Annotated in this window: 59 protein-coding genes, 3 tRNA genes and 2 pseudogenes (1 of these 64 running past the window's edge); 34 read left to right on the forward strand and 30 right to left on the reverse strand. The window is 54.8% G+C overall.

The window, feature by feature from the left end:
• Positions 1 to 189: 189 nt before the first annotated feature.
• The 3 genes from yecR to tyrP all read left to right on the forward strand — a co-directional run bounded on the left by yecR (position 190) and on the right by tyrP (position 2,745).
• Positions 190 to 531 (forward strand): YecR family lipoprotein, encoded by a 342-nt coding sequence (gene yecR / locus K5I40_RS01640; RefSeq protein ID WP_039030870.1) that lies wholly within the window; start codon positions 190 to 192, stop codon positions 529 to 531.
• A 206-nt stretch (positions 532 to 737) separates the two neighbouring features.
• Positions 738 to 1,235 carry a non-heme ferritin gene (gene ftnA / locus K5I40_RS01645; RefSeq protein WP_223073835.1) on the forward strand — a complete coding sequence of 166 codons (498 nt, stop codon included), beginning with the start codon at positions 738 to 740 and terminating at the stop codon, positions 1,233 to 1,235.
• Between the two features lie 298 nt (positions 1,236 to 1,533).
• Positions 1,534 to 2,745 (forward strand): tyrosine transporter TyrP, encoded by a 1,212-nt coding sequence (gene tyrP, locus K5I40_RS01650; RefSeq protein WP_223073834.1) that lies wholly within the window; start codon positions 1,534 to 1,536, stop codon positions 2,743 to 2,745.
• A 96-nt stretch (positions 2,746 to 2,841) separates the two neighbouring features.
• Here tyrP and K5I40_RS01655 read toward each other — a convergent pair whose 3' ends face one another.
• Positions 2,842 to 3,510: a YecA family protein gene (locus tag K5I40_RS01655; RefSeq protein ID WP_039030873.1), complete on the reverse strand. Its 669-nt coding sequence runs from the start codon at positions 3,508 to 3,510 to the stop codon at positions 2,842 to 2,844.
• Between the two features lie 420 nt (positions 3,511 to 3,930).
• On the opposite strand from K5I40_RS01655, the gene K5I40_RS01660 reads away from it, so the two are divergent.
• The 5 genes from K5I40_RS01660 (at position 3,931) to K5I40_RS01680 (ending at position 8,961) form a co-directional block, all read left to right on the forward strand.
• Positions 3,931 to 5,052 carry a branched-chain amino acid ABC transporter substrate-binding protein gene (locus K5I40_RS01660; RefSeq protein ID WP_039030874.1) on the forward strand — a complete coding sequence of 374 codons (1,122 nt, stop codon included), beginning with the start codon at positions 3,931 to 3,933 and terminating at the stop codon, positions 5,050 to 5,052.
• A 97-nt stretch (positions 5,053 to 5,149) separates the two neighbouring features.
• Positions 5,150 to 6,064, forward strand: coding sequence for an ABC transporter permease subunit (locus tag K5I40_RS01665; protein ID WP_039030925.1), 915 nt, complete (start codon positions 5,150 to 5,152; stop codon positions 6,062 to 6,064).
• Positions 6,065 to 6,074: 10 nt separating this feature from the next.
• The gene (gene livM / locus K5I40_RS01670) at positions 6,075 to 7,376 is read left to right on the forward strand and encodes a high-affinity branched-chain amino acid ABC transporter permease LivM (protein WP_197057139.1); all 1,302 of its coding nucleotides are present in this window, start codon (positions 6,075 to 6,077) and stop codon (positions 7,374 to 7,376) included.
• Positions 7,373 to 8,248, forward strand: coding sequence for an ATP-binding cassette domain-containing protein (locus tag K5I40_RS01675; protein WP_039030875.1), 876 nt, complete (start codon positions 7,373 to 7,375; stop codon positions 8,246 to 8,248). Before livM ends, K5I40_RS01675 begins: the two co-directional genes overlap by 4 nt.
• Entirely contained in the window at positions 8,245 to 8,961 is a 717-nt protein-coding gene (locus tag K5I40_RS01680; protein ID WP_039030876.1) for an ABC transporter ATP-binding protein, read from the forward strand. The genes K5I40_RS01675 and K5I40_RS01680 overlap by 4 nt, the downstream gene beginning before the upstream one ends.
• 33 nt (positions 8,962 to 8,994) lie before the next feature.
• Here the strand turns inward: K5I40_RS01680 and K5I40_RS01685 are convergent, their stop codons facing one another.
• The 4 genes from K5I40_RS01685 to K5I40_RS01700 form a co-directional block, all read right to left on the reverse strand.
• Complete coding sequence (locus tag K5I40_RS01685; protein ID WP_223073833.1) at positions 8,995 to 10,569, reverse strand: phosphoethanolamine transferase; 1,575 nt, start codon at positions 10,567 to 10,569, stop codon at positions 8,995 to 8,997.
• Between the two features lie 286 nt (positions 10,570 to 10,855).
• Positions 10,856 to 11,137 (reverse strand): heavy-metal-associated domain-containing protein, encoded by a 282-nt coding sequence (locus tag K5I40_RS01690; RefSeq protein ID WP_138369380.1) that lies wholly within the window; start codon positions 11,135 to 11,137, stop codon positions 10,856 to 10,858.
• Complete coding sequence (locus K5I40_RS01695; RefSeq protein WP_039030879.1) at positions 11,134 to 11,490, reverse strand: mercuric transporter MerT family protein; 357 nt, start codon at positions 11,488 to 11,490, stop codon at positions 11,134 to 11,136. Before K5I40_RS01695 ends, K5I40_RS01690 begins: the two co-directional genes overlap by 4 nt.
• The gene (locus K5I40_RS01700) at positions 11,468 to 12,610 is read right to left on the reverse strand and encodes a transglutaminase-like domain-containing protein (RefSeq protein WP_223073832.1); all 1,143 of its coding nucleotides are present in this window, start codon (positions 12,608 to 12,610) and stop codon (positions 11,468 to 11,470) included. The genes K5I40_RS01695 and K5I40_RS01700 overlap by 23 nt, the downstream gene beginning before the upstream one ends.
• A gap of 543 nt (positions 12,611 to 13,153) precedes the next feature.
• On the opposite strand from K5I40_RS01700, the gene K5I40_RS01705 reads away from it, so the two are divergent.
• Genes K5I40_RS01705 through K5I40_RS01725 form a run of 5 tightly spaced genes read left to right on the forward strand, consistent with a single transcriptional unit; the run spans position 13,154 to position 17,979 of the window.
• A complete protein-coding gene (locus K5I40_RS01705) occupies positions 13,154 to 14,137 on the forward strand; it encodes an autoinducer 2 ABC transporter substrate-binding protein (protein ID WP_039030881.1) in 984 nt (327 codons plus the stop codon).
• Between the two features lie 60 nt (positions 14,138 to 14,197).
• Positions 14,198 to 15,679, forward strand: coding sequence for a sugar ABC transporter ATP-binding protein (locus tag K5I40_RS01710; protein WP_223073831.1), 1,482 nt, complete (start codon positions 14,198 to 14,200; stop codon positions 15,677 to 15,679).
• A complete protein-coding gene (locus K5I40_RS01715) occupies positions 15,672 to 16,652 on the forward strand; it encodes an ABC transporter permease (protein ID WP_223073830.1) in 981 nt (326 codons plus the stop codon). The genes K5I40_RS01710 and K5I40_RS01715 overlap by 8 nt, the downstream gene beginning before the upstream one ends.
• A complete protein-coding gene (locus tag K5I40_RS01720) occupies positions 16,649 to 17,614 on the forward strand; it encodes an ABC transporter permease (protein WP_139563159.1) in 966 nt (321 codons plus the stop codon). Before K5I40_RS01715 ends, K5I40_RS01720 begins: the two co-directional genes overlap by 4 nt.
• Positions 17,615 to 17,634: 20 nt before the next feature.
• Positions 17,635 to 17,979 (forward strand): cupin domain-containing protein, encoded by a 345-nt coding sequence (locus K5I40_RS01725; protein WP_223073829.1) that lies wholly within the window; start codon positions 17,635 to 17,637, stop codon positions 17,977 to 17,979.
• Between the two features lie 12 nt (positions 17,980 to 17,991).
• Here K5I40_RS01725 and K5I40_RS01730 read toward each other — a convergent pair whose 3' ends face one another.
• From K5I40_RS01730 to uvrY, 7 genes are all read right to left on the reverse strand, one after another.
• On the reverse strand, positions 17,992 to 18,159 hold the full coding sequence (locus K5I40_RS01730; protein ID WP_223073828.1) for a hypothetical protein: 168 nt from the start codon (positions 18,157 to 18,159) through the stop codon (positions 17,992 to 17,994).
• A gap of 209 nt (positions 18,160 to 18,368) precedes the next feature.
• Positions 18,369 to 18,455: transfer RNA gene (locus K5I40_RS01735), tRNA-Leu, on the reverse strand.
• A gap of 12 nt (positions 18,456 to 18,467) precedes the next feature.
• Positions 18,468 to 18,541: transfer RNA gene (locus K5I40_RS01740), tRNA-Cys, on the reverse strand.
• 51 nt (positions 18,542 to 18,592) lie between these two features.
• Positions 18,593 to 18,668 (reverse strand) — tRNA-Gly (locus K5I40_RS01745).
• A gap of 152 nt (positions 18,669 to 18,820) precedes the next feature.
• A complete protein-coding gene (gene pgsA, locus K5I40_RS01750; RefSeq protein ID WP_032612063.1) occupies positions 18,821 to 19,369 on the reverse strand; it encodes a CDP-diacylglycerol--glycerol-3-phosphate 3-phosphatidyltransferase in 549 nt (182 codons plus the stop codon).
• A 56-nt stretch (positions 19,370 to 19,425) separates the two neighbouring features.
• Entirely contained in the window at positions 19,426 to 21,258 is a 1,833-nt protein-coding gene (uvrC, locus tag K5I40_RS01755; protein WP_039030888.1) for an excinuclease ABC subunit UvrC, read from the reverse strand.
• Positions 21,255 to 21,911, reverse strand: a complete 657-nt coding sequence (gene uvrY, locus K5I40_RS01760) for a UvrY/SirA/GacA family response regulator transcription factor (RefSeq protein WP_039030889.1) — start codon at positions 21,909 to 21,911, stop codon at positions 21,255 to 21,257. Before uvrY ends, uvrC begins: the two co-directional genes overlap by 4 nt.
• Before the next feature lie 471 nt (positions 21,912 to 22,382).
• On the opposite strand from uvrY, the gene K5I40_RS01765 reads away from it, so the two are divergent.
• Positions 22,383 to 22,607 carry a DUF2594 family protein gene (locus tag K5I40_RS01765; RefSeq protein ID WP_039030890.1) on the forward strand — a complete coding sequence of 75 codons (225 nt, stop codon included), beginning with the start codon at positions 22,383 to 22,385 and terminating at the stop codon, positions 22,605 to 22,607.
• A 66-nt stretch (positions 22,608 to 22,673) separates the two neighbouring features.
• On the opposite strand, the gene sdiA is transcribed toward K5I40_RS01765, so the two are convergent.
• The 12 genes and pseudogenes from sdiA to K5I40_RS01825 all read right to left on the reverse strand — a co-directional run bounded on the left by sdiA (position 22,674) and on the right by K5I40_RS01825 (position 34,014).
• Positions 22,674 to 23,396: a transcriptional regulator SdiA gene (gene sdiA / locus K5I40_RS01770; RefSeq protein WP_039030891.1), complete on the reverse strand. Its 723-nt coding sequence runs from the start codon at positions 23,394 to 23,396 to the stop codon at positions 22,674 to 22,676.
• Between the two features lie 221 nt (positions 23,397 to 23,617).
• Entirely contained in the window at positions 23,618 to 24,370 is a 753-nt protein-coding gene (gene tcyN, locus K5I40_RS01775) for an L-cystine ABC transporter ATP-binding protein TcyN (protein WP_223073827.1), read from the reverse strand.
• Positions 24,367 to 25,035 (reverse strand): cystine ABC transporter permease, encoded by a 669-nt coding sequence (gene tcyL / locus K5I40_RS01780; RefSeq protein WP_039030893.1) that lies wholly within the window; start codon positions 25,033 to 25,035, stop codon positions 24,367 to 24,369. The genes tcyN and tcyL overlap by 4 nt, the downstream gene beginning before the upstream one ends.
• Before the next feature lie 21 nt (positions 25,036 to 25,056).
• A pseudogene (gene dcyD, locus K5I40_RS01785) lies at positions 25,057 to 26,042 on the reverse strand (D-cysteine desulfhydrase).
• 106 nt (positions 26,043 to 26,148) lie between these two features.
• Positions 26,149 to 26,949: a cystine ABC transporter substrate-binding protein gene (gene tcyJ, locus K5I40_RS01790; RefSeq protein ID WP_039030895.1), complete on the reverse strand. Its 801-nt coding sequence runs from the start codon at positions 26,947 to 26,949 to the stop codon at positions 26,149 to 26,151.
• 88 nt (positions 26,950 to 27,037) lie between these two features.
• Complete coding sequence (gene fliZ / locus K5I40_RS01795; RefSeq protein WP_138369391.1) at positions 27,038 to 27,589, reverse strand: flagella biosynthesis regulatory protein FliZ; 552 nt, start codon at positions 27,587 to 27,589, stop codon at positions 27,038 to 27,040.
• A 55-nt stretch (positions 27,590 to 27,644) separates the two neighbouring features.
• A complete protein-coding gene (gene fliA / locus K5I40_RS01800; RefSeq protein ID WP_039030897.1) occupies positions 27,645 to 28,364 on the reverse strand; it encodes an RNA polymerase sigma factor FliA in 720 nt (239 codons plus the stop codon).
• Positions 28,365 to 28,526: 162 nt separating this feature from the next.
• On the reverse strand, positions 28,527 to 29,504 hold the full coding sequence (locus K5I40_RS01805) for a flagellin (RefSeq protein WP_255588846.1): 978 nt from the start codon (positions 29,502 to 29,504) through the stop codon (positions 28,527 to 28,529).
• A 183-nt stretch (positions 29,505 to 29,687) separates the two neighbouring features.
• Positions 29,688 to 30,671, reverse strand: coding sequence for a flagellin (locus tag K5I40_RS01810; protein WP_223073825.1), 984 nt, complete (start codon positions 30,669 to 30,671; stop codon positions 29,688 to 29,690).
• Between the two features lie 189 nt (positions 30,672 to 30,860).
• The gene (locus K5I40_RS01815; protein WP_255588845.1) at positions 30,861 to 31,784 is read right to left on the reverse strand and encodes a flagellin; all 924 of its coding nucleotides are present in this window, start codon (positions 31,782 to 31,784) and stop codon (positions 30,861 to 30,863) included.
• A gap of 185 nt (positions 31,785 to 31,969) precedes the next feature.
• Positions 31,970 to 32,860: a flagellin gene (locus K5I40_RS01820; protein WP_255588844.1), complete on the reverse strand. Its 891-nt coding sequence runs from the start codon at positions 32,858 to 32,860 to the stop codon at positions 31,970 to 31,972.
• 182 nt (positions 32,861 to 33,042) lie between these two features.
• Positions 33,043 to 34,014, reverse strand: a complete 972-nt coding sequence (locus K5I40_RS01825) for a flagellin (protein ID WP_255588843.1) — start codon at positions 34,012 to 34,014, stop codon at positions 33,043 to 33,045.
• Positions 34,015 to 34,248: 234 nt separating this feature from the next.
• Between K5I40_RS01825 and fliD the strand changes: the two genes are divergently transcribed.
• From fliD to amyA, 4 genes are all read left to right on the forward strand, one after another.
• Entirely contained in the window at positions 34,249 to 35,652 is a 1,404-nt protein-coding gene (gene fliD, locus K5I40_RS01830; RefSeq protein WP_223073824.1) for a flagellar filament capping protein FliD, read from the forward strand.
• Positions 35,653 to 35,676: 24 nt separating this feature from the next.
• Positions 35,677 to 36,087 (forward strand): flagellar export chaperone FliS, encoded by a 411-nt coding sequence (gene fliS / locus K5I40_RS01835; protein ID WP_039032566.1) that lies wholly within the window; start codon positions 35,677 to 35,679, stop codon positions 36,085 to 36,087.
• Positions 36,087 to 36,446, forward strand: a complete 360-nt coding sequence (gene fliT / locus K5I40_RS01840) for a flagella biosynthesis regulatory protein FliT (RefSeq protein ID WP_039032565.1) — start codon at positions 36,087 to 36,089, stop codon at positions 36,444 to 36,446. Before fliS ends, fliT begins: the two co-directional genes overlap by 1 nt.
• A gap of 102 nt (positions 36,447 to 36,548) precedes the next feature.
• Positions 36,549 to 38,036 (forward strand): alpha-amylase, encoded by a 1,488-nt coding sequence (amyA, locus tag K5I40_RS01845; RefSeq protein ID WP_223073823.1) that lies wholly within the window; start codon positions 36,549 to 36,551, stop codon positions 38,034 to 38,036.
• A 44-nt stretch (positions 38,037 to 38,080) separates the two neighbouring features.
• Here the strand turns inward: amyA and yedD are convergent, their stop codons facing one another.
• Both yedD and fliE read right to left on the reverse strand, forming a co-directional pair.
• Positions 38,081 to 38,494 carry a lipoprotein YedD gene (yedD, locus tag K5I40_RS01850; RefSeq protein WP_039032563.1) on the reverse strand — a complete coding sequence of 138 codons (414 nt, stop codon included), beginning with the start codon at positions 38,492 to 38,494 and terminating at the stop codon, positions 38,081 to 38,083.
• A gap of 68 nt (positions 38,495 to 38,562) precedes the next feature.
• Positions 38,563 to 38,877 (reverse strand): flagellar hook-basal body complex protein FliE, encoded by a 315-nt coding sequence (fliE, locus tag K5I40_RS01855; protein WP_039032562.1) that lies wholly within the window; start codon positions 38,875 to 38,877, stop codon positions 38,563 to 38,565.
• A gap of 227 nt (positions 38,878 to 39,104) precedes the next feature.
• Here fliE and fliF point away from each other — a divergent pair, with 227 nt between their 5' ends.
• The 14 genes and pseudogenes from fliF to rcsA all read left to right on the forward strand — a co-directional run bounded on the left by fliF (position 39,105) and on the right by rcsA (position 50,603).
• Positions 39,105 to 40,790, forward strand: a complete 1,686-nt coding sequence (gene fliF / locus K5I40_RS01860) for a flagellar basal-body MS-ring/collar protein FliF (protein WP_223073822.1) — start codon at positions 39,105 to 39,107, stop codon at positions 40,788 to 40,790.
• Positions 40,783 to 41,778: a flagellar motor switch protein FliG gene (fliG, locus tag K5I40_RS01865; protein ID WP_039032560.1), complete on the forward strand. Its 996-nt coding sequence runs from the start codon at positions 40,783 to 40,785 to the stop codon at positions 41,776 to 41,778. The genes fliF and fliG overlap by 8 nt, the downstream gene beginning before the upstream one ends.
• Complete coding sequence (gene fliH / locus K5I40_RS01870; protein WP_039032559.1) at positions 41,771 to 42,478, forward strand: flagellar assembly protein FliH; 708 nt, start codon at positions 41,771 to 41,773, stop codon at positions 42,476 to 42,478. Before fliG ends, fliH begins: the two co-directional genes overlap by 8 nt.
• Positions 42,478 to 43,848 (forward strand): flagellar protein export ATPase FliI, encoded by a 1,371-nt coding sequence (gene fliI, locus K5I40_RS01875; protein ID WP_223073821.1) that lies wholly within the window; start codon positions 42,478 to 42,480, stop codon positions 43,846 to 43,848. The genes fliH and fliI overlap by 1 nt, the downstream gene beginning before the upstream one ends.
• Positions 43,849 to 43,868: 20 nt before the next feature.
• Positions 43,869 to 44,312, forward strand: a complete 444-nt coding sequence (gene fliJ, locus K5I40_RS01880) for a flagellar export protein FliJ (protein WP_039032557.1) — start codon at positions 43,869 to 43,871, stop codon at positions 44,310 to 44,312.
• Complete coding sequence (fliK, locus tag K5I40_RS01885; RefSeq protein WP_223073820.1) at positions 44,309 to 45,505, forward strand: flagellar hook length control protein FliK; 1,197 nt, start codon at positions 44,309 to 44,311, stop codon at positions 45,503 to 45,505. The genes fliJ and fliK overlap by 4 nt, the downstream gene beginning before the upstream one ends.
• A 111-nt stretch (positions 45,506 to 45,616) precedes the next feature.
• On the forward strand, positions 45,617 to 46,084 hold the full coding sequence (fliL, locus tag K5I40_RS01890; protein WP_039032555.1) for a flagellar basal body-associated protein FliL: 468 nt from the start codon (positions 45,617 to 45,619) through the stop codon (positions 46,082 to 46,084).
• 4 nt (positions 46,085 to 46,088) lie between these two features.
• Positions 46,089 to 47,093, forward strand: coding sequence for a flagellar motor switch protein FliM (fliM, locus tag K5I40_RS01895; RefSeq protein WP_039032554.1), 1,005 nt, complete (start codon positions 46,089 to 46,091; stop codon positions 47,091 to 47,093).
• Positions 47,090 to 47,503, forward strand: a complete 414-nt coding sequence (fliN, locus tag K5I40_RS01900; RefSeq protein WP_039032553.1) for a flagellar motor switch protein FliN — start codon at positions 47,090 to 47,092, stop codon at positions 47,501 to 47,503. The genes fliM and fliN overlap by 4 nt, the downstream gene beginning before the upstream one ends.
• A gap of 2 nt (positions 47,504 to 47,505) precedes the next feature.
• On the forward strand, positions 47,506 to 47,880 hold the full coding sequence (fliO, locus tag K5I40_RS01905; protein WP_039032552.1) for a flagellar biosynthetic protein FliO: 375 nt from the start codon (positions 47,506 to 47,508) through the stop codon (positions 47,878 to 47,880).
• A complete protein-coding gene (gene fliP, locus K5I40_RS01910; RefSeq protein ID WP_039032551.1) occupies positions 47,880 to 48,617 on the forward strand; it encodes a flagellar type III secretion system pore protein FliP in 738 nt (245 codons plus the stop codon). Before fliO ends, fliP begins: the two co-directional genes overlap by 1 nt.
• Before the next feature lie 10 nt (positions 48,618 to 48,627).
• A complete protein-coding gene (gene fliQ / locus K5I40_RS01915) occupies positions 48,628 to 48,897 on the forward strand; it encodes a flagellar biosynthesis protein FliQ (RefSeq protein ID WP_039032550.1) in 270 nt (89 codons plus the stop codon).
• Positions 48,898 to 48,899: 2 nt separating this feature from the next.
• Positions 48,900 to 49,676, forward strand: a pseudogene (fliR, locus tag K5I40_RS01920) (flagellar biosynthetic protein FliR); the annotation flags it as partial.
• A 303-nt stretch (positions 49,677 to 49,979) separates the two neighbouring features.
• Positions 49,980 to 50,603 carry a transcriptional regulator RcsA gene (gene rcsA / locus K5I40_RS01925; protein ID WP_039032548.1) on the forward strand — a complete coding sequence of 208 codons (624 nt, stop codon included), beginning with the start codon at positions 49,980 to 49,982 and terminating at the stop codon, positions 50,601 to 50,603.
• 92 nt (positions 50,604 to 50,695) lie between these two features.
• Here the strand turns inward: rcsA and dsrB are convergent, their stop codons facing one another.
• On the reverse strand, positions 50,696 to 50,884 hold the full coding sequence (dsrB, locus tag K5I40_RS01930) for a protein DsrB (protein ID WP_039032547.1): 189 nt from the start codon (positions 50,882 to 50,884) through the stop codon (positions 50,696 to 50,698).
• Between the two features lie 128 nt (positions 50,885 to 51,012).
• On the opposite strand from dsrB, the gene yodD reads away from it, so the two are divergent.
• Together yodD and K5I40_RS01940 are read left to right on the forward strand one after the other, a co-directional pair.
• Complete coding sequence (yodD, locus tag K5I40_RS01935) at positions 51,013 to 51,240, forward strand: YodD family peroxide/acid resistance protein (RefSeq protein WP_039032546.1); 228 nt, start codon at positions 51,013 to 51,015, stop codon at positions 51,238 to 51,240.
• A gap of 299 nt (positions 51,241 to 51,539) precedes the next feature.
• On the forward strand, positions 51,540 to 52,352 hold the full coding sequence (locus tag K5I40_RS01940; RefSeq protein WP_138369993.1) for a mannosyl-3-phosphoglycerate phosphatase-related protein: 813 nt from the start codon (positions 51,540 to 51,542) through the stop codon (positions 52,350 to 52,352).
• On the opposite strand, the gene dgcQ is transcribed toward K5I40_RS01940, so the two are convergent.
• The 3 genes from dgcQ to K5I40_RS01955 all read right to left on the reverse strand — a co-directional run.
• Positions 52,334 to 54,007 carry a cellulose biosynthesis regulator diguanylate cyclase DgcQ gene (gene dgcQ / locus K5I40_RS01945; protein ID WP_223073819.1) on the reverse strand — a complete coding sequence of 558 codons (1,674 nt, stop codon included), beginning with the start codon at positions 54,005 to 54,007 and terminating at the stop codon, positions 52,334 to 52,336. The two genes, K5I40_RS01940 and dgcQ, sit on opposite strands and share 19 nt — an antisense overlap.
• Before the next feature lie 123 nt (positions 54,008 to 54,130).
• Complete coding sequence (locus K5I40_RS01950; RefSeq protein WP_039032543.1) at positions 54,131 to 54,313, reverse strand: YodC family protein; 183 nt, start codon at positions 54,311 to 54,313, stop codon at positions 54,131 to 54,133.
• Positions 54,314 to 54,391: 78 nt separating this feature from the next.
• A protein-coding gene (locus tag K5I40_RS01955) for a DUF808 domain-containing protein (RefSeq protein WP_375540625.1) crosses the window boundary here: on the reverse strand, positions 54,392 to 55,131 show its 3' portion. Its footprint extends 244 nt past the window's final position; 740 of the gene's 984 nt are visible here — the last part of the coding sequence; its start codon lies off the right edge, out of view — the gene reads right to left on this strand; its stop codon occupies positions 54,392 to 54,394.

The following is a 55,131-nucleotide window of genomic DNA, read 5'->3' on the forward strand; positions in this document are numbered from 1 at the left end:
AAAAACAAAGATGCGCTCACAATTTTGCGATCGTAAGGGTTTTCACCGCCGGCTCAGAACCGAATGACACAGGATTGAAGGAAACGGAGGCTCGTGGCAAAGAGAAGGGACAGAACAGGTGGTTATTCCTGGCATTGCGCTGCGCGTCTGGCGCTAGTATAGGTTATTTCAACGCATTCAGAGTGTTCTATGAAGAGATTATGCACGGTCGGACTGGTGCTGCTGCTGGCTGGTTGCGGCATCACCCGCAAGGCTGAAGTCAGCAGCGTCGATGTCAACTCGGGGGTCGTCAGGCTCGATTATGGTCAGCCACTGTTCCAGACCTCTTATGATGATGCTTACGTAACAAGTGGCACGGCGACCCGCGAATGTCAGGCCATGGGATACAGTACGGCACAGGCCTATGGTCAGCCGATCGAAACCTGTAGCGTGATCAGCGGCTCGCTGTGCCTGAATAAAACCGTGACTATCCAGTATCAGTGCCACGGCTATGCCCCCGCCCCTGCCGTTACGACCTCCGCTTATTACTAATTCTGTTGCCAGCGTCTCTGCTGGCAATAATATTCAGAACACGAAACAGAATAATTCTCATTAATATATTTAAAATAGCCGCAATGCGTTTTATTCCCATTCGTATTATAATTTTTCAAATATTTATTTTACTTTTTGCAAATAAATAAATAACAAATTATAGTGGCGCTCACGTTGACCTGTTAATAATAAAACGGAGCTACACCATGCTTAAAACTGAAATGATCGACAAGCTCAATGAGCAAATGAATCTGGAGCTTTACTCCTCCCTGCTTTACCAACAGATGAGCGCCTGGTGTAGCTATCACAGTTTTGAAGGCGCTGCGGCATTTATGCGTCGCCACGCCCAGGAAGAGATGACACACATGCAGCGTCTCTTTGATTATCTTACCGATACCGGCAGTCTGCCGCGCATCAGTCAGGTGGCTTCGCCGTTCGCAGAGTATGCGTCGCTGGACGAACTGTTCCGCGCCACCTACGAGCACGAGCAGCTGATCACCCAGAAAATTAATGAACTGGTTCACGCGGCCATGACCAGCCAGGATTATGGCACCTTTAATTTCCTGCAGTGGTATGTGGCCGAACAGCACGAAGAAGAGAAGCTGTTTAAATCGGTTCTCGATAAACTCTCACTGGCCGGTAAATCGGGTGAAGGGCTGTACTTTATTGATAAAGAGCTGTCGACGCTCGACGCACAAAATTAATATTCATGCGGCGCCATCGGGCGCCGCGTTATTATTAATGGCAGCAGATTTTACTTTCGTGGGTGAAAAAGCCCGCATCCAGCCGAATAAATTTCCGTGCTGCCAGAAATGCCACCCGCTCCCCCCTCTCCCCTTGCGCTGGCGCAGTAATCGCGTTCGGATTTCATAGCCGCCGCGCCTGATTTAATTCGTAAAAATAACTTTACAGGCATTGTAACGTCGGTTTGACGAACCTGCGCTTTTCCCTTACTCTGCGCCGCAGATTTTGTCGTCGTGACGTTGGGTTTTAGAGGAAAACGTGAAGAACAGAACGCTGGGTAGTATTTTTATCGTCGCCGGAACGACGATTGGTGCCGGAATGCTGGCGATGCCGCTGGCTGCTGCGGGCGTTGGATTTGGCGTCACGCTGGTGTTACTGGGCGTACTGTGGGGGCTGATGTGTTATACCGCCCTGCTGCTGCTTGAGGTGTATCAGCACGTTCCCGCCGACACCGGGCTGGGGACGCTTGCCGGGCGTTATCTGGGGCGATTCGGCCAGTGGATCACTGGCTTCAGCATGATGTTCCTGATGTATGCCCTCACCGCGGCCTATATCAGCGGAGCCGGGGAGCTGATCGCCTCCAGCGTCAACGACTGGTTCAACGCCGATATCTCCCCTTCTACCGGCGTGATCTTCTTTACCCTGATTGGCGGGGGCGTGGTCTGCGTCGGCACCTCGCTGGTGGATCTGTTTAACCGCTTCCTGTTCTCGGCAAAAATTATTTTCCTCGTGGTGATGCTGGCGCTGCTTGCGCCGCACATTCATAAGGTCAACTTACTGACGCTGCCGCTGGAGAAAGGGTTAGCGCTATCGGCTATTCCGGTGATTTTTACCTCGTTTGGTTTCCACGGTAGCGTGCCGAGCATCGTCAGCTATATGAACGGCAACGTGCGTAAGCTGCGCTGGATCTTTATTACCGGCAGCGCCATTCCGCTGGTGGCCTACATCTTCTGGCAGATGGTGACGCTCGGCAGCATTAACTCGTCGAGCTTTATGGGGATGCTGGCCAGCCACAGCGGGCTTAACGGGCTGCTGCAGGCCCTGCGTGAAGTGGTTGCGTCGCCGCACGTTGAGCTGGCGGTGCATCTGTTTGCCGACCTCGCGCTGGCGACCTCTTTCCTCGGCGTGGCGCTGGGTCTGTTTGATTATCTGGCAGATCTGTTCCAGCGCAGCCGGACGGTGAGCGGACGCATCCAGACCGGGGCGATCACCTTCCTGCCGCCGCTGGCCTTTGCTCTGTTCTATCCACGCGGGTTTGTGATGGCGTTGGGCTATGCGGGGGTTGCGCTGGCGGTACTGGCACTGCTGTTGCCATCGCTGCTGGTCTGGCAAAGCCGTAAACACCACCCTGACGGCGACTACCGGGTGCCTGGCGGTAAGCCTGCGCTCTGTCTGGTCTTTGCCTGCGGGATCGTGATAATCCTCGTGCAGTTCGGAATTGCGGCGGGTCTGTTGCCGGAAGTGGGATAAAGCGCATTAATGTCCGGCGGCGCTTCGCTTGCGCGGGCCTACGAAGGGTTTTGTAGGCCGGGTAAGCGAAGCGCCACCCGGCAGAAATGGGCGCTGTTAATGCAGACAGCAGTTCTTGAATTTTTTGCCGCTGCCGCACGGACAAGGGTCGTTACGCCCTACTTTGGTGCCGTTGATCACCGGCTGCTGAGCGACCGGCTCTTGCGGGTTGGCAATCCAGTAGTTATAGAGGCGCAGCGCTGCCGGGCGAATGCCCTCAATGCTCTGCTGGAACTCCTCTTCGGTTAAGGTATCCAGACGATCAAAGTTCTCTTCGGAACCGTGCAGCGCAATCAGATCCAGATCGGCGCGCAGGGACTCCGGCAGGGACGACCAGTCGGTCAGCGCCACGCCGCGCATATAGCCGAAGCACCACTCTTCCACCACGGTATAGGTTTGCCCCTCGACATCGTTCATGCCGAACATCGGTTCAAACTGATCCGGGTAGTCGCTCAGGCGCTCGGCGATATCGTTCATATGCTTGAAGCAGAGATCGATAAAGCGGTTCATCTCGCGATCGTTCTTCCAGCGCGGAATGTTTTTCTCCCCGCCCCATACCGCCACCAGCCAGCGATCCGGCTCAACCACCATCGGGCCAGACAGTACCGCGGTCAGCATGCCGTCGAGTTCTGAGACGTCCATAACGGACTCGTCGTCATGACCGTAGGTCATTAAGGTCTCTTCCAGCCACTCCATTTCGGTTTCGTTTAACGGGCCTTGGGTCATGGTGCTTCTCCTGCAGAATAGATTTGCGTGCAGGGTAACACAGAAACCGTGCCTTCCCCTGCTAATTGCACGGGCTATGCTGGTGCAAAACGGCGCAAATCGTGACCGTTGCACAACTTATGTGCTTTGTTGTTAATGAGATGTGATCCCCGCTGGAATTTCACTTCGTGCTGCCGGGTGGCTTAAAACGGCGCTCTATACTGAAAATTGTCCAAACATGGCAATAGCTGCCCGTTCTGGCAACCATTTTGCTTAACGTTGTTCTGTCGAGGAGATGCGTCAGAAAACCTCGCCTGTTTCTGCAGTTTGTCGTCCGTATAGTGCAGTCCGTTTAGTGCAATGCTTTTGGATTGGGTACGCCTCAGGGCGTTCGGCTACACAGGGTTCGTGCAAAAAACCACTCAGAAAAGGTACATAATAATGTCGCTGAAATTCATCAGAAGTCCTCTTTCTCTTGTAATGGCAGGCTGCCTGGTCACGGCGTTTTCCGCCCAGGCTGATATCGTGATTGGCGTGGCGGGTCCCTTTACCGGGCCGAACGCAACGTACGGGGATCAGTACTGGCACGGCGCAACGCAGGCTGCGGATGACATCAACGCCGCGGGCGGCATTAATGGCGAGAAGATCAAACTGGTGCAGGGGGATGACGCCTGTGAACCGAAACAGGCCGTCTCGGTCGCCAACCGTCTGGTGGACCAGGATAAAGTCAAAGCCGTGGTCGGCCACTTCTGCTCCTCCTCCACCATGCCGGCCTCCGAGGTTTATAACGACGCGGGCGTGCTGGCTATCACCCCAGGCTCCACGAACCCGCAGATCACCGAGCGCGGCATGAGCGACATGTTCCGCATGTGCGGACGCGACGACCAGCAGGGCCAGGTCGCCAGCGATTTCATTATTGATAAGCTGAAAGCCAAACGGGTGGTGATCATCCACGATAAAGACACCTACGGCCAGGGTCTGGCGGATGCCACCAAAGCGGCGCTGGCGAAACGCGGCGTTAAGGACGTGATGTACGAAGGGCTGTCGCGCGGTGAGAAAGACTTTAACGCCCTGGTGACCAAAATTGGCGCCCAGAAGCCGGACGTGGTCTTCTTCGGCGGTTGTCACCCGGAAGCGGGTCCGCTGGTGCGTCAGATGCGTGAGCAGGGCGTGCAGGCGAAATTCTTCTCCGGAGACTGCATCGTCAACGAAGAGATGGTCACCGCCGCCGGTGGCGCGCAGTACACCAACGGCATCTACATGACCTTCGGCAAAGATCCACGCCTGATCCCGGAAGGCAAAGCGGTGATCGAGAAGTTCCGCGCCAGCAAGTTTGAGCCGGAAGGCTACACCCTCTACTCCTACGCCTCTATCCAGGCCATTGCTGCGGCCTTTAAAGCCGCTGGCGGCGCCGATCCGGCCAAAGCCAGCGAATGGCTGAAGGCCAATTCGGTGGATACCGTGATGGGCAAAAAATCCTGGGACAGCAAAGGTGACCTGAAAGTCTCCGACTACGTGGTGTACCAGTGGGACGACAAAGGTAAATATAAGGAAGTGCAGTAACCGGACGGAATCACGCTCAACGTCGGTATGGCGACATGCCGACGCACTATAACCAACGGGCCGCCTCCCCCGCGGCCTGAAACACGAGCGCGCGATGATGGAAACTTTCTTTCTGCAGCAGTTAATCAATGGCTTAACGCTGGGCTCCGTCTACGGATTGATAGCCATCGGCTACACCATGGTATACGGCATTATCGGCATGATTAACTTCGCCCACGGCGAAGTGTATATGATCTCCGCCTACCTCTGCGCTATCGGCCTGGCGCTCCTCTCCTTCTTCGGGCTGGAATCTTTCCCGCTGCTGATCCTCGGCACGCTGGTCTTTACCATCGTGGTGACGGGGGTGTACGGCTGGACCATCGAGCGCATCGCCTATAAGCCACTGCGTAACTCCACGCGTCTGGCCCCGCTGATCTCCGCCATCGGCATGTCGCTGATCCTGCAAAACTACGCCCAGATCAGCCAGGGTCCGCGCCAGCAAGGGGTGCCTACCATGCTGGACGGCGTGCTGCGCTTCCACATTGGCGAAGGTTTTGTGCAGATCACCTACACCAAGGTCTTCATTCTTATCGCCTCGTTCACCGGCATGCTGGTGCTCACCTGGATAATCAGCAACACCCGTTTAGGGCGGATGTGCCGCGCGGTGCAGCAGGACCGCAAGATGGCGTCGATTCTGGGTATCAATACCGACCGGATCATCTCCCTGGTGTTTGTGATCGGCGCGGCGATGGCCGGACTGGCGGGGGTGCTGATCACCATGAACTACGGCACCTTTGATTTTTATGCCGGGTTTATCATCGGCATTAAGGCCTTTACCGCCGCCGTGCTCGGGGGGATCGGCTCCCTGCCGGGCGCCATGTTAGGGGGACTTATCCTTGGCATTGCCGAGGCGCAGTTCTCCGGGATGGTGAACTCCGATTATAAAGATGTGTTCTCCTTTGGATTGCTGGTGGTGATCCTTATTTTCCGTCCTCAGGGACTGCTTGGCCGCCCTGTCGTGGCCAAAGTATGAGGGAAGCAAAATGACGTCACAGATCGTTTCGCAGCCCGTGGCGCACGACGGGTTTTCACTTAAACGCTGCATCCTCGATGCCATTTTTGCCGGGATGGTCGCGCTGATTATCTTTGGCCCGGTGGCGGGCGTGGTGCTGGATGGCTACAGCTTTAACTTCGAAGGGCGGCGGCTGGTGTGGATCATCGCCACGGTGATGACCGGGCGTTTTTTACTCAGCGCCTTCTTAATGACCGCGCCGGGCAGACGCGTGCTTGCGCGTTTCGATAACGATAACTCGGGGGTGTACGTCCGCCCGCCGGAGTACAAAAGCCGGATGCGCTGGATCCTGCCGCTGATCGTCACCCTGGCGGTCTGCTTCCCGTTTGTCGCCACCAAATACGTGCTGACGGTGGCGATCCTCGGGTTGATCTACGTCCTGCTCGGGCTCGGGCTGAACATCGTGGTCGGGCTCGCGGGGCTGCTGGATCTGGGCTATGTCGCCTTTTACGCCATTGGCGCCTACGGGCTGGCGCTGGGCTATCAGTATCTGGGGCTCGGCTTCTGGACCATGCTGCCGCTGGCGGCGCTGATGGCCGCCGCCGCCGGGGCCTTGCTGGGCTTCCCGGTGCTGCGAATGCACGGCGATTATCTGGCGATTGTGACCCTCGGCTTTGGGGAGATCATCCGCCTGGTGCTGAACAACTGGCTGACCTTTACCGGCGGGCCGAACGGTATCTCCGCCCCGCCCCCCACCTTCTTCGGGCTGGAGTTTGGTCGCCGGGCGAAAGATGGCGGCGTGCCGTTCCATGAGTTCTTCAACCTGACGTTTAACCCGAACCTGAAGTTCATCTTTATCTACGCCATCCTGCTGCTGGTGGTGCTGCTGGTGCTCTACATCAAGCACCGCCTGACGCGGATGCCCATCGGTCGCGCCTGGGAAGCCCTGCGCGAAGACGAGATCGCCTGTCGCTCCATGGGGCTTAACCATGTGCTGGTGAAGCTCTCGGCTTTTACCCTCGGGGCTTCTACCGCCGGGATTGCCGGAGTGTTCTTCGCCACCTATCAGGGATTCGTAAACCCCACCTCGTTCACCTTTTTTGAGTCGGCCCTGATCCTCGCCATCGTGGTGTTGGGCGGGATGGGTTCCACCGTCGGGGTGGTGCTGGCGGCCTTTGTCCTGACCGTCACCCCGGAACTGTTACGTACCTTTGCCGAGTACCGCGTGCTGCTGTTTGGCGTCCTGATGGTGGTGATGATGATCTGGCGACCGCGCGGGCTGATCCGCATCAACCGCACCGGCTTTGCGGTGCGTAAGGGCGTGGCGCCATGAACGGGACCATCTTAAGCGTTGAGCATCTGATGATGCACTTTGGCGGCATCAAAGCGTTAAACGACGTTAATCTTGAAGTCCAGCGCGGCTCGATCACCGCCCTGATCGGACCGAACGGCGCGGGTAAAACCACGGTCTTCAACTGCCTGACCGGTTTTTACCGCGCCTCCGGGGGCAATATTCTGTTCAATACCCGGAGCAAAACCACCAACGTTATTCAGGTCCTCGGGCAAAAATTCCAGCCGGGGGACTGGATCAATCCGGCGCAGTTCGGCCAGCGGTTGTTCTACAAAATGTTTGGCGGCACTCACCTGGTGAACCGCGCCGGGCTGGCGCGTACCTTCCAGAATATCCGCCTGTTCCGCGAGATGTCGGTGGTGGAGAACCTGCTGGTGGCCCAGCACATGCGGGTGAACCGCAACCTGCTGGCTGGGGTGCTGAATACGCCTGCATACCGCAAGGCGGAAAGCGACGCCCTGGACAGGGCTTTCTACTGGCTGGAGGTGGTGGACCTGGTGGACTGCGCTAACCGGCTCGCGGGCGAGATGTCCTACGGCCAGCAGCGGCGGCTCGAAATCGCCCGCGCCATGTGCACCGGGCCGGAGATGATCTGTCTCGACGAGCCCGCCGCCGGGCTGAACCCGGTGGAGACGCACACCCTGAGCAACATCATTCGCTATCTGCGGGATCACCACGACATCACGGTGCTGCTGATTGAGCATGATATGGGGATGGTAATGGAGATCTCCGATCACATTATCGTGCTCGACCACGGGGATGTGATTGCCCAGGGGAAACCGGAGCAGATCCAGCACGACGAAAAAGTCATTGCCGCCTATCTGGGCACCGATGAGAGCGAGGTCAGCGTATGAGTGAGGCAATGCTGGAGTTTCGTCAGGTGGACGTTTACTACGGGGTGATCCAGGCCCTGAAGCAGGTCTCCCTTCAGGTGCATCCCGGCGAGACCGTGGCGCTGATCGGTGCCAACGGGGCCGGAAAATCGACGTTGCTGATGTCGATTTTCGGCCAGCCGCGGGTACGTAACGGGCAGATCCTCTTTTGCGGCGATGACATCAGCCATAAATCGACCCACTATGTGGCGTCGGGCGGCATTGCCCAGGCCCCGGAAGGACGGCGCATCTTCCCGGATATGACCGTCGAAGAGAATCTGCTGATGGGCACCATCCCCATCGGCAACCAGTATGCGGCGGAGGATCTGCAGACGATGTTCGACCTGTTTCCTCGCCTGAAGGAGCGGCGCAAGCAGCGGGCGATGACCATGTCCGGCGGCGAGCAGCAGATGCTGGCCATAGCCCGTGCCCTGATGAGCCGGCCCAAATTATTACTGCTGGATGAGCCGAGCCTGGGGTTAGCGCCCATCGTGGTGAAACAGATTTTCCAGACCCTGCGGGAGCTGGCGCGCAACGGGATGACGATTTTTCTCGTGGAGCAGAACGCGCACCACGCCCTTAAGCTCTCCGACCGCGGCTATGTGATGGTCAACGGGCAGATCCGCCTGAGCGGCAGCGGCGAAGAGCTGCTGGGCAATCAGGATGTCAGAAAAGCCTATCTGGGGGGCGTGTAACCGTTATGCGGGGCCAGTCGCCAGGCAGGCCCGCTACGGATGGAGATCGTCCGGCAGCTGGTCGTAGTCCACCTTTTGCAGCTTAAAGTTGGTCACCCAGGATTTGCCCGCATCCTGCTCCGACACGAACAGGTAGGACGGCGTCAGCTCTTTCGCCTGGATCCCGGTCCACGCCGAGAAGAAATCGAGGAAATCATTGGCGGAACGCCGGGCGTTGATCAGCCGGTGTTCTGTATCGTCGCTCGACATGATCATAAACGGTACCTGATAGTTTTGCTGGTAAGCATCACCGTGGGCCATATATTGCCCCCCGGTCAGGCGGGCTTTATAGGTGAGACCGTGATCGGAGAAGTAGACCATCGAGAAAGTTTCGCCGGTGTTTTGCAGCTGCTGATAGAGCTGCTTTAACAGGGCGTCGGTCTGGGTGATGCTGTAGATATAGCAGGAGGTCTCTTTCGACTGCACGAACTCGGCGTATTTGCCCTGGGTGCGTTCACAGGCCTGCGGGTGGGAGCCCATCAGATGCAAAACGATCAGCCGGGTCTCCTTGCGCGGAGCTGCAAGCACCTGCTGCGTCATCTGCAATAAGGCTTCATCCCGGGGATTGTTTTCATCTTCGTAGTAACCCTTTCTGAGAAACTGCACGTCATCGGCCCGCTTGGCAATACTGGCAATGGCCGTATCGTACTCGCCAATCTGCCCCTGATTGGAGAACCACCAGGTCTGGAATCCGGCGCGATTCGCCAGGGTGACAAAGTTGTTCTGATACTCCGGGGTATCACCGCTGACCCGGCTCAGGGAGTGCCCGAGAGAGGTTTGCGTGGAGGCGCTGGAGGAGACGAAATCGGTAAACAGTGTTCCCTTCACGGAGCTCGCAAAGGGGGTGTTATTCCACTGCCCGCCAAAGGCGCCCAGCGCATCCCGGCGCGCGCTTTCGCCGATCACCACCACGTAGTTCTGGTAGCGGGGCTTTACCCCCAGCACGGTCCAGTTGTCCTTCATTTTGGCCAGTTCCAGCATATGGGCTTTTTCCGTGACCACTTCCCGATTGTTGATCACCACGTCCTTCACGAAGCGGAATACCGGATAGCCCACGTCCATCAGGGTGAAGTTCCCCCAGTACACCAGGTTTTTAAGGGGAGTCATAAAGAAACAGAGGATGGCGAAAACCAGATACAGCATATCTAAACGGCGTAAAGCCTGTTTGGGGATAATTTTACGCCGCAGCGCAATCACGCCTAATGCCAGAATAACAAATGACACCAGGTAGCTGTGCCACGGGAATATCGTCAGGATCTCGACGGACTCATTAAAATTAGTGGAATGTAATGCTAAAAGCGTATTGAAATTAGGCGCACCATAGGCTTGTTGAAAAGGAAAGTACAGGGCGGCCAGCAGACTACAGAGGGCAATAACCCCTTTCTGCAGGCGGGGAGTTATTCGCCAGAGTACTAGCAGCACGCAGCAAAATGCCACAGAATAGATTGGGCTGAATGAATAGCCGAAAGAATAGTTTATCAGCACCGACTGCAGATAATAAAAGGCGATCCAGGGATTAATCGTAATATCGCGGATCCACAGGGTATATTTGCTGGCTGTTATATTCATATTTATCGTAATCCGCAGTTTGTCGCAGCGAAACGCTAACGACAAGGATCAACAAACCGCCGGGAAAGGCGACATATGGATAAAATGGGTCGCAATATGGAGAAACTTATCAAAAGATAGAGTGCGCGGGCGGGAAGATCAACGTTTCGTAACAATATATTTATAAAACTGAAGCCGTATCATCATAATTTATACATAATTGTGTGGTAATACACCTTTCCCGCATTCACGGGAAAGGCTGGAATACACTATATAAAAATTAAGCCATAATGCATTTGCATTATATTTACAGCTTTTCAATATGATTTAGCTTGGCTGAATAACCTGTTTTCGCCACCGCCTTTAATAATGTCTCCGTCGGGAAACCTTCTGCGACGATAACTTCAGTCTGGCGGGTTTTTAATGAGGCTTTTGCCTTCACTACCCCTTCCGTTTCACGCAGCGCCTGGTTGACCGAAATGACGCACAACGGACAGGTCATGCCCTGCACATCCAGCACCACCTTTTGATTTGCGGCGTGGGCAAACAGCGGCAGCAGTAAACATGCGCTAATCAACAGTCGTTTCATTCCATCACCTCATAAACCCAGGCCACCACCGTGGGATAGAACAGTACCAGCAGCAGCACCGGCAGCGAAAGCCAGAACAGGAAACGCATCTGCCCCAGGGTTAAGCGTCCGGTACACCACAGCCGTTTAGAAAAATAGAGCCGCCAGAACACCCGCAGCATCAGCCCCAGGGAGAGCAGGATCATGGGAACTCGCAGGAATTCAAGCTGGCTGAGCCCGGCAAAACCGGCCGCCGAGATGCCAAACAGCAGATACAGCAGCGGCCCGACGCAGCACAGCCCGGCGGTAACGGCAGCCGCGGCTGCCGTCAGCAGGGTAAGGCCTGCCCCCTTAGCGTTGTTCGGTTGAGACATAGTTGTACGCGAACACCTTTGGATCGTAGAAATTGAGCGGGTCGCCGTCCACTTCGGCATACGGGTAGCCAAAGTTATTGACTGCGCCCTGCTCTGTCGCCGGGTACAGTTCAAAATCGCGCCCGTAGTTGAAGCCCACCCAGTTCATCTCCCAGTTGCCAAACAGATAAGTGTTTACCGCCTGCACATCGGGATCCTGATGGGCTTTTTTCTCCGCCAGACGCATCTTGGTGACGTCCGCCGGGTCGCACGGCAGCCAGCCGTAACCTGCCAGATAAAACTCCGCCCGACAGTGCTGCCCGCCGCTGACGTCCGCCACGCCCGCGCTGTCGGCTTTGCCGAAGGCGCTGGCAGAGTAGCGTTCCAGCTTGTTGGCTCTGCCCAGACGGATACCGAACAGCTCCCGCGCCGGGATACCGCTGGCGCGCGCCAGAGCGACAAATACCGAGCTGATATCGGTGCATTTGCCGCTGAGCTTGCCGCTTTGCAGAATGGTCGCCACATCGCCGGTGCCGCAGCCAATCACGTCGTTATCGCGCTCCATATGGCTGCTGACCCATTCGTAGATCAGGCGCGCTTTCTTGAGCGGATCGGTCTCGCCTGCGGTAATTTTTTCCGCCGTTTCGCGCACCAGGCCATCCACCGGGGTGTGCGTCGTTGGCAGCAGATACGGCTTCACCGCCAGCGGGTAAACAATTTGCTCCGGCGCCTGCCAGTTTTTCAGCGCATCGTGCTTCAGCGGCTCCCAGTCTGCGGTTTCGATCTCCAGATCGAGCTTAAGCAGCAGATCGCCTTCGCTTTTCGGCCAGGTCGCAAACAGGGTTTTCGCACCGTAAGTATTGTTGGTGGTGACGAACGCCTGCTGGTAGTTGCCGGTAAACGACAGCCCGGTCATCTGCTGAAAGGCGGTATCTACCGGGAGCGGGATCCAGAGTTTGACCACGCCGCTGGAGCCCTGCGGCGGTGCCAGCTTATAGGTTTGTGATAAGACAAAACGGCGGCGCATTACCGGGGCGGCGGGTGCTACTTTGGTTTTCACCGTCTGGCTGGCCACGGCCGGGCCCACTAAACCTGCGGCAGAGAGAAGAACGCTATTTTTAAGAAATTGTCGACGCTGCATGGCTATCTGTCCCTTGAAAATGAGTCTGGCGTCGGCGACACGGGCCGCAAGCACAGAGGAACATCACAGAAGACAGGCACTGGCGCGAAGCGATGGGGTTTATTCATCAATAACAGACCTGTTAACTGTGAATGAAAGAAATTTTTGAGACGGTATTAGGCGCTTTTCAGCCCCTGTTGTACAGGCCTGAAGTCAAAAAAAGGGGCTGTTATCCGTAAAAATTGCAGGGAAAAATGCGAGGGCGGACGCGCCGCTGACAGACGACACACCTATCTTAATAGGTGACGGGAATCTCAAATCAGAGCATTGGCATAATAGTCCATGCCATAAGCCAGTAGTTCCATAACATTATAAATATGAAAACCCTACTGTTAATTCTTTAATGCCGCAGCGTTAAGAGGCTATTTCCCATAGTATTTTCGGGGGTAAAGTCTGTGAGGGAATGCGTTATTTCACCTAATATTAAAAATGCACACGGGTATGTCAAACAGCGAAACAACGTTATCACTATCATTTATTTTCACCACCATTCAGAGGTATGAGATGAGTAAAATGTGCTTAACAAAATTATTGTCGGCTGGTTTGCTCGGATTGATGGTCTTTTCCACTTCCGCAATGGCGAAAGAAATTGAAGTGGTCAATATTTCAAAGATTGATGGCATGCCCTGGTTTAATCGCATGGGGGAAGGTGTTACCCAGGCAGGTAAAGATCTCGGCATTAAAGCCTCTCAGGTAGGCCCTTCCAGCACCGACGCCCCACAGCAGGTCAAAATTATTGAGGACTTAATCGCGAAAAAAGTTTCAGCGATCGGGATTGTGCCAAATGATGCCGATGTCCTCGAGCCTGTATTCAAAAAGGCGCGCGAGGCCGGCATTGTGGTGTTAACCAATGAATCCCCCGGTCAACCCAGCGCAAACTGGGATGTCGAAATTATTGATAACGAAAAATTCGCCGCCGACAACGTTGAAGAGATGGCAAAAGCCATGGGCGGTAAAGGGGGCTATGTTATTTACGTTGGCAGCCTGACCGTGCCACAACATAACCTGTGGGCGGATTTGTTCGTGAAATACCAGAAAGAGCACTACCCGGATATGCATGAAGTCACCAGCCGTATGCCGGTGGCCGAGAATATCGACGATGCCCGCCGCACCACCATCGATCTGATGAAAGCCCACCCTGACATGAAAGGGATTGTCTCCTTTGGCTCTCAGGGGCCAATTGGCGCAGGCCGCGCGGTGAAAGAGAAGCGTGCGAAAGGCAAAGTCTTCGTGTACGGCATGATGATCCCGTCCCAGGCCGCTTCGCTGATCAAAAGCGGTGATATCGCCATGGGCATCACCTACGACCCGGCCTCCGCGGGTTACGCCATTACCGCCGTCGCCGACAAGGTCCTGAAAGGGGAAGAGATTACTCAGGGCCTGGATATCCCGAACCTCGGCAAAGCCGATGTGGATAGCGAAAAACGCATCATTAAATTCCATAAAGTCCTGCGCGTGACCAAAGAGAATATCGACAGCCTGTATTAATCCGTTGGTTCTGCACGCCCTGCTCTCAGGGCGTGCCGTCTGAGCCCAAAAGAGGTAGTCATGGAGCCGTTTATTTCACTGGGTCATATCAGCAAAACGTTCTACGGTGTGAAAGCGCTGGATAATATCGCTTTGACGTTATTTCCCGGGGAGGTTCACTGTCTGGCCGGGCAGAACGGCTGTGGCAAATCGACGCTGATTAAAATTATTTCCGGCGTCTATAAACCCGATCCCGGGTTTGAAATCGTGATCGACGGTAAAAGCTGGTCGCATCTCTCCCCCATCGACTCGGTCAAAGCCGGGATCCAGGTTATCTATCAGGATCTCTCTCTGTTCCCCAATCTCACCGTGGCGGAGAACATCGGTATCCACCAGCATCACCGCAATCTGCTGGTGAATAAGAAAGAGATCCGCCGTATCGCCGCGCTCACCGTGAAAAGCATTGAAGCGGAACTGGATCTGGATGCAAACGTGGAGTCCCTGCCCATTGCCCAGCGCCAGATTGTGGCGATCTGCCGGGCGCTGGCCCAGGAAGCCAGGCTGATTATTATGGATGAGCCCACTGCCTCGCTCACCATGCAGGAGGTAAAAGGACTCCTGCGGGTGATCGGCGATTTAAAGAAGAGGAACATCTGCGTCGTGTTTGTCAGCCACCGTCTGGATGAAGTGCTCTCTATCTCCGACCGTATCAGCGTGCTGAAAAATGGCACTCTGGTGGGCACCTTCCCTGCCAGCGAGATCAATAATAAAAAACTGGCTTACCTGATGACCGGGAAAGAATTTTCGTATGCGGTACTGCCGCCGATTGAAAAATTGGGCGAGGTGGCACTGACGGTTAATAACCTCACTAAACAGCACCAGTATAAAGACATCTCTTTTAAGCTCCATCAGGGGGAGATCCTGGCCATCACCGGGCTGCTGGGCGCGGGCAGGACAGAGCTGTGCCTGAGCCTGTTCGGGCTTACGCAACCCGATGCCGGGGAGATACTGCTGGAAGGCAAAGCAGTACATTTCGCCAGCAACCGGGATGCGATCAATGCCGGTATCGGCTATGTCTCTGAAGACCGCATGAGCACCGGCCTGGTGATGGACCAGTCGATCAATGACAATATTATCTCCACCGTTCTCCGACGCCTGAAAACGCCGTTCAGATTGTTAGACAGATCCAGAGCGGACCGCATCGTCACCGATTTAGTTGAGCAGCTGAGCATTAAAATTGGCAGCGTGGATCTGCCCGTCAATACCCTCTCCGGGGGCAACGCCCAGCGCGTGGCGATTGCCAAATGGCTGGCGATCAATCCAAAGGTCCTGATCCTGGACTCCCCCACCGTCGGGGTCGACATCGCTAACAAAGCGGGGATCTATCAAATCATCTCCGCCCTTTCCCGCCAGGGGATTGCGGTACTGATGATCACCGATGAGATCGATGAGGCGTTCTTTAACAGCCACCGCATTTTAGTCATGCGCAAGGGTGAGATCGTGGCAGAAATCCTACCGGATAAGACCTCGGAAGCGGCGCTGGCGGAGGTGGTCAATGGTTAATAAATTCGGGGTGAAAACCCATGAGCTGTTTTTGGGCCTGACGATTATCGTCATTGGCGGCTATCTGTCGTTTGCCAGCAGCGATTTTCTGACGCTCGGCAATATTTACGACCTGATCAACAACTACGCCATGCTCACCATTCTGGCCTGCGGCCTTTTTATTGTGCTGATTTCCGGCGGGATCGATATCTCCTTTCCGGCCATGACCATCATCTCCCAGTACGTGATGGTCACCCTGATTCAGGGCACTACCGGCAACTTTGCCATCGCTTTTGCGCTCTCCGGCGGGCTGGGGCTGCTGCTCGGATTGATTAACGCCACGCTGGTTAATCGCCTTAACGTGCCTTCCATCATTATTACTATTTCTACCCTCAATATTTTTTACGGCCTGCTGCTCTACCTGACCAAAGGAGTCTGGCTGTACAGCTACCCTGAGTGGTTTGAACAGGGAGTGATGCTGTTCAAATTCACCGCCGCAGACGGCTACGACTACGGCCTGAGCCTGCCGATCATCACCCTTTTAGTCGTGGTGGCGTTAACCGGCTTTATCATGAATAAAACCAGCGCCGGACGGATGATTTACGCCATGGGCGGGAATCGCGAGGCGGCCTCCCGGATGGGATTCGGCATCTTTAAAATGCAGCTGTTTGTTTATGGCTATATGGGGCTGATGTCCGGGGTGGCAGGCGTGGTGCAATCCGCCACCGTCTTAACCGTTGCGCCCGACTCCCTGCTGGGCTATGAGCTGACGGTGCTTGCCGCCGTGGTGTTAGGCGGCACCAGCATCGTCGGCGGACGCGGCACCTTGCTCGGCACCCTGCTGGGGGTCATTTTACTGGCCGTATTACAGAACGGCCTAAATTTGTTAGGGATCTCCTCGTACTGGCATACGGTGGTCACCGGTGTCGTGATCGTCACCAGTATCAGCATGACGGCATGGAGTCAGCGCAAAGGTCAGGGAGTCGTCGTATGAGTACCAATAAAACCCAGGATCGCGTCGAGATATACCTGACCGTGCTCATCGCTGCGGTCGTTATCACATTCAGCTTCCTTATTCCTTCGGTGTTCTGGTCGTCAGCCAACTTCCAGTCCATCGCCTCACAGATGCCGATCCTCGGCGTGCTGGCCCTTGCGATGGCGGTGACTATCCTCACCGGGGGGATTAACCTGTCGATCATCGCCACCATGAATGCCTGCGGGCTGGTGATGGCCTGGGTCGCTACCCACTATCCGCCGACCTTCAGCAGCCTGCTGCTGGTTCTCGCGGCCGGTTTAGTTATGGCGCTGGTTATTGGCTCGGTAATCGGTTTTTTGATCGCCGTAGTGCGGGTCTCGCCGATATTAGCCACCCTTGGCATCATGACCCTGCTGAAGGGCATTAATATCCTGATCTCCAAAGGCTCGGCGATCTCTAACTTCCCGGATTACATTCTGGTCATTAACAGCACCAATGTTCTCGGTATCCCGCTGCCGCTGCTGGTCTTTCTGGCGGTGGTCGTCGCGCTGTGGGTGATCCTTGAAAAATCCGCCTTCGGGCGAACCCTCTACCTGATCGGCTCTAACGAACAGGCGACCCACTACTCCGGGATCAACACCCGTAAAACCCTTATCTGGGTCTATGTGCTCTCTTCAGTCCTGTGCGTGATTGCCGCCCTGCTAATGATGTCGAAACTCAACTCGGCCAAGGCCTCCTACGGTGAGTCTTATCTGCTGGTGTCGATTCTGGCGGCGGTTCTCGGCGGGGTGAACCCGGATGGGGGCTTTGGTAAGGTCTTTGGCATGGTGATGGCGCTTGTTTTATTGCAGATGCTGGAGAGCGGCCTGAACATTCTGGGGGTAAGCAGCTACATCACCATGGCCCTGTGGGGCGGATTGCTGTTAGCGTTTATCTTCCTGAAAGGGGCGCGGCTCTCGCGTCTGTTTGGCAAACCCTGACTGTCCGCGGAGGCCACCAGATGGCGTTAAATCTCTTTTCACAGCTTCCCGAAGCGGGTGCGCGTAACGAAGCGGAAATCTTTGACGCGCTGCTCGCGGCGCCGGGGCTCAAAATCGAGCGGATCCTCTCCACCGGCCAGGCCAGCCCGCCCGGTTTCTGGTACTGCCAGGCAGAAAACGAATGGGTGGTGGTGCTGCGCGGCTCGGCAGGCGTGAAATTCGAAGAAGAAGATGAGGTCAGGGTTTTGTATGCGGGGGATTCTCTGCACATCCCCGCGCAATGTCGGCACCGGGTGGAGTGGACCGATCCCGGGGAGCCGACGGTATGGCTGGCGATATTTTATGGCGAAGGGGATACGGTTTAGTCTGCGGTGAGGCTACCGATAATCATTGTCGCTGCGATGATGCTCGCCCGGACGATCGTCCTGCTTATCATGACGTATCGGATGGCCCTGGCTGTCATAGATAATATCGTCATCACCCGCAGCCCAGGCGCTTGTCACAGCAAAAGCGATTAACGCAGTAATCAGGGTCAGTTTTTTCATTTTAATCCTCGCTACGCGGCATTGACTGGCGAGAGCAACCTTTTAACAGAATAGTTATCCCTGACGCGGAGCAGGTCATAGATAAAGGTGATTAATTTTGCTGACTACGAGGAAAGTTTGAGGCTGGAGTGAGTTTTCAGACACAAAAAAACCACCTTTCGGTGGTTTCACGACACTGCTTATTGCTTTGATTATTCTTGTCTTTCCCATGGTAGCCGGAGTGGGACTTGAACCCACACAGCGCGAACGCCGAGGGATTTTAAATCCCTTGTGTCTACCGATTCCACCATCCGGCCTCGGGAAGAAAGTGGAGGCGCGTTCCGGAGTCGAACCGGACTAGACGGATTTGCAATCCGCTACATAACCGCTTTGCTAACGCGCCTTAAATCTTTTGTCTTGCGACTGACACCCGCTATTGCGTATGTCTTAAATTTGGAGCGGGAAACGAGACTCGAACTCGCGACCCCGACCTTGGCAAGGTCGTGCTCTACCAACTGAGCTATTCCCGCATTTATCAAGTCATTACGCTAATCACTTGATTTTGCTATCGACTAACGGACCGTGCCGTCGTTCGATGCGTTGCATTCTACTTACCTGACGTTTTGAGTCAACGTTAATTTTCACCCCAACAGATCGTTTGCTGAAAATTACGTCGAAACGATCACTGATCAAGCAAATCGCCCCGTGCGGCGTTCAAATATTGCAACATTGACCACAGGGTCAGCACTGCGGCGACCATAAACAGGCCAATACCGGCCCACTCTACCCACTCGTTTGGACGCCACAGCATCCACACCAGTGCCGCCATCTGCGCGGTAGTTTTGACCTTGCCGATCCAGGAGACCGCCACGCTGCTGCGTTTACCCAGTTCCGCCATCCACTCACGCAGGGCAGAGATGATAATTTCACGGGCAATCATGGTCGCCGCAGGCAGGGTGACCCACCAGCTGTGATAGTGCTCAACCACCAGCACCATGGCGATGGCCACCATGACTTTGTCTGCTACCGGGTCAAGGAAGGCGCCAAAACGGGTGCTCTGGTTCCAGCGACGAGCAAGATAGCCGTCAAACCAGTCAGTGACTGCCGCGACAAAAAAGATAAGCGCACATGCGAAAGGAGCCCAGACAAAGGGCAGATAAAACGCCAGTACAAAGAAAGGAATGAGCACGACGCGGAAGAGCGTCAGCAACGTAGGGATATTTAATCGCATAGTGACGGTAACTGTTTGTTGTCAGTAATTATTAGCCCTATGTTGCTACAGAGCCCTCAATGTTTCAACGAGTAGTAGATCTTTTCTGCCAGCCCTTGCGAAATACCTGGCACTTTTGCAATTTCCTCGACGCTGGCGTTGAGTAATCCTTGCAAACCGCCCATATATTTCAGCAACATCTGGCGACGTTTTGGCCCGACCCCTTCGATCGTCTCCAGCGTACTGGTATTTTTCACTTTTGCCCGTTTTTTGCGGTGGCCGCTAATAGCATGATCGTGCGACTCATCGCGAATATGCTGGATCACATGTAACGCAGGCGAGTCCGGCGGCAGGCTAAAGCCCTCCCCTTCCGGCTCCAGGAAGAGGGTTTCCAGGCCGGCTTTACGATCGGTACCTTTTGCCACGCCTAACAACAGCGGATGATGCTTATCCCAGGTAACGTCCAGTTCGGCAAACACCGATTTTGCCTGGGCGAGCTGGCCTTTACCACCGTCAATCAGGATAACGTCCGGGATCTTACTTCCTTCGATAGCTTTACCGTAGCGACGGCGCAGCACCTGATTCATGGCGGCGTAATCATCCCCGGGGGTGATATCAGTAATGTTGTAGCGCCGGTATTCCGCACGCAGCGGGCCGTTCGCGTCGAACACCACGCAGGAGGCCACGGTCTGCTCCCCCATCGTGTGGCTGATATCGAAACACTCCATGCGTTTCACTTCCGGCAGTTTGAGCACCGTCGCCAGCGCAACAAGACGCTGATGAACGGTCGACTGCTGTGACAGTTTGGTGGTCAACGCCGTTGCGGCATTGGTGCGCGCCAGTTTCAGGTAGCGGGCACGATCGCCGCGCGGTTTGGTCTGCACATTTACCCGACGCCCAGCCAGCTCCGACAGCGAATCTGCCAGCAGGGTTTTATCGCTCAGATTAAAATCGAGCAGAATCTCAGACGGCACCGTTCGCATCTGGCTGCCCTGGAGATAGAACTGCCCGACAAAGGTCTCCACCACTTCGCCCAGCTCCGTACCACCCGGCACTTTCGGGAAATAACTGCGGCTGCCCAGGACCTTACCCTGACGGATAAAGAGCACATGCACGCAGGCCATGCCCGCATCGAACGACACGCCAATCACGTCCAGGTCGTCGCCGTTATTGGAGACGAACTGTTTTTCCGTTACCCGTCGCACGGCCTGGATCTGATCGCGGATCCGTGCCGCTTCTTCAAAGTTCAGCGCCTGGCTGGCCTTCTCCATGCGGGCGATAAGCTGGTTCAGCACCTGGTCGTCTTTACCGGCCAGGAACAGGCGCACATATTCCACCTGTTGAGCGTACTCCTCTTCGCTGACCAGCCCTTCGACGCACGGCCCGAGGCACCGACCTATCTGATACTGCAGGCAGGGGCGAGAGCGGTTGCGATAAACGCTGTTTTCACACTGGCGAATCGGGAAGATCTTCTGCAGCAGCGCCAGGGTTTCGCGCACCGCGTAGCCGTTAGGGAACGGGCCGAAGTACTCGCCTTTCGCGTGCTTGGCCCCGCGATGGCTGGCGAGGCGCGGATGGGTATCGCCACTCAGGAAAATAAACGGGTAGGATTTGTCATCGCGCAGCAGCACGTTGTAACGCGGCTGATACAGCTTGATGTAGTTATGCTCCAGCAACAGCGCTTCGGTCTCTGTGTGGGTCACAGTGACGTCAATCTGCTGGATCTGAGCGACCAGCGCTTCTGTTTTGCGGGAGGCAAGATTGCTGCGGAAGTAGCTGGAAAGACGCTTTTTAAGATCTTTCGCTTTTCCGACATAGATAACCGTCCCGCCTGCGTCGTACATCCGGTAGACGCCTGGCTGGCTGGTGACGGTTTTCAGGAAAGCACTGGATTCAAACACTTCACTCACTGACTAATTAGGGTCTCGGCATTGCACAGACCATGACGGATGGCCAGGTGAGTGAGTTCGACATCGCCATGGATGTTCAGTTTACTGAACATTCGGTAGCGGTAGCTGTTCACCGTTTTCGGGCTGAGATTAAGCTGCTCAGAGATCTCATTCACCTTCTGGCCTTTGGTAATCATCAGCATAATCTGCAATTCGCGCTCAGACAAACTGGCAAACGGTGATTCGGTCTTTTCTGGCTCAATCTGGCTGAGCGCCATTTGCTGCGCGATATCGGAAGCAATATAGCGCTGTCCGGAGTAGACAGACCGGATAGCGTTGACAACTTCCTGCGGAGCGGCGCCTTTGCTCAGATAGCCCGCGGCGCCCGCCTGCATGACTTTTGCAGGAAGGGGGTTTTCAGTGTGAACCGTCAGCATGATCACTTTGGTATCAACCCAGGCGCGCGCAATTTTACGCGTTGCTTCCAGGCCACCGATACCGGGCATGTTCATGTCCATCAGGACGACATCAGCAGTATTCGTCCGGCACCATTTTACGGCATCTTCACCGCAGCAGGCCTCGCCAGCAACTTTTATACCTTTAATATCTTCAAGAATGCGTCGTATCCCTGCGCGCACCAGTTCGTGGTCATCAACAAGAAGGACGTTGATCAAAGGAAATTCTCCAGAATAGGGATAACGCTACAGACAGTTAATTCGGCTCATATTAACGTTTTTTATCGCAAACTGAAAACGTTAAAAAATGCATGCCTTCGATAAGGCTCTCTTTTTTGGAAATTAACTTGTACATCAACTGGAAACAGAAGCCTTGCTCAGTAGGGCTCAACCCTCTTTCTTAAGTCAGATGTTTTCAAAAATTGACGAAATTTAAAGGCTATTTTTCCGCTGTAAAAATACCCCATATAATTTTGTAACAATAATTAACGTTTGCATTACCTTAGCCAAACAATAATCACGGTCGACACTCTTAAAAAGTTTAGTCGGGGCTAAGGTTTAATTAAATAAACAAGACGGGTAAAAGTACAAAAAACAACCACTGCATTTTTTTTACGGCTTGTGGTATACTCCGCCGCCTTGAACTTTGATCTCTGCGCTCAAGCGCCGTTTTTATGATGAGGAAAATAAATGAGCACACCTGATTTTGCCACTGCTGAGAATAATCAAGAACTGGCACAGGAAGTCTCCTGCCTGAAATCTCTGCTTACCCTGATGCTCCAGGCAATGGGCCAGGCCGACGCGGGTCGTGTGATCCTTAAGATGGAACGCCAGATTGCGCAGATGGAAGATTCATCTCAGGCTGAAGTATTTTCCAGCACCGTTAAGCAAATCAAGCAAGCTTACCGTCAATAAAACAAAAACGGCTGAAAGCAATGCATTCAGCCGTTTACTCGTCTGCCACGCAGAACAGAATTGTAGTCAGATAATCCCCGTCGCCGCCGCATAGCAGGCAATCTGCGTCTTGTTTGGCGCATTGAATTTCTTCTGCATATTCTTCTGATGGAAGTTCACCGTATTTTCAGAAATAGAAAGAATGATGGCTATTTCTGCCGAGGTCTTCCCTTCCGCCGTCCATTTCAGAATTTCTTTCTCGCGCTTGCTGAATTTCATTTCAGGTGGCATCACCATTTCATGCTCCAGCCGCAGCAGCGTCGTCAATGCCATTTGCACCAGCATTTGCAGACGCATTTCAACCACTTCCCCCATCATCACGTTTATTGACAGGCTGGTACTGGAAACCGACAGGAATCCCATCGCATGATTTGGCAGCATCAGACACTGGGTGATCCCTTTACGCAGGCCATGATCGCGCGCACCGTCCCATAAGGATTGCGCATCCGCGAACAGAGCATCGTTCCAGGGTAAGTGTCCGTGAACGAAATTTTCGGGTTTCAGTACCGGATCGATAGCGAAATAATTTTCCGCCTGATACTGCGCCATCCACTGTTGCGGATAGGTGGAATGCACCGAAACTTTGGGTCGGGTGAACGGTACCGGATGACGAACGCAGAGGGCAAAGAAATCGTAGCCCAGGCTCTGAGTTTGTCGCTGAAGTTCGGGATATACCTCGTCGGCTGATGTCATCTCCTGAAAACGGAGATAGCATTCCCGTCGCCATGTGAAAAAGTCTAAATCCTTCATACCAGCTGAATGAAGCCCCTGTAAAAGATAATCATTATTATGATTTCTTAAATTAACACATAAATCTTATTTATATGTATAAAATATCGACCCCGGAGTATTTATCTACACATTTTATGCACTTAGGGTGGTTATGACGGGATAAAATCACGGCAGTATACATTTCTGGGGTGAATATTTTGCTCCGGAGATTAATTCCGGAGCAATTAAAAACAAATATGCTATTGCATCAGGAATTTTTCCAGAAATTGCCGGGTGCGAGGCTGCTGGGGATTAGCGAACAGCGCTTTCGCCGGTCCCTGCTCAACGATACGCCCCTGATCCATAAATATCGCCCTGTCGGCGACATCACGGGCGAAACTCATCTCATGGGTCACGATCACCAGGGTGCGCTTCTCCAGCGCCAGCTGGCGAATGGCATTCAGTACCTCCCCCACCAGCTCCGGATCCAGCGCGGAGGTAGGTTCATCAAACAGGATCACGTCAGGACGCATCGCCAGCGCGCGGGCAATTGCCACACGCTGCTGCTGCCCACCGGAGAGACGACGCGGGTAGCTGGTCTCTTTACCGGAAAGCCCGACTTTTGCCAGCAGCTCGCGGGCGCGGGCGGTGGCTTCCTCTTTGGGTTCGCCTTTGACAATCACCGGCCCTTCAATGATGTTTTCCAGCACCGTGCGATGGGGAAACAGATTAAAACTCTGGAAAACGAAGCCGATGTGCTGACGCAGACGACGAATCAGCCCCTTTTGCTGACTCAGCGATTTGCCTGTATCAATGGTGATATCACCCACCCGAATAGTGCCGCCTTCCGGGTGTTCCAGCAGGTTGATGCTGCGCAGCAGCGTGGTTTTACCGGAACCGCTGGGTCCGATAATCGCCACCACTTCGCCCTCCTGTACTTCCAGATCGATGCCGTGCAGCACCGTCTGACCGTGAAACTTCTTCACCAGGTTTTTAACGTCGATAGCACTCATTTCGGATCACGCTCCTGGCGGTTAAGCTGGTTTTCAAAATAGTTTTGCAGCGCCGACAGCACCGTCGCCATGATCCAGTAGATCAGCGAGGCGGCCAGATACATGGTAAAGACCTCCAGGGTACGCGAGGTGATCAGCTGCGCCTGGCGGAACAGCTCCGGCACCTGGATGGTGGCCGCCAGCGAGGTGTCCTTCACCAGGCTGATAAAGCTGTTGCTGAGCGGCGGCAGCGCCACGCGCGCGGCCTGCGGCAAAATGGCCCGGCGCAGGGTTTGCCACGGCGTCATACCGATACTGGCCGCGGCTTCCCACTGGCCTTTATCAATAGAGGAGATCGCCGCACGCAGGGTTTCTGCGGCATAGGCGGCGGTGTTGAGCGACAGGCCAATCATCGCCGCCGGGATCGGATCAAGCTCGATACCAAACTGCGGCAGGCCGTAGTAGATCATAAAAAGCTGGGCAATCAGCGGCGTGCCGCGGAATATAGAAATATAAAAACGCGCCAGCCAGCGTATGGGCAGCAGAGGCGACAGGCGCATCAAGGCCAGCAAAAAGCCCAGCACCAGACCAAAAAACATCCCGCCAATACTCAGCTGCAGCGTAAACACTGCGCCTTTCAGCAGGAACGGCAATGAATCAATCACCAGTTGAATACTTTCTTGCATTATGATTTTTCTGCCTGTGATTTAGACATGAGGATGGTAGGCAAAGAGAGCGGGCGCCCCGCCGGTATGGATAAACAGAATCGGGCCTTCATCTTTGAAGCGCTTCTGCTCGATCCCGTCGATAAGCCCGGCCATGGCTTTGCCGGTATAGACCGGATCCAGCAGGATCCCTTCCAGGCGCGCCAGCAGTTTGACCGCTTCCGTGCCTTCATCGTTTGGCGTGCCGTAGCCCGGTGCGAAGTAGTCATCCCACAGGATGATATCCGCCTTCGCGCTCACCTCCAGCTGCTGCGCCACTACCTGCTGCAGCGTGACCACCTTCGGTTTTTGATCGGCAATACTGCGTGACACGGTGACGCCAATCAGTTCAACCTCGGGCATGAGCTGCTCCAGCCCTACCGCCAGGCCGGCATGGGTACCTGCGCTGCCGGAGGCCACCACTACCGAGGAGATGCCGACCGCGCCTTCACACTGCTGGGCGATCTCCAGCGCGCTTTCGACATACCCCAGCGCACCCAGCGCGTTCGAGCCGCCGACCGGGATCACATACGGACGAAAACCCTGAGCTTCAACGCGGGTCGCCAGCTCGTTCAGCTGTGTGACAGGATCGGTCAGGGCGTCGCACATCTCCACCTGCACGTTGAACAGATCCAGCAGCAGACGGTTGCCGTTGCCGAGGTAGTTTTCTGCTTTGGTGCGATCGGGTTTTCCAGCAGGGCGATACAGTGCAGCCCCAGTTTGGCCGCCACGGCCGCGGTCTGGCGCACGTGGTTCGACTGGATAGCGCCGGCGGTGATCAGCGTGTCGGCGCCTTCACGCAGCGCATCCGCCGCCAGGAACTCCAGCTTGCGCAGCTTGTTGCCACCCATGGCCATGGGCGTCACGTCATCACGTTTAATAAGGATGTCGCGCCCGAGATAGTCCGATAAGCGCGGTAAATACTCCAGCGGCGTCGGCGCGCCGATAAATTCGAGGCGCGGAAAACGCGTCAGATTCTGTAATGACATGAAAACCTCCATAACCCTGTCTAAGTCTGATTTTTTTATTATGCACGCTGACGGCGAGGAAATAAAAAAGGCGCTTATCAAAGCGCCTTTTTTTTCAGTCAACTGCTTACTTTGTGACGTCTGCCCCGAACCATTTTTCGGACAGCGCCTTCAGGCTGCCGTCTTTCTGCATTTCTGCAATGGCGCCGTCAACGGCTTTCACCAGATCTTCGTTGTCCTTGCGGATCGCCACGCCCGCTTCCTGACGGGAGAAGGCATCACCGGCTACGGCCAGGGTATCTTTGGTTTTCTTCACCAGATCCAGCGCCGCCAGACGGTCAACCAGAATGGCATCGATACGGCCTACGCGCAGATCCTGGTATTTAGTCGGGTCATCATCATAGGTACGAATATCCACGCCCTGCACGTTCTGGCGCAGCCACTCTTCGTAGTTAGTACCCAGACCGACACCGACTTTTTTGCCCTTCAGATCGGCGGCAGATTTAATCGAACCTTCGTTGCCTTTTTTCACCAGCGCCTGGATACCGGAGACGGTATATGGGGTGGAGAAGTCATATTTTTTCTTACGTTCATCAGAGATGGTGACCTGGTTAATCACCACATCGATACGTTTTGAGTCCAGCGACGCCAGCATGCCGTCCCACTTGGTCGGCTTCAGAGACGCTTTAACGCCGAGGTGTTTTGCCAGCTCTTCGGCGAACTCTACTTCAAAACCGGTCAGTTTACCGTCGTCACCCTGGAAGCTGAACGGAGGATAGGTCCCTTCCAGCCCAACCAGCAGCGTGCCGCGCTCTTTAACTTTATTTAAAAGACCTTCTGCTGCGAAGGTTTTGACGCTCATACCCGCAACCAGCGCAACGGCCATTACACCCATCAGCGCCTGACGACCCAGAAGTGCAAATTTCATACATACCCCGATATCATTGGAATTTTGAGTGTAGTGTAGGGTGTTCGGCCGTAAGGTCAAACACGACTGCGCTACATGTTATTCATTTTTAATATATATCAGAAGTTGTTTCGCGGTGGACTTTCTGCTTCACCGCCACCGGCATTTGCGATTTGTATTGCGCATATTTGCGCAGCGCAATCCGGTAGTTATTGGTGCTGGTCGCAGGCAGCCACGGCTCCAGATTTTCGTCCAGATAACCGTTGGTCAAAAGCTCGCGTGAGATATTTTGCGAGGTCAGATGCTGGCCAAGACGACGCAGACGGACAACATATTCGCGCACCGTTCCATGGCTCATCTCTGTCTGTTCAAACAGGAACTGCTTGAAGCCGATAATGTCGAAAAAGTCGCTCTGCTCTTTACAGTGCAGATCGCCACAAAAACGACATAACGCCACCCACTCTTTCTGCTCTTCCAGCCATCCGGCTTCATCCAGCAGGGTATCGAGACGGGAGATCGCAATTTTATTGACGATCTCTCCACGACGGACCAGCGTGATGCGGTCGAGCAATTTATGGCAATGGGCGCAATGCGTCTGGCTGTGTTTAAAGTCTTTCAGGTAGCGGCTTAGTGGCCGTCTTTTAGATTGCTGCACCGTCATGATAACTCCTGGTTGTCAATACGTTGTGCGGCACTTAACGGGTGACAGGGATCACCTATAACTTACCCAGCTTGGTACGTAAGCGTTTAATGGCCTGACTATGCAGCTGGCTAACCCGCGACTCCCCGACTTCCAGCACGGCACCAATCTCCTTGAGATTGAGCTCTTCCTGGTAATAAAGGGTCAGCACCAGTTGTTCGCGTTCCGGTAAAGCCTCAATGGCTTCCATCACGCGCTGGCGAACGTTGCCTTCCATTAGCTGGTGCAACGGGTTTTCCTGCTGATGATCGTCCGTCACCAGTTCGATGCTATCGCCATGCTCTTCGCGCCACTCGTCGTAAGAGAAGAGTTGGCTATTATTGGTATCGAGCAACATCTGACGGTAGTCGGCAGTGGTGATCCCCAGACGATCCGCAACTTCGGTTTCCGTCGCGTTACGTCCGAGCTCTTGCTCCAGCTGCCCCATCGCCTGCGCCACTTCGCGTGCATTGCGGCGAACACTGCGCGGCACCCAATCCCGGCTGCGCAGTTCATCCAGCATCGCACCACGAATACGCTGTACTGCGTAAGTCGTAAATGCCGTTCCTTGCAGAGCGTCGTATCGGTCAACTGCATTCAATAACCCGATACCGCCCGCTTGTAGCAGATCGTCCAGTTCCACACTCGCCGGCAGACGTACCTGAAGCCGCAATGCTTCATGGCGCACCAGCGGAACATAACGCTGCCACAGCGAGTGTTTATCCATTACACCTTCAGCGGTATAGAGTGAATTCACGATAAACAGCCCTGCGTTAGTTGAGTTATCGGCATGATTATCCGATTCTGGAGGGGTTTTAATCGTGTGAATAGGGGGGGGAATGGGGGGTTATTTGGGGGTTATTGCATTTCTGGAAAGTAAAAAACCCCGCCGGAGCGGGGTTTGAGCGATAGGAGTGAATTAACGCAGCAGGGACAGCATGGTCTGTGGAACCTGGTTAGCCTGCGCCAGGACAGAAGAGCCTGCCTGCTGCAGGATCTGCGCGCGAGACATGTTGGAGACTTCAGTCGCGTAGTCGGAATCCTGAATTCGGCTGCGGGCAGCGGACAGGTTGTTCACGGTATTATTCAGGTTGGTAATGGTGGATTCAAAACGGTTCTGGGATGCACCCAGAGAGCTACGTTGCGTGTCGACTGATTTGATAGCCGCATCGATATCAGTTAGTGGCGTGGTACCTGCTGCGACACCCGCTGCACCACCAGTAACTTTACCTTTCAGAACGTCAAAACCAATTGCTGCCACAGTACGCATTTGGCCATTAACGGCTTCTTTCTTGGTTTCAGCCGCTGCCAGTGTCGCCGCACTTTCAGTAAATACGTATTTATTCTCTACCGCAGTATCGACGCCTGCTGCGCCTGCAGTTGCCAGGTTCCAGCCAGAACTTCCATTAATCCCAATACTGATTTGCTCACCATCTTTAGAACCCACCTGGAAATCATATTCTTTGGTAGTCGCGGTGCGGTTATCCAGAATTTTGATGCCGTTAAAATCAGTCTCTTTAGTAACGCGGTTCACTTCCTGCATACGCTGGTTAACTTCAGACTGGATGGAGTCGATATCAGACGCGGAGTTTGAGCTGTTCTGAGCCTGCACGGTCAGGTCACGGATACGCTGCAGGTTGTTGTTAATTTCACCCAGCGCACCTTCAGCGGTCTGCGCCAGGGAGATACCGTCGTTGGCGTTGCGTGCTGCAACGTTCAGTCCATTGATGTTAGAAGTGAATCGGTTAGCAATCGCCTGACCAGCAGCATCGTCTTTCGCGCTGTTGATACGCAGGCCGGAGGACAGACGCTCGATCGCCGTACCCAGAGTTGACTGGGATTTGTTCAGGTTGCTCTGAGTCATCAGCGACAGAGTGTTAGTGTTAATCACTGCCATAATTTATATCCTTCAATTTTATTCATGAGTTACGGCATGCGGCCTGCGGCTTCATTGCCATCATGGAAGTTATCGACTGGTCATCATTAAACTTTAGCGTTTTAAATACCCGCTAATCTCAGCAGACTAATAAATGCAAAAAAGCGCCGACATGCGGCGCTTTCAGAAGGTGCGTTACAAGAATTAACGCAGCAGTGACAGCATAGTCTGTGGGACCTGGTTAGCTTGCGCCAGGACAGAAGAGCCAGCCTGCTGCAGGATCTGCGCGCGGGACATATTGGACACTTCGGTAGCGTAGTCAGAATCCTGAATACGGCTGCGGGCTGCAGACAGGTTGTTCACGGTGTTGTTCAGGTTAGTAATGGTAGATTCAAAACGGTTCTGGGAAGCACCCAGTGAGCTACGCTGGTTATCGACCGCTTTGATCGCAGCATCAATGTCTTCCAAAGGTTTTTTGCCCGTTGCTACCCCAGCGTCGTCAACTTGGCCATTCAGTACATCAAAACCTTTAGCTAATACTGTTCGGAATTGTCCATTGACGGCTTCATTGACGGCTTCAGCATCTGAAATTTCAGTAGGAGTAGGCGCTGTTGGATCTGCGGGAACTTCAGTATTTGCATATTCATTCAATGTTGTACCTGTTTGGCCTGCTGCTGCCAGGTTCCAACCATCACTTGAATTCAACGAAATACTGATTTTTTCGCCATCTTTAGAACCAACCTGGAAAGCGTAATCTTTTGTTGCTGCCTTGGTGTTTAGGATTTTAATGCCATTAAAATCAGTTTCACGAGTAACCCTATCAACTTCTTCCATACGCTGGTTAACTTCAGACTGAATGGAGTCAATATCAGAAGCTGAGTTGGAGCTGTTCTGTGCCTGTACGGTCAGATCACGAATACGTTGCAGGTTGTTGTTAATTTCGCTCAGTGCACCTTCAGCAGTCTGCGCCAGGGAAATACCATCGTTGGCGTTACGGGCTGCAACATTCAGGCCGTTAATATTAGAGGTGAAACGGTTAGCAATCGCCTGACCCGCAGCGTCATCTTTGGCGCTGTTAATACGCAGACCGGAGGACAGACGCTCGATCGCGGTACCCAGAGTCGACTGGGACTTGTTCAGGTTGCTCTGAGTCATCAGCGACAGGGTGTTAGTGTTAATCACTGCCATGGTAATTATCCTTTAAAATGAGTAATCTATTACGACCCGACGCATGCGGCCTGCGGCATGCGACTTCCTAAAAATTATCGACAGGACACACTCAAACTTTAATTATTTTAATGTCTTTGAACGTTTCACTAATGAATGTAAATAAAAAAAGCGCCTACAAGCGGCGCTTTTACTGGCTACGTTGAAGGATTAACGCAGCAGGGACAACATGGTTTGTGGAACCTGGTTAGCCTGGGCCAGAACAGAAGAGCCAGCCTGCTGCAGGATCTGCGCGCGGGACATGTTGGAGACTTCAGTCGCGTAGTCGGAGTCCTGGATACGACTGCGGGCGGCAGACAGGTTGTTCACGGTATTATTCAGGTTGGTAATGGTGGATTCAAAACGGTTCTGGGAAGCACCTAAAGAGCTACGCTGGGTGTCAACAGATTTAATTGCCGCATCAATGGTCTGTAGTGCGCCCCAAGTTGCGGTATCTGTCGCGCTATAAGCACCTGTAGCCACTTTACGAACGTCAAACCCCTTTGCGTCGACAGTACGTGCCTCAGAGTTAACTTGCGCTAAGCCTGCAGCTGCAGTACCCGTTGCATCATACATATCCCACCCACCGGTCGCACTGAAATCACTGGTGTCCATAGTAATGGAAATTTTTTCTCCATCTTTTGAGCCTACCTGGAAATCAAATTTCTTCGATGCCGCGTTATCCAGAATTTTAATGCCGTTAAAGTCAGTTTCATTGGTGACGCGGTTGATTTCTTCCATACGCTGGTTAACTTCAGACTGGATGGAGTCGATATCAGACGCGGAGTTTGAGCTGTTCTGTGCCTGCACGGTCAGGTCACGGATACGCTGCAGGTTGTTGTTTATTTCACCCAGCGCACCTTCAGCGGTCTGTGCCAGAGAGATACCGTCGTTGGCGTTACGGGCTGCAACGTTAAGGCCGTTGATATTGGAAGTGAAGCGGTTAGCAATTGCCTGGCCAGCAGCATCGTCTTTCGCGCTGTTGATACGCAGGCCGGAGGACAGACGCTCAATCGCCGTACCCAGAGTTGACTGAGATTTGTTCAGGTTGCTCTGAGTCATCAGCGACAGGGTGTTAGTGTTAATCACTGCCATAATATATATCCTTCAATTTTATTCATGAGTTACGGCATGCGGCCTGCGGCTTCATTGCCATCATGAAAGTTATCGACTGGTCATCATTAAACTTTAGCGTTTTAAGCACCCGCTTTCATAAGCAACCTAATGAATGTAAAAAAGCGCCGACATGCGGCGCTTTTATGCTTGTTGCGTTAAAAGTATTAACGCAGCAGGGACAGCATGGTCTGCGGAACCTGGTTGGCCTGGGCCAGAACAGAAGAGCCAGCCTGCTGCAGGATCTGCGCACGAGACATGTTGGACACTTCGGTGGCGTAATCAGAGTCCTGAATACGGCTGCGGGCAGCAGACAGGTTGTTCACGGTGTTGTTCAGGTTGGTGATGGTGGATTCAAAGCGGTTCTGGGAAGCACCCAGAGAGCTACGCTGCGTATCGACAGCTTTAATCGCATCGTCGATGGTTTTTAAACCTGTGCTGTTAGTACCATCGTTCTGCAATACATCATAACCATTGCTTCCTACCTTGCGATCGGCAGCAACAAAGTTACCACTCAGACCAGCAACACCAGCCGTAGAGGCTGCAGTATATTTATCCCAAGAAGTCTTATCGTTCATAGTGATGCCAATTTGCTCGCCATCTTTTGAACCGACTTGGAAATCAAACGTTTTTGACGCAGTATTATTCAATACTTTAATACCGTTAAAGTCAGTTTGGGTAGCAACGCGATTAATCTCTTTCATACGTTCGTTGACTTCAGACTGAATAGAGTCAATGTCGGACGCGGAGTTTGAGCTATTCTGCGCCTGTACGGTCAAGTCACGTACACGTTGCAGGTTGTTGTTGATTTCGCTCAGCGCGCCTTCTGCGGTCTGCGCCAGGGAAATACCGTCGTTGGCGTTACGTGCTGCAACGTTCAGACCATTGATGTTAGAGGTAAAACGGTTAGCAATCGCCTGCCCTGCTGCGTCATCCTTGGCACTGTTAATACGCAGACCAGAAGACAGACGCTCGATCGCAGTACCCAGCGAAGACTGAGATTTATTCAGATTGCTCTGTGTCATCAGCGACAGGGTGTTAGTGTTAATAACTGCCATGATTTTTATCCTTCAATATTTGTCATTAAGTTACGGCCTGCGGCCTGCGGCTTCATCGCCTTCCAAACTGTTATCGACAGGACTATTTCAAACTTTAGTGGAATTGATAGCGTTTAAGGTCAGATTTAACGCAATAAAAAAGCGCCAATAAATGGCGCTTTTTTTAAGTAGTAATAACAAGCTTAACGCAGCAGGGACAGCATGGTCTGCGGAACCTGGTTGGCCTGGGCCAGAACAGAAGAACCAGCCTGCTGCAGAATCTGCGCACGTGACATATTAGACACTTCGGTCGCGTAGTCGGAATCCTGAATACGGCTGCGTGCAGCAGACAGGTTATTCACAGTGTTGTTCAGGTTAGTTACTGTTGATTCAAAACGGTTTTGAGAAGCACCGAGCGAACTACGCTGATTATCAACGGCTTTAATAGCGTTATCGATATCTGCAAGTGCATTCCCTCCCCCCAACGCTGCAGCAGTAACTTTACCGCTTCTTACGTCAAAACCAACCGCAGCAACTGAACGGTTGCCAGCGACTCCATTAACATCAGTCAAAGTTGCGGCTGCAACGGTGTTAGCATATACCCCTCCTGCAGTAACTGCAGTAGTTGTACCTGCTGCACCTGCAGCACTGCTTGAAGATGCCAGGTTCCATCCAGCAGCACTGTTGAGCGAGATTCCAATAGTCTCACCATCTTTGGAGCCTACCTGGAAATTATAGCTTTTCGCGGTAGCCGTTGTGTTGTTCAGAACTTTAATACCGTTGAAATCGGTCTGAGTGGTTACTCGGTCGATTTCAGCCATACGCTGGTTAACTTCAGACTGAATAGAGTCAAGATCGGAAGCCGAGTTAGAGCTGTTCTGCGCCTGAACGGTCAGATCACGCACACGCTGTAAGTTGTTGTTTATTTCGCTCAGCGCGCCTTCTGCGGTCTGCGCCAGGGAAATACCGTCGTTGGCGTTACGTGCAGCCACATTCAGGCCGTTAATGTTAGAGGTGAAGCGGTTAGCAATCGCCTGACCCGCCGCGTCATCTTTGGCGCTGTTAATACGAAGGCCGGAGGACAGACGCTCAATCGCAGTCCCCAAGGAAGACTGAGATTTGTTCAGGTTGCTCTGAGTCATCAGAGACAAGGTGTTAGTATTAATAACAGCCATGATGTATTCCTTTAAAAGTTTCGGATTCAGGCAACTGCCTACGGTTTTGTCACCGTTATTTTATTTATCGACCTTACCTTCCTAACCTTTAGACAAATGCGCACTTTTTTAAAGAGGCAAACTGCCCGCTATTTTTCCGCTTAATTTCCGCATTGAAAACGATAAAAAAACGCTAATCTTTTGCAATTTCTGCCGATAGAGCATCCAGCAATTGTCTCAATAAAGGATGAAAATATGGCAAGTGTTAGTTCACTCGGTGCAGGTACCAGCCTGGATCTCAATACGTTGTATGACAATTTACAGACAGCCGAACAGACCAAACTCACGCCGATCACTACGCAGCAGACCTCTTACAAAGCAAAACTGACGGCATGGGGCGTGGTACAGACTGCATTGACCAAGTTTCAGACTGCGTCAGACGCGCTGAAAAACACTTCTGCGATTGCGCAGGCAAAAGTGAGTAGCACCAATACTGCGTTCAGTGCAACGCTGGCCAGCAGCGCATCCGCCGGAACCTACTCGGTAGAAGTGACTAAACTGGCTGCTGCGCAGACGTTGTTGAGCCCGAAAGTCGCCAGTAAAGATACCGATCTGGGTGACAGCAGCATGAGTTCGCGCACGATCACCATCACGCAACCGGGTCAGAAAGATCCGCTGACGGTGACCCTGGCCAGCGACAAAACCAGCCTTGCGGATATGCGTGATGCCATTAACGCTAAACAGGGCAGTGTTACAGCCAGTATCATTAAGGCAGATGACAACAGTTACTATTTGTCACTGACATCACGTGATAGTGGCACAACGAATGAGATGACTATCACGACAGATGATGCCGCGCTGGCTAAATTCATCAGCCATGACGCTAATGACGCATCAACAGCGATGAAAATTCAGGTTCCCGCATCTGATGCTGTCGTAAATATTAATGGTATTCAGATTACGCGTAGCAGCAATACCATTACCGATGCCCCAGAAGGCGTGACGCTCAACCTGACCAAAACTAACGTCGGCAGCCCGGAAACCTTGTCGATAGTGAAAGACAACCAGCCGATGACCGATGCGATCCAGGCGTTTGTCGATGCGTATAACTCGTTGCAGACCACCATCGGCAACCAGACCAAATATACCGCGGTTAAACAGGGCGATGGTTCTCAGGACACGAGCAACGGCGATCTGCTGGGCGATGGCACGCTGCGTAATATCCAGACGCGCCTGCGTTCTGCGGTCTCGGCTACACAAGGTTCCGGTTCTCTGTCTTCGCTGTCGCAGTTGGGTATTACCCAGGATGTAAACGGTAAGCTGACCGTGGACAGCACCAAGTTAGGGAAAGCCCTGACGGAAAAATCTACCGACGTGCTTGCATTGCTGTCCGGTGACGGTAAAACCACCGGCTTAGCGACCCAGACCAGCAACCTGCTGAAAGACATGTTAGGGACAGAGGGTTCGGTCAAGAGTGCCACCGATGGTATCAATAAGACGCTGAAAAACCTGTCCGATCAGTACGACCGTGTTAACGCACAGATTACCGCCACCATGGCGCGCTACAAAACGCAGTTCACCAGTTTGAGTCAGCTGGTCTCTTCCATGGATCAAACCGGGAGCTATCTGACCCAACAGTTCAACGCCATGAACAGTTAATGAATGATGAGTTGAGGTTTTACGATGTATACAAAATCGGGAATTCAGGCCTATGCGCAGGTTAGCGTAGAGAGTGCCGTCCTGAGTGCCAGCCCGCATCAACTGGTGGTATTACTTTTTGATGGCGCGTTAAGCGCCATGAAAAAAGCCATTATTTTGATTGAGCAAGGTGATATTCCCGGTAAAGGGCAGGCGCTGGGCAAAGCCATCAATATTATCAGTAATGGTCTGCAGTCAGGGCTGAATCATGAGGTTGGTGGTGAGTTAACCACCAATCTGGACAGCCTCTACGACTACATGACCCGACGTCTTTTACAGGCCAATATTCATAATGACATTGATGCCATTAATGAAGTGGCGGGGTTACTCAATAACATCGCTGATGCCTGGAAAGAGATAGGCCCCAATTCTCAACATATCCGGGACAATTACTAATGGAAGCCAATCTGGGATTGCTCCAACACTATCAGCAACTGCTAACCACCAGCGCCTCGATGCTGGCCCTGTCAAAATCAGGGCGCTGGGATGAGCTGATTACTTTTGAAGTGAAATATCTGACCGCCGTTGAAAAGCTAACACAGTTTCAGGATGCGAATGAAATTGCGCCGCACATACAGGCGCAAATACGCCCGATGCTGCGTCAGATCCTCGACAATGAAATTGAGCTTAAAGCCTTGCTGCAACAGCGTATGGACGAGCTGAGAACTTTGGTTGGGCACTCTTCCCGACAACATAATCTGAATGCAACTTATGGACGTCTCTCTGGCAATATTCTTTTCCCCGCGGATATCTGAACGGGGGTTGATTACAGGCGGGTGAATATATTTCACTATTTCACCCGCTAACTTCTTCCGTCTCGCTCATACTCTCTGTGTTCTTAAACTGGAGCACGGAAGATGAAAAACCCCACCCTCTTGCAGTTCTTCCATTGGTATTACCCTGAAGGCAGTAAACTCTGGCCGGAAGTGGCCGAGCGTGCCGATGGCTTAAACGAGATCGGTATCAACATGGTCTGGCTGCCTCCGGCCTATAAAGGCGCTACCGGCGGCTACTCTGTGGGTTACGACTGCTACGATCTTTTCGATCTCGGCGAGTTCGATCAAAAAGGATCTATTCCCACCAAATACGGTGACAAAAACCAGCTGCTGGCCGCTATCGACGCGCTGAAACGCAACGACATCGCAGTGCTGTTGGACGTGGTGGTGAACCACAAAATGGGCGCCGATGAGAAAGAGTCCATCCGCGTCCAGCGCGTCAATGCCGACGATCGCAATCAGATCGATGACGAGATTATTGAATGCGAAGCCTGGACCCGCTACACCTTCCCCGTTCGCGCCGGAAAGTACTCAGAGTTTATCTGGGATTACAAATGCTTCAGCGGCATCGACCATATCGAAAATCCTGAGGAAAATGGCGTCTTTAAGATCGTCAATGATTACACTGGCGACGGCTGGAACGATCAGGTCAATAACGAGATGGGGAATTTTGACTACCTGATGGGCGAAAACATCGATTTTCGTAACCGTGCGGTGACCGAGGAGATCAAATACTGGGCGCGCTGGGTGATGGAACAGACCCAGTGCGACGGCTTCCGTCTGGATGCGGTGAAACATATTCCGGCCTGGTTCTATAAAGAGTGGATCGAACATGTGCAGGAGGTCGCGCCGAAGCCGCTGTTTATCGTGGCGGAATACTGGTCGCATGATGTCGATAAACTGCAGCAGTATATCGATCAGGTTGAAGGCAAAACCATGCTCTTCGACGCCCCGCTGCACATGAAGTTTCACGAAGCCTCGCGACAGGGTCGGGATTACGACATGAGCCAAATCTTCACCGGCACGCTGGTGGAGGCCGATCCGTTCCATGCGGTGACGCTGGTTGCAAACCACGACACCCAGCCGCTACAGGCGCTGGAAGCCCCGGTCGAAGCCTGGTTTAAGCCGCTGGCCTATGCCCTGATTTTGCTGCGTGAAAACGGCGTTCCCAGCGTCTTTTACCCTGATCTGTATGGTGCAAGCTATGACGACACCGGCGGTGATGGCGAGACGTACCACATCGACATGCCGGTGATCGAGCAGCTCGACCAGTTGATCCTCGCCCGTCAGCGCTTTGCACACGGCATCCAGACCCTGTGGTTCGATCACCCTAACTGTATCGCCTTCAGCCGCAGCGGCACCGACGACGATCCCGGCTGCGTGGTGGTGCTCTCTAACGGCGATGAGGGCGAAAAAACGATCGCGCTTGGGGAGAACTACGGCAACAAGAGCTGGAAAGATTTTCTCGGCAACCGGGAGGAGATCGTGACCACTGACGAAACCGGCACCGGCGTCTTTACCTGCAACGGTGGCAGCGTCAGCGTGTGGGTGATGGAAGAGGTGTTATAAGCTGTAAAACCGGGCGGCGCTGCGCCTGCCCGGTCTGCAGATCGTTACGGCAGTTTGCTTTCGAGCGGATTTTTACTGAGGTAAGCGGCGCACTCGACGGTAGGACGATCGACGCGCTGCAGGATCATCCCGTCATACTCGATGGCCGAGCCTTCACGCTCCAGCGGATAAATATCCAGCTTGCGGGTGACGTTATAAAAATCGTCAGAACGCAGCATGATTTTCCCCGGTACGGCCACTACCCGCTGCCACTGACGGCAATCCAGGGTATCCCCTTCTTGCGTCACCACCAGCGTCGCCATCGCTTCCGGGCTGACCAGGCTGCTTTGCGGCCCTTTTGACTGCCAGTAACCCGCCAGTTCAGCCGGGACCGGATGCTTGATCACGTCCTGATATTTATCGACCTGCACACAGCCGGTTAACGCCAGCAGCCCCGCCATAATTGCTATTTTTTTCATCATGATTCCATGTACGGAGAAAAAAATAGTGTGGCATTAAAGCCGTCGCGTCGCCAGCACCAGAAGGACTAAACCTGCATACTCATCACGTCCTGGTACGCCTGCATCAGCTTGTTACGCACCTGGATGCCCATCTGCATCGACACCGACGCTTTTTGTAAATCGGTCATCACATCGTTCAGCCCGATGCCCGGCGCGCCCATAGTGAATTTTTCGCCCTGCACGCGCGCCGCGGTTTGCGTGTCGCTGATCCGGTCCAGCGCCGCATGCAGCTGGCCCGCGAAGCTGACGGTTGACTGCACGTCAGCCACGTTCTGATTCCGGGCGGTCATTGCCGTTGCCTGAAGCTGGCTGATGACGCCTTCAATCCCCTGTATTGCCATGACTTTCCCCTGATGGATTTTTACGCGCTCAAGAGTAGCAGTCTGTCAATGAGATAAAGGCGCTAAATAGCGATAAAAAACCAGGTTATTTGACGCATAGAAATTCCCGATTCATCAAATAATGGCACGGCCATGATTATGGAATTTTTGTTGTGTTTGCCGACCCGGGAGTCTGTTTTGTTTCTCCACACCAATAATGAAATCCACGATGAGTCACGAGGTGCGCTATGACTGCGTCAGCAACATCAGGCCCTCAAACTAAATCTCTCGAATGGATGAGCCGCCTGCGCGCGAACCCTAAAGTGCCATTGATCGTGGCAGGTGCTGCCGCCATCGCTATTGTGGTCGCTATGGTCTTATGGGCCAAACAACCTGACTACCGCACCCTGTTCAGCAACCTCTCTGACCAGGATGGCGGCGCTATCGTCACCCAGTTAACCCAGATGAACGTCCCTTACCGCTTCGCGGATAACGACGGCGCGCTGGAAGTCCCTGCCGATAAAGTTCATGAACTCCGCTTACGTCTTGCCCAGCAAGGGCTGCCGAAAGGCGGCGCGGTAGGCTTTGAGCTGCTGGATCAGGAAAAATTCGGTATCAGCCAGTTCAGCGAGCAGGTTAACTACCAGCGCGCGCTGGAAGGCGAACTGGCCCGCACCATCGAAACGCTGGGCCCGCTGAAGAGCGCCCGTGTTCACCTGGCCATGCCAAAACCGACGCTGTTTGTGCGTGAACAAAAAGCCCCGTCGGCTTCCGTCACCGTTAATCTGCAGCCTGGCCGCGCGCTGGATGAAGGGCAGATTAGCGCGGTGGTGCATCTGGTCTCCAGCGCCGTGGCGGGTTTGCCGCCGGGTAACGTGACCCTGGTGGATCAGATGGGCCGCCTGTTAACCAAATCCAATAACGGCGATCGCGATCTGAATGACGCGCAGCTGAAATATGCCACTGACGTGGAAAATCGCGTTCAGAGCCGCATCGAAGCGATTCTGGGCCCGATTGTCGGGACAGCTAACGTGCATGCCCAGGTCACCGCGCAGATCGATTTCTCCGATAAAGAGCAGACCGAAGAGCAATATCGTCCGAACGGCGATGCCGCCCAGGCGGTCATGCGCTCGCGTCAGGTGAATGAAAACCTGCAGGTCGGCGGGCCAAATCCTGGCGGCGTGCCGGGCGCGCTCTCCAACCAGCCTGCCCCGGCCAACACCGCGCCCATTAACGCCCCGGCACAGAACCAGCAGAACGGCCAACAGGCGAACCAACAGCAGCAGCAAACGGCGTCGGCCGCGAATTCCGGCCCGCGCACCAGCAGCCGCAACGAAACCACTAACTACGAAGTCGATCGCACCATTCGCCACACCAAAATGAACACCGGTGATGTGCAGCGTCTCTCCGTGGCGGTGGTCGTTAACTACAAAACCCTGCCGGACGGTAAGCCGCTGCCGCTGACCGCCGAGCAGATGAAACAGATCGAAAACCTGACCCGTGAAGCCATGGGTTACTCCGAGAAGCGTGGCGATACCTTAAACGTCGTGAACTCACCGTTCAGCGCGGTTGACGATACCAGCGGCGAGCTGCCGTTCTGGAAAACCCAGTCGTTTATCGAGCAGATGCTGGAAGCCGGTCGCTGGCTGCTGGTGGTGATTGTCGCCTGGCTGCTGTGGCGTAAAGCGGTACGTCCGCAGATCGTCCGTCGCGCAGAGGAAGCGAAAGCGCTGAAAGAGCAGACCATGCTGCGTCAGGAAACAGAAGAAGCGGTGGAAGTCCGCCTCAGCAAAGACGAACAGATGCAGCAGCGCCGTGCTAACCAGCGCATGGGCGCTGAAGTGATGAGCCAGCGTATTCGCGAAATGTCAGATAACGATCCGCGCGTCGTGGCGCTGGTCATTCGCCAGTGGATGAGTACAGAAAATGAGTAACCTTACCGGAACGGATAAAAGCGTCATCCTGCTGATGACCATTGGCGAGGACCGGGCGGCAGAGGTGTTCAAACACCTCTCCCAGCGCGAAGTGCAGGTTCTCAGCGCGGCGATGGCCAACGTGCGCCAGATCTCCAACAAACAGCTGACCGAGGTGCTGGCAGAGTTTGAGCAGGAAGCGGAACAGTTCGCGGCGCTCAACGTCAACGCCAACGAATACCTGCGTTCGGTGCTGGTCAAAGCGCTCGGCGAAGAGCGCGCGGCCAGCCTGCTGGAAGATATTCTCGAGACCCGCGACACCGCCAGCGGCATCGAAACGCTCAACTTTATGGAGCCGCAAACTGCTGCCGATCTTATTCGCGACGAGCATCCGCAGATCATCGCCACCATCCTGGTTCACCTCAAGCGGGGTCAGGCGGCCGATATTCTGGCGCTGTTCGACGAACGCCTGCGTCACGATGTGATGCTGCGTATCGCCACCTTCGGCGGCGTCCAGCCGGCGGCGCTGGCGGAGCTGACCGAGGTGCTGAACGGCCTGCTCGACGGCCAGAACCTCAAGCGCAGCAAAATGGGCGGCGTGAGAACGGCGGCCGAAATTATCAACCTGATGAAAACGCAGCAGGAAGAGGCGGTTATTACCGCAGTACGCGAGTTCGACGGCGAACTGGCACAGAAAATTATCGACGAGATGTTCCTGTTCGAAAACCTGGTCGACGTGGACGACCGCAGTATCCAGCGCCTGCTGCAGGAAGTGGACTCCGAATCGCTGCTTATCGCCCTCAAAGGTGCCGAACAGCCGCTGCGCGAGAAGTTCCTGCGCAATATGTCCCAGCGTGCGGCGGATATCCTGCGCGACGACCTTGCCAACCGTGGTCCGGTGCGTCTGTCTCAGGTGGAAAACGAACAGAAAGCAATCCTGCTTATTGTGCGTCGTCTGGCCGAAACCGGCGAGATGGTGGTAGGCAGCGGCGAGGATACCTATGTCTGATGAACTGCCGTGGAAGGTCTGGACGCCGGATGACCTCTCCCCTCCCCGCGCGGAATTTGTGCCCGCGAGCGTCGCCCCTGCCGAACCCGGCGAGGACGACGACGCGCCCGAATTAAGCGAAGAGGAGCAGCGCGCGCAGCAGCTGGCACAGATCCAGATGCAGGCGCACGATCAGGGCTATGCTGCCGGGCTGAACGAAGGCCGGCAGAAAGGTCAGGATCAGGGCTATCAGGAAGGTCTGGCTCAGGGCCTGGCGCAGGGGTTAGAGCAGGCGCGCTCGCAGCAGGCGCCGATCCATGCCCGCATGCAGCAGCTGGTGAGCGAGTTCCAGAACACGCTTGATGCGCTGGACAGCGTTATCGCCTCGCGTCTGATGCAGATGGCGCTGGAGGCGGCACGCCAGGTGATCGGCCACACGCCGCCGGTAGATAATTCGTCGCTCATCAAACAGATTCAGGGGCTGTTGCAACAGGAGCCGCTGTTCAGCGGCAAACCGCAGCTGCGCGTTCACCCGGACGATCTTCAGCGCGTGGAAGAGATGCTCGGCGCGACCCTGAGCCTGCACGGCTGGCGTCTGCGCGGCGATCCGACCCTGCATCACGGCGGATGTAAAGTCTCCGCCGATGAAGGGGATCTGGATGCCAGCGTAGCCACCCGCTGGCAGGAACTGTGCCGCCTGGCGGCACCGGGAGTCATCTGATGACCGCACGCCTCACCCGCTGGCTCAACACCCTCGACAACTTTGAAACGAAGATGGCGCAGCTGCCCGCCGTGCGTCGCTATGGCCGCTTAACCCGCGCCACCGGCCTGGTGCTGGAAGCCACGGGCCTTCAGCTGCCGTTGGGGGCCACCTGCATTATTGAGCGGCCAGACGGGAATGAGATCCGCGAAGTCGAGAGTGAAGTGGTCGGCTTTAACGGCCAGCGCCTGTTCCTGATGCCGCTGGAAGAGGTCGAAGGGGTTCTGCCCGGCGCGCGGGTGTATGCCAAAAATTTATCCGGCGACGGACTGCACAGCGGCAAACAACTGCCGCTCGGCCCGGCGCTGCTCGGACGCGTGCTGGACGGCGGCGGTAAACCGCTGGACGGCCTGCCCGCGCCCGATACCACCGAAACCGGCGCGCTGGTAACCCAGCCCTTCAACCCGTTACAACGAACGCCGATCGAGCATGTGCTGGATACCGGCGTGCGCCCGATCAACGCCCTGCTGACCGTCGGTCGCGGCCAGCGTATGGGCCTGTTTGCCGGTTCCGGCGTCGGGAAATCGGTGCTGCTCGGGATGATGGCTCGCTATACCCAGGCCGACGTTATCGTGGTTGGGCTGATTGGCGAGCGTGGCCGTGAAGTGAAAGATTTTATCGAGAACATCCTCGGGCCCGATGGGCGTGCCCGCTCGGTAGTGATTGCCGCCCCGGCGGACGTCTCTCCCCTGCTGCGTATGCAGGGCGCCGCCTATGCCACCCGCATCGCCGAAGATTTCCGCGACCGGGGTCAGCACGTGCTGCTGATCATGGACTCCCTGACTCGTTATGCGATGGCCCAGCGTGAGATCGCCCTGGCGATCGGCGAACCGCCGGCCACCAAAGGTTATCCGCCGTCGGTGTTTGCCAAATTACCGGCGCTGGTCGAGCGCGCGGGTAACGGCATCAGCGGCGGGGGCTCGATTACCGCGTTTTACACGGTTCTGACCGAAGGCGATGACCAGCAGGATCCGATTGCCGACTCGGCGCGTGCGATCCTCGACGGCCATATCGTTCTGTCGCGCCGCCTGGCCGAAGCGGGCCACTACCCGGCGATTGATATTGAAGCCTCGATCAGCCGTGCGATGACGGCTCTGATCTCCGAGAAGCATTACGCCCGGGTGCGTAACTTCAAGCAGCTGCTCTCCAGCTTCCAGCGCAACCGCGATCTGGTCAGCGTCGGGGCCTATGCCAAAGGCAGCGACCCGATGCTCGACAAGGCGATTGCCCTGTGGCCGCACCTGGAGGCGTATCTGCAGCAGGGTATTTTTGAAAAAGCCGACTGGGAAAGCTCAATCCAGGCTCTGGAGATGATCTTCCCGCAGGCGTAACCAGGTAGAGGGCGAATGTCATGGCACAACACGGCGCATTAACCACGCTGAAAGATCTGGCCGAAAAAGACGTTGATACTGCCGCACAGCAGCTGGGCGCGATGCGCCGCGGTTACCAGCAGGCGGAAGAGCAGCTGAAGATGTTGATCGACTACCAGCATGAGTATCGCAATAACCTCAATACCGATATGACGCAGGGCATCGGCAGCCAGCGCTGGATCAACTACCAACAGTTCATTCAGACGCTGGAAAAAGCGATCGAACAGCATCGCCAGCAGGTACTTCAGTGGACCGAAAAGGTTGACCGGGCGTTGAACGTCTGGCGCGAAAAGAAACAGCGTCTACAGGCCTGGCAGACGCTGCAGGATCGCCAGCTTGCCGCCGCTATGCTGGCGGAAAACCGTCTCGATCAGAAAAAAATGGATGAATTTGCCCAGCGGGCAACAATGAGGACCCCGGAATGATCACCCTTCAACAACTGCTCTCGACCGACAGCGAACTTACTGCTGGCGTCCGGGGCGGAAAAGCGGCCGATGGCGCGCAGGATTTTCTTGCCCTGCTGGCGGGCGCGTTAAGCGATGCAAAAGGCCAGGGCAAAGAAGCTGGCCTGACGCTGAGCGATCTGCAGGCATCGGGCGGCAAGCTCGCGAAAGCGGCACTGCAGGCCGGTGCGGCTGACGCCGACGTTGACGCCGATGCCGGTAAGCTGGCCGAACTGCTGGCGCGTCAGGACCTGACGTTCACCGACGAAAAAGCCACCCCGCCGGGGCTGACGCAGGGCCTGCTGCCCGCAGCCAAAAGCGACGTGCTGAAGAGCCTGACCCAGGCGGCGAAAGAGGCGGACAGTAAAACCGAGCTCAGCGAAGAGGAGCTGGCGGGCTTAAGCGCCTTAATGGCAATGCTGCCCCACCAGCAGACCGCAACCGCTGCGGCCCCTCAGCCGGTCAGCGCCACCAGTCTTGACGTGAAGGCGGCAGCCACCAGCGAGCGCGGACGCCAGCCAGCCCTGGATACCAATGCCCTGGGCAGCACGAAAACCGTCGCTCAGGATAAAGATGCGTTGGTTGCCGACAACCAACTGACGCCAGCCGTCGCCGCGACCATCAACAAACAGGCGGCAGAGAGCACTCCGTCCCCGACCGGGCCAACCGCCACGATGGGGCCGATTGTCAGTACTCATACCTCCGTCCAGGGGACCTTTGCCGCCGCACCGGTGGTCAGCGCCCAGCTGGGCAGCAACGAGTGGCAGCAGACCATCAGCCAGCACATCACGCTGTTTACCCGTCAGGGCCAGCAGAGCGCCGAACTGCGTCTGCATCCGGAAGATCTTGGCCAGGTGCAGATCACCCTCAAGCTGGATGATAATCAGGCGCAGCTGCAGATGGTGTCAGGCCATAGCCACGTTCGCGCGGCGCTGGAAGCGGCGCTGCCGGTTCTGCGCACCCAACTGGCGGAGAACGGCATTCAGCTGACCCAAAGCAGCATCAGCAGTGAAAACTTTAACGGTCAACAGCAGGCCTCTTCTCAGCATCATCAGCAGGCATCCCGCTCCGGCAATGCCGGCGGATTTGATGAAGAGAACGATGAGCTGCTGGCGGTACCTGCCTCCCTGCAGTCTACCGCGCGTGGAAACAGCGCTGTCGATATCTTCGCCTAAACCTAAACGCCAGAGGTAGCGTGATTATCCCCGTCTTTTCGACCCTTTGACGGCGACGGGACACGGGATAATCACCACATTAGCAGTTCCGAAACAGGAAGCACGCAACAGATGACTGACTCCGCCATCACCAAAAAAAGTAAGCGTTCCATCTGGATCCCGCTGCTGGTGTTAATTACGCTCGCCGCCTGCGCCACCGCAGGTTACAGCTACTGGCGTATGAATAAAGCCCCTTCAGCCGAAGCCAAAGTAGAGCCACCACCACCGGCTGCACCGGTCTTTTTCGCGCTGGATACGTTCACCGTTAACCTGGGCGACGCCGATCACGTGTTTTACGTGGGCGTTACGCTGCGCCTGAAAGACGAAGCCACCCGCGCGCGTCTGAGTGAGTACCTGCCGGAAGTGCGCAGCCGTCTGCTGCTGCTGTTTTCCCGTCAGGATCCTGCCCAGCTCTCTACCGATGAAGGTAAACAGAAGCTGGTAGAAGCCATCAAGCAAACGCTGGCCGCGCCTCTGATCAGCGGTCAACCTAAGCAGGAAGTCACCGACGTTCTGTATACAGCTTTCATTCTGCGGTAACGACATGGGCGACAGTATTCTTTCTCAGGCGGAAATCGATGCGCTGCTCAACGGCGACAGCGATAAGGCCGACGAACCAAAAGCGGGCCAGGCGGGCGAAAGCGACATTCGCCCCTACGATCCTAATACCCAGCGTCGCGTGGTGCGCGAGCGTCTGCAGGCGCTGGAGATCATTAACGAACGTTTCGCGCGTCAGTTCCGTATGGGGCTGTTTAACCTGCTGCGCCGTAGCCCGGATATCACCGTCGGCGCGATCCGCATTCAGCCGTATCATGAGTTCGCGCGTAACCTGCCGGTGCCAACGAACCTCAACCTGATCCACCTGAAGCCGCTGCGCGGCACGGGCCTGTTCGTCTTCTCGCCAAGCCTGGTGTTTATCGCCGTGGATAACCTGTTTGGCGGCGACGGACGTTTCCCGACCAAAGTGGAAGGGCGCGAGTTCACCCACACCGAACAGCGCGTCATCAACCGCATGCTGAAGCTGGCCCTTGAGGGCTACAGCGACGCATGGAAGGCGATCCACCCGCTGGACGTGGAGTATGTGCGTTCCGAGATGCAGGTGAAGTTCACCAACATCACCACCTCGCCAAACGACATCGTGGTCAACACCCCGTTCCACGTGGAGATCGGCAACCTGACCGGTGAGTTCAACATCTGCCTGCCGTTCAGCATGATTGAGCCGCTGCGCGAAGTGCTGGTGAACCCGCCGCTGGAAAACTCCCGCCATGAAGATCAGAACTGGCGTGAGAACCTGGTTCGCCAGGTTCAGCACTCCCAGCTGGAGCTGGTGGCGAACTTTGCCGACGTGCCGCTGCGTTTGTCGCAAATTTTAAAATTAAAACCCGGCGATGTTCTGCCGATAGAAAAACCCGACCGCATCATTGCGCATGTGGATGGCGTGCCCGTGCTGACCAGCCAGTATGGCACCGTTAACAATCAGTACGCGTTACGCGTTGAGCACCTGATCAACCCGATTTTGAATTCTCTGAATGAGGAACAGCCCAAATGAGTGATATGAACAATCCGTCCGATGACAACACCGGAGCACTGGACGATCTGTGGGCTGAGGCGTTAAACGAACAACAGGCACCGGCCAGCAAAAGCGTTGCCGATGCGGTATTCCAGCAGTTGGGCGGCGGTGACGTCAGCGGTACGCTGCAGGATATCGATCTGATCATGGATATCCCGGTCAAGCTGACCGTGGAGCTGGGCCGTACCCGGATGACCATCAAAGAGCTGCTGCGCCTGACGCAGGGTTCAGTGGTGGCGCTGGACGGTCTGGCCGGTGAGCCGCTGGATATTCTGATCAACGGCTACCTGATTGCCCAGGGTGAAGTAGTGGTTGTCGCCGACAAGTACGGCGTGCGCATCACCGACATCATCACCCCGTCTGAACGTATGCGTCGTCTGAGCCGTTAAGTATGAAAACCCAGGCAATCGTCTCACAACCCTCTGCCGTTCCAGGCTCGCCGCTGCTTCAGGTTAGCGGCGCGCTGCTGGGGATCATTGCCTTTATTCTGATTGTCGCGTGGCTTGCAAAACGCGTGGGTCTGGCGGGCAAAACCGCCGGAGCCCGCGGGTTGAAGCTCGCTGCCAGCACCTCGCTGGGCCCGCGTGAGCGGGTGGTGATCGTGGAAGTGGAAGACGCCCGGCTGGTGCTGGGTGTCACCGCCTCACAAATTACTATTCTGCATACATTGCCGCCTGCGCCGGTCTCTGAGGAGAGTCGCGCAGAGGTTCAACCGGATTTTCAGTCCGTGATGAAGAGTTTGCTTAAGCGTTCCGGGAGATCGTGATGCGCCGTTTGTTGTCCCTTACGCTGGCAGGCCTTGGCCTGTTTGCTCCCGCCGTGTATGCCCAGCTGCCAGGCCTTATCTCCACGCCGATGGCCAACGGTGGCCAGAGCTGGTCTCTGCCGGTGCAGACGCTGGTGTTTATCACCTCCCTGACCTTTATCCCGGCAATCCTGCTGATGATGACCAGCTTCACCCGTATCATCATCGTCTTCGGCCTGCTGCGAAACGCGCTGGGTACGCCCTCCGCGCCGCCTAACCAGGTGCTGCTCGGTCTGTCGCTGTTTTTGACCTTTTTTATTATGTCCCCGGTGATCGACAAGATTTATGTCGACGCCTATCAGCCGTTTAGCGAAGAGAAGATCTCGATGCAGGAGGCGCTGGAAAAAGGGGCGCAGCCGCTGCGTGAATTTATGCTGCGTCAGACCCGTGAAGCCGACCTGGCGCTGTTTGCCCGTCTGGCTAACGCCGGGCCGATTCAGGGGCCGGAAGCGGTGCCGATGCGCATTCTGCTGCCCGCCTACGTCACCAGCGAGCTGAAAACCGCATTCCAGATTGGCTTTACGATCTTCATTCCGTTTTTGATTATCGACCTGGTGATTGCCAGCGTCCTGATGGCGCTCGGGATGATGATGGTGCCACCGGCCACCATCGCCCTGCCCTTCAAGCTGATGCTGTTTGTTCTGGTGGACGGCTGGCAGCTGCTGGTGGGTTCGCTGGCGCAAAGTTTCTACAGTTGAGGAGCGCGCAATGACGCCAGAATCGGTCATGATGATGGGCACGGAAGCGATGAAGGTCGCCATTTCCGTTGCCGCTCCCCTGCTGCTGGTGGCGCTGGTCACCGGTCTGGTCATCAGTATCCTGCAGGCCGCCACGCAGATTAACGAGATGACGCTGTCGTTTATCCCGAAAATCATCGCCGTGTTTGTGGCGATCATTATCGCCGGGCCCTGGATGCTGAACCTGCTGCTGGATTACATGCGCAATCTGTTCACCAACCTGCCCTACATCATCGGCTAGTCATGCTGCAAGTTACCAGCGTTCAATGGCTTGAGTGGCTCGGCCTCTACTTCTGGCCGCTGCTGCGCATTCTGGCGCTGATCTCTACCGCGCCGATCCTGAGCGAGCGGGCCATTCCCAAGCGGGTGAAGGTCGGTCTGGCAATCCTGATCACTATTATTGTCGCCCCGACGCTGCCGCCGGTAAACGTGCCCATTTTTTCCGCTCCGGCGCTGTGGGTGGGGTTGCAGCAGATCCTGATTGGCGTCGCCATCGGCTTTACGATGCAGTTCGCGTTTGCCGCCGTGCGTACGGCCGGGGAGCTGATTGGCCTGCAGATGGGTCTGTCGTTCGCCACCTTCTTTGACCCGGGCAGCCGGCTGAACATGCCCATCCTCGCCCGTATCATCGACCTGCTGGCGATGCTGCTGTTTATGGCCTTTGACGGCCATCTGTGGCTGATTTCAATGCTGGTGGATACCTTCCACACGCTGCCCATTGGCGGCAATCCGGTTAACAGCAACGCTTTCATGGCGCTGGTCAGCGCGGCCGGGCTGATTTTCCTCAACGGACTGATGCTGGCGCTGCCGCTCATTACCCTGCTGCTGGCAGTCAACCTGTCGCTGGGCTTACTGAACCGTATGGCGCCGCAGCTCTCGGTGTTTGTCATTGGTTTCCCGATTACCCTGACCATCGGTATTCTGCTTATCTCCCTCCTCATGCCGCTTATTGCACCTTTCTGCGAACATTTATTCAGTGAAGTATTTAATTTGCTGGCCGATATCGTGCGCGAACTTCCGACGAAATAATAACCCCTGTGTTTTATATTGTTTCTTTGAGGATATTCCTAAAATAAAGAACGCGAAACATCTGCCAGGATATATCTGATGCGGGTTGAATGTTTTAATGCTACTCACATAATTCAACATTTACTTTACTTTAAGATGTTTCCTGGCAAATTATACGTAACTTTACGGGATAGTGAGTTCGCCTGAAAGTCCTTGTAATGCTCACAGGTAATTTATTTTTTCCATCCCGTTTGGCTGTTATAGAGCTCTCAGGCAGGTGGTTAATTATCGTTATGCATTGAGTGAGGGTATGCCATGTCAACGATCATTATGGATTTATGCAGTTACACCCGGCTAGGGTTAACCGGGTATCTGGCCAGCAGAGGGGTAAAGAAAAAGGACATCAACGATGTACATACCGTTGACGAACTTGCCGCCGCATGCGAGGCCTTTACGCCAGGTGTGGTGTTTATTAATGAGGACTGTTTCATTCACGACCCCGCCAACAGTCAGCAAATAAAGCACATCATTAATCAACATCCCGGCACACTGTTTATTGTTTTTATGGCGATAGCCAATATCCATTTCGATGAATATTTGCGGGTTCGTCAGAATCTTCTGATTAGTTCAAAATCTATTAAACCAGAATCACTGGATGAACTGGTGGGGGATTATTTAAGCAAAGAGATAAAGAGTGTAGCGGAATTTAATTTTCCGACTTTATCATTAAGCCGAACTGAATCCAGCATGCTGCGAATGTGGATGGCTGGACAGGGAACGATTCAGATTTCCGACCAGATGAATATCAAGGCGAAAACCGTATCGTCACATAAGGGAAATATTAAAAGGAAGATAAAAACGCATAATAAGCAAGTGATCTATCATGTCGTTCGTCTGACAGATAATGTGACCAACGGAATTTACGTTAACCTGCGATAACCCCTTCTCCTTTCTTACACGCAATCCGATCTCTGGCTATGCCAGAGATTTTTCATTCCGGTCGGGCCAGCCCGCGCCACCCGACATCCACGCTACTCCTGGCTCTCAACGAAGATACCGTCAGGGTGGCCCAGCTCGTTAAAGAACCAGATCCCGAGCGGGTAATCTTCCAGCGAGACCAGATACATCGTGCCTTCATTAAACTGTTCAACCGCCAGTACAACACCCGGGCGACGCGGCCCGCCATCGGTTTTAACTGTGACCCGATCGTTGACGTTCATAAAATCCTCCTCTGGTTTTGAGCCAGTGTAGAACAAAACGTGAAAACTGGCAGCGTGTTGCCGCGCGATTGCCGCTTTTATCGGCGGTCTATACTTACAGATGAGTTCGGTTAAATGAGGAGTGAGGAATGAAGACCGCAAAAGAGTACAGCGAGACTGCAAAACGGGAAGTGAATGTTGACGTTGACGCCCTGCTCGCCGCAATCAATGAAATTAGCGAGAGCGAGGTCAAGCGGATCGAGGATGACCCTACCCGGGTCAGAGTGAACGACAGGGATTACCATACCTGGCGCGAGCTGGCGGAGGCCTTCGAGCTGGATATTCATGATTTTAGCGTAACGGAAGTGAACCGCTGAGGCGAAAAAAATCCCGGTCATGGGGTGACCGGGATCAAACTTGCTTATGCAAGAAGCACTTGTAAATTCGTTACACCAGGAAATCTGATGTCGGGTAAACATTATCTGCAAAATTTTTGCAAGACAAGGAAATATTCTTCACATTTATAGTTACCGCGCGAAATTAAAATATTAGTTATGGTTCCACAACACGCGTGGGGCGCGGGGTGCGCGGGATCGGTTCCAGACGTAAACCGTTTTAGCGAATTTGCTTTTAAGAAAAATCCTATAAAAGGCCTTTATCAGTTACGGGAGATGCTATGCCTTCACTTGACGATCCGCTGCTCATTTATAGCGATCTGGACGGCACATTGCTGGACATTCACACCTATGACTGGCAGCCCGCGCTTGGCTGGCTGGAGAAGTTACGGGACAACCAGATCCCGGTGATCCTCTGCAGCAGTAAAACCGCGGCGGAGATGCTGGAGATCCAGAGCGACCTGGGCCTGGATGGCCTGCCCTTTATTGCCGAAAACGGCGCGGTGATCCAGCTGGACGTGCGCTGGAACGACCATCCCGACGCCCCACGGTTAATCACCGGCGCTGCCCATACCGACATCGTTAACGTCATTAACCAGCTGCGCGACCGGGAGGGTTATAAATTCACCACCTTTGATGATGTGGATGAGCGGGTGATTGGCGAGTGGACCGGGCTTAACCGCGAGCGCGCGGCGCTGGCGAAGCTGCATGAAGCCTCGGTGACCCTTATCTGGCGCGACAGCGACGAGAGAATGGCCGCCTTTGACGATGCGCTGGCCGGGCTGGGGCTGAAGTTTGTGCAGGGCGCGCGGTTCTGGCACGTTCTGGATGAGCGCGGCGGCAAAGACCAGGCGATTAACTGGCTTAACGAGCAGTACCTGCAGCGCGAAGGCGCGCTCCCCACTACCCTCGGCCTGGGGGACGGCCCCAACGACGCCCCGCTGCTGGATAGCGTCGATTACGCCGTGGTGGTCAAAGGCATTAACCGCCAGGGCGTGGCGCTAAAAAACGACGACCCGGCGCGGGTCTACCATACCCACCAGCCCGGTCCTGCCGGATGGCGTGAAGGGCTGGATCACTTCTTCTCGTCCTGACCCACTACCTGGTTGCGTCCTCGCTGCTTCGCCTCGTAGAGACGGGCGTCGGCGATGGACTGCAGCTGTTCAAAATCGTAATTCCCGCTTTCCTGCGCGCTGCTGACGCCAATCGACACGCTGACGCGGGTCGTCTGGCTCTTTTTCACCAGGATCTCCCGGCGATTGATGCGCTCGCGAATGCGCTGGGCAATCACCATCGCCTGTACCGGGCCGGTGTCCGGCAGCACCACGCAGAACTCCTCTCCCCCAACCCGACCGGCGACATCGTGCTCCCGTATCGTACGGGTGATCAACCCGGCCGCATGGGTCAGCACTTTATCCCCCGCCTGGTGACCAAACCGGTCGTTGACGCTTTTGAAGTGATCAAGATCCATCTGCAACACCGAGTAAGGCTGCTTTTGCTGTTCACAACGCTTCGCCAGCGCTTTCGCGCGCTCAAACAGCGCACCACGGTTATTGATGCGCGTCAGGGGGTCGTGCCAGGCCTGCCACTGGAGCGAGTGCTGCAGGCGGTACATATTGCTGACCATCCGGCGGATCACAATCCAGGAAACGACCAGCATGCCGGTGAACAGCAGCCACAGCAGCGCCAGGGCGATAGTAATACTGCCAAAATCGCCGTTGGCCCCTTCCCTAAGGGTATGGATGCGCAACACCACGCCATCGAAGTGATCCAGATGCTGCCAGTTGACGTAGCGGCTCCCCAGACGGAGATCCCCTTCGGTATCTTTTTCCAGCGCAGCGGCGATTTGCGCCCGCTCACGCTCGTCAAAATGGTTCACATCGTCGGCATTGCTCTCTGAGGTGACGAGCAGGTTAAAACCGTTGTCGTAGAGCTGGAACTCCCCTTCACCGTTGCCGTCTACCGCGTCCTGCAGCAATTTTTTGAGCCCGGTAAGGGTAAAGTCTATTCCCAGCGCGCCGTACCAGTAGTGCTGATAATCGACCGGTACGCTGACGGTGACGGTGCCATCCTCCGCCCCCTGGGTAAACCAGCGCACGCTGCGGGTCCGGTTCTCACGTTCCGACTGGCCGGTGTACCACGGGCGTGTTACCAGCTGGTAATAGCGGGAGATAATGTCATTGCCCCAGTCTGCAGGTTCCGTCGAGACGTAAAACCCGGCGCGGGAGACATAGACCACGCGCTTTGCGTGTGCCGCAGGCGCGTCGATTCGCAGCAAATAGCCCATTTCGAAGGCGGCGCTCAGCTCTCTTTCTAGCCGCTCTTCGTCGCGTATCAGGCTGGTGGTTTGCCGCACAAAGGCATCAGAAACGCCATTTAGCGGTAAGGTGCGCCGCACGTCAAACGTCAGCTGCCAGAAGGGTTTTCCCTGCAGATCTTTAAAATGGGAGACAGTATTGTGTAGCACCGTGGAGGCCAGCGGGGTTTCAAGGGCGTCGCGCATGCCGTTGCGAAAAAACAGCAGTTTTTCAACGCTGAATTCAAGCTGGCGATCCAGTGAATTGACCACTGTCTCCAGATGATTTTTCTGGCTGGCGGCGTAGGCATCCTCCAGCACCACAGCCTCACGCCAGGTCAGCAGCGTGGAGAAGATGAGGACGGCAATAAAGCATATATTAACAACCCGGCCCGGATGAAAACGGTGTCGCGCCGAAAAAGCGTCTTTTCCTGAAACGTTATCGTGCTCCACACACTCTCCATGAAAGCCAACTCTGCCATCCGCATGACATTAACGCCTGGCGGGTTTGCAATGCTACTGCTGTTGGCGATTATAGCGAACAAAAACGCCCGGCAGTGCCGGGCGTAGCGTGACTTAAGCCATATCCTGTCGCCGGGTGCCGTCACCATGCTGAAGCTCATCTTCACGAAACGCTTCCTGCTTGATGCCGTAACCGTCGTACCAGCGACACTCCACCATTCCGCTGGCATAGCCGGTAACGACCATACGTGGACCGCCGTTTTTAGGCTTAACTTCATCGCTGACCAGAAAGACCATAACCGCCTCCTTTATCAGTGTGAAACTGTATCAATTTAGTCGAGGAATAGAAGTTATGCCTGGTATAGACGCAGCCTATTAATGTGAGCGACCTCGCATTTTTTCGACAACTTTCACTACCGCTACGACGATAAGACCAATGATAAAGCCCAGCACCAGATTCAGTAACGTCGGTAAAATTGCTGCGATAACAGCGCCTTGCGCCTCAGCGAAGTGCTCAATGGCATGATGCAGCGGCGCAATACCATGTACCACAATCCCGCCGCCGACCAGGAACATCGCCAGGGTGCCGATCACCGATAATGACTTCATCAGCCAGGGGGCAATCACCAGCAGCGCCTTGCCGATCCCCTGTGCCAGCGCGCTGGTTTTCTCGCTCAGCCAGTAGCCGATATCGTCCAGTTTGACGATTAGCCCCACCAGTCCGTAAACCCCGATAGTCACCAGAATGGCGATGCCGGAGAGCACCAGCACCTGATTCAGCAGCGGCGCGTCCGCCACGATCCCGAGGGTAATAGCGACAATTTCCGCCGACAGAATAAAGTCGGTACGGATAGCCCCCTTCACTTTATCGCGCTCGAAAGCGACAGGATCTTTGGCGGCCAGCGCTTCCAGACGCTGTTGCCGCGCGGCCGGGCTCTCCTTCTCCTTGTCTTTACGCGATGCGATAGTGTGGAGGATCTTCTCTGCCCCTTCAAAACAGAGAAACGCCCCGCCAATCATCAACAGGGGCGTAATGGCCCAGGGGATAAAGGCGCTGATCAGCAGCGCCAGCGGCACCAGGATCACCTTATTGATAAAGGATCCCTTCGCCACGG

Origin of the sequence: Leclercia sp. LTM14 (genome assembly GCF_023736175.1) — a bacterium.
Classification (GTDB): domain Bacteria; phylum Pseudomonadota; class Gammaproteobacteria; order Enterobacterales; family Enterobacteriaceae; genus Enterobacter; species Enterobacter barmai.

What these genes read in the sequence shown, in the direction of transcription:
- yecR (WP_039030870.1), top strand. Translation starts at nt 190, where the DNA reads ATGAAGAGATTATGCACGGTCGGACTGGTGCTGCTGCTGGCTGGTTGC.
- ftnA (WP_223073835.1), top strand. Translation starts at nt 738, where the DNA reads ATGCTTAAAACTGAAATGATCGACAAGCTCAATGAGCAAATGAATCTG.
- K5I40_RS01655 (WP_039030873.1), bottom strand. Translation starts at nt 3,510, where the DNA reads ATGACCCAAGGCCCGTTAAACGAAACCGAAATGGAGTGGCTGGAAGAG.
- K5I40_RS01660 (WP_039030874.1), top strand. Translation starts at nt 3,931, where the DNA reads ATGTCGCTGAAATTCATCAGAAGTCCTCTTTCTCTTGTAATGGCAGGC.
- K5I40_RS01665 (WP_039030925.1), top strand. Translation starts at nt 5,150, where the DNA reads ATGGAAACTTTCTTTCTGCAGCAGTTAATCAATGGCTTAACGCTGGGC.
- livM (WP_197057139.1), top strand. Translation starts at nt 6,075, where the DNA reads ATGACGTCACAGATCGTTTCGCAGCCCGTGGCGCACGACGGGTTTTCA.
- K5I40_RS01675 (WP_039030875.1), top strand. Translation starts at nt 7,373, where the DNA reads ATGAACGGGACCATCTTAAGCGTTGAGCATCTGATGATGCACTTTGGC.
- K5I40_RS01680 (WP_039030876.1), top strand. Translation starts at nt 8,245, where the DNA reads ATGAGTGAGGCAATGCTGGAGTTTCGTCAGGTGGACGTTTACTACGGG.
- K5I40_RS01685 (WP_223073833.1), bottom strand. Translation starts at nt 10,569, where the DNA reads ATGAATATAACAGCCAGCAAATATACCCTGTGGATCCGCGATATTACG.
- K5I40_RS01690 (WP_138369380.1), bottom strand. Translation starts at nt 11,137, where the DNA reads ATGAAACGACTGTTGATTAGCGCATGTTTACTGCTGCCGCTGTTTGCC.
- K5I40_RS01695 (WP_039030879.1), bottom strand. Translation starts at nt 11,490, where the DNA reads ATGTCTCAACCGAACAACGCTAAGGGGGCAGGCCTTACCCTGCTGACG.
- K5I40_RS01700 (WP_223073832.1), bottom strand. Translation starts at nt 12,610, where the DNA reads ATGCAGCGTCGACAATTTCTTAAAAATAGCGTTCTTCTCTCTGCCGCA.
- K5I40_RS01705 (WP_039030881.1), top strand. Translation starts at nt 13,154, where the DNA reads ATGAGTAAAATGTGCTTAACAAAATTATTGTCGGCTGGTTTGCTCGGA.
- K5I40_RS01710 (WP_223073831.1), top strand. Translation starts at nt 14,198, where the DNA reads ATGGAGCCGTTTATTTCACTGGGTCATATCAGCAAAACGTTCTACGGT.
- K5I40_RS01715 (WP_223073830.1), top strand. Translation starts at nt 15,672, where the DNA reads ATGGTTAATAAATTCGGGGTGAAAACCCATGAGCTGTTTTTGGGCCTG.
- K5I40_RS01720 (WP_139563159.1), top strand. Translation starts at nt 16,649, where the DNA reads ATGAGTACCAATAAAACCCAGGATCGCGTCGAGATATACCTGACCGTG.
- K5I40_RS01725 (WP_223073829.1), top strand. Translation starts at nt 17,635, where the DNA reads ATGGCGTTAAATCTCTTTTCACAGCTTCCCGAAGCGGGTGCGCGTAAC.
- K5I40_RS01730 (WP_223073828.1), bottom strand. Translation starts at nt 18,159, where the DNA reads ATGAAAAAACTGACCCTGATTACTGCGTTAATCGCTTTTGCTGTGACA.
- pgsA (WP_032612063.1), bottom strand. Translation starts at nt 19,369, where the DNA reads ATGCGATTAAATATCCCTACGTTGCTGACGCTCTTCCGCGTCGTGCTC.
- K5I40_RS01765 (WP_039030890.1), top strand. Translation starts at nt 22,383, where the DNA reads ATGAGCACACCTGATTTTGCCACTGCTGAGAATAATCAAGAACTGGCA.
- sdiA (WP_039030891.1), bottom strand. Translation starts at nt 23,396, where the DNA reads ATGAAGGATTTAGACTTTTTCACATGGCGACGGGAATGCTATCTCCGT.
- tcyN (WP_223073827.1), bottom strand. Translation starts at nt 24,370, where the DNA reads ATGAGTGCTATCGACGTTAAAAACCTGGTGAAGAAGTTTCACGGTCAG.
- tcyL (WP_039030893.1), bottom strand. Translation starts at nt 25,035, where the DNA reads ATGCAAGAAAGTATTCAACTGGTGATTGATTCATTGCCGTTCCTGCTG.
- tcyJ (WP_039030895.1), bottom strand. Translation starts at nt 26,949, where the DNA reads ATGAAATTTGCACTTCTGGGTCGTCAGGCGCTGATGGGTGTAATGGCC.
- fliZ (WP_138369391.1), bottom strand. Translation starts at nt 27,589, where the DNA reads ATGACGGTGCAGCAATCTAAAAGACGGCCACTAAGCCGCTACCTGAAA.
- K5I40_RS01805 (WP_255588846.1), bottom strand. Translation starts at nt 29,504, where the DNA reads ATGGCAGTGATTAACACTAACACTCTGTCGCTGATGACTCAGAGCAAC.
- K5I40_RS01810 (WP_223073825.1), bottom strand. Translation starts at nt 30,671, where the DNA reads ATGGCAGTGATTAACACTAACACCCTGTCGCTGATGACTCAGAGCAAC.
- K5I40_RS01815 (WP_255588845.1), bottom strand. Translation starts at nt 31,784, where the DNA reads ATGGCAGTGATTAACACTAACACCCTGTCGCTGATGACTCAGAGCAAC.
- K5I40_RS01820 (WP_255588844.1), bottom strand. Translation starts at nt 32,860, where the DNA reads ATGGCAGTTATTAACACTAACACCCTGTCGCTGATGACACAGAGCAAT.
- K5I40_RS01825 (WP_255588843.1), bottom strand. Translation starts at nt 34,014, where the DNA reads ATGGCTGTTATTAATACTAACACCTTGTCTCTGATGACTCAGAGCAAC.
- fliD (WP_223073824.1), top strand. Translation starts at nt 34,249, where the DNA reads ATGGCAAGTGTTAGTTCACTCGGTGCAGGTACCAGCCTGGATCTCAAT.
- fliS (WP_039032566.1), top strand. Translation starts at nt 35,677, where the DNA reads ATGTATACAAAATCGGGAATTCAGGCCTATGCGCAGGTTAGCGTAGAG.
- fliT (WP_039032565.1), top strand. Translation starts at nt 36,087, where the DNA reads ATGGAAGCCAATCTGGGATTGCTCCAACACTATCAGCAACTGCTAACC.
- amyA (WP_223073823.1), top strand. Translation starts at nt 36,549, where the DNA reads ATGAAAAACCCCACCCTCTTGCAGTTCTTCCATTGGTATTACCCTGAA.
- yedD (WP_039032563.1), bottom strand. Translation starts at nt 38,494, where the DNA reads ATGAAAAAAATAGCAATTATGGCGGGGCTGCTGGCGTTAACCGGCTGT.
- fliE (WP_039032562.1), bottom strand. Translation starts at nt 38,877, where the DNA reads ATGGCAATACAGGGGATTGAAGGCGTCATCAGCCAGCTTCAGGCAACG.
- fliF (WP_223073822.1), top strand. Translation starts at nt 39,105, where the DNA reads ATGACTGCGTCAGCAACATCAGGCCCTCAAACTAAATCTCTCGAATGG.
- fliG (WP_039032560.1), top strand. Translation starts at nt 40,783, where the DNA reads ATGAGTAACCTTACCGGAACGGATAAAAGCGTCATCCTGCTGATGACC.
- fliH (WP_039032559.1), top strand. Translation starts at nt 41,771, where the DNA reads ATGTCTGATGAACTGCCGTGGAAGGTCTGGACGCCGGATGACCTCTCC.
- fliI (WP_223073821.1), top strand. Translation starts at nt 42,478, where the DNA reads ATGACCGCACGCCTCACCCGCTGGCTCAACACCCTCGACAACTTTGAA.
- fliJ (WP_039032557.1), top strand. Translation starts at nt 43,869, where the DNA reads ATGGCACAACACGGCGCATTAACCACGCTGAAAGATCTGGCCGAAAAA.
- fliK (WP_223073820.1), top strand. Translation starts at nt 44,309, where the DNA reads ATGATCACCCTTCAACAACTGCTCTCGACCGACAGCGAACTTACTGCT.
- fliL (WP_039032555.1), top strand. Translation starts at nt 45,617, where the DNA reads ATGACTGACTCCGCCATCACCAAAAAAAGTAAGCGTTCCATCTGGATC.
- fliM (WP_039032554.1), top strand. Translation starts at nt 46,089, where the DNA reads ATGGGCGACAGTATTCTTTCTCAGGCGGAAATCGATGCGCTGCTCAAC.
- fliN (WP_039032553.1), top strand. Translation starts at nt 47,090, where the DNA reads ATGAGTGATATGAACAATCCGTCCGATGACAACACCGGAGCACTGGAC.
- fliO (WP_039032552.1), top strand. Translation starts at nt 47,506, where the DNA reads ATGAAAACCCAGGCAATCGTCTCACAACCCTCTGCCGTTCCAGGCTCG.
- fliP (WP_039032551.1), top strand. Translation starts at nt 47,880, where the DNA reads ATGCGCCGTTTGTTGTCCCTTACGCTGGCAGGCCTTGGCCTGTTTGCT.
- fliQ (WP_039032550.1), top strand. Translation starts at nt 48,628, where the DNA reads ATGACGCCAGAATCGGTCATGATGATGGGCACGGAAGCGATGAAGGTC.
- rcsA (WP_039032548.1), top strand. Translation starts at nt 49,980, where the DNA reads ATGTCAACGATCATTATGGATTTATGCAGTTACACCCGGCTAGGGTTA.
- dsrB (WP_039032547.1), bottom strand. Translation starts at nt 50,884, where the DNA reads ATGAACGTCAACGATCGGGTCACAGTTAAAACCGATGGCGGGCCGCGT.
- yodD (WP_039032546.1), top strand. Translation starts at nt 51,013, where the DNA reads ATGAAGACCGCAAAAGAGTACAGCGAGACTGCAAAACGGGAAGTGAAT.
- K5I40_RS01940 (WP_138369993.1), top strand. Translation starts at nt 51,540, where the DNA reads ATGCCTTCACTTGACGATCCGCTGCTCATTTATAGCGATCTGGACGGC.
- K5I40_RS01950 (WP_039032543.1), bottom strand. Translation starts at nt 54,313, where the DNA reads ATGGTCTTTCTGGTCAGCGATGAAGTTAAGCCTAAAAACGGCGGTCCA.